39 protein-coding genes, 2 tRNA genes and 1 pseudogene are annotated in these 47,792 nt (G+C 65.2%); 23 read left to right on the top strand and 19 right to left on the bottom strand.

Annotated features, from left to right (window positions below; all coding sequences use genetic code 11):
* Positions 1 to 130 precede the first annotated feature (130 nt).
* The 11 genes from orn to EPN51_RS26420 all read left to right on the top strand — a co-directional run bounded on the left by orn (position 131) and on the right by EPN51_RS26420 (position 8,202).
* A complete protein-coding gene (gene orn, locus EPN51_RS26470) occupies positions 131 to 778 on the top strand; it encodes an oligoribonuclease (protein WP_293048826.1) in 648 nt (215 codons plus the stop codon).
* Positions 779 to 826: 48 nt separating this feature from the next.
* Positions 827 to 902: transfer RNA gene (locus EPN51_RS26465), tRNA-His, on the top strand.
* 157 nt (positions 903 to 1,059) lie between these two features.
* Positions 1,060 to 1,257: a helix-turn-helix domain-containing protein gene (locus EPN51_RS26460; protein WP_293048824.1), complete on the top strand. Its 198-nt coding sequence runs from the start codon at positions 1,060 to 1,062 to the stop codon at positions 1,255 to 1,257.
* Positions 1,257 to 1,829 carry a hypothetical protein gene (locus tag EPN51_RS26455; protein WP_293048822.1) on the top strand — a complete coding sequence of 191 codons (573 nt, stop codon included), beginning with the start codon at positions 1,257 to 1,259 and terminating at the stop codon, positions 1,827 to 1,829. Before EPN51_RS26460 ends, EPN51_RS26455 begins: the two co-directional genes overlap by 1 nt.
* Complete coding sequence (locus tag EPN51_RS26450; protein ID WP_293048821.1) at positions 1,829 to 2,251, top strand: helix-turn-helix domain-containing protein; 423 nt, start codon at positions 1,829 to 1,831, stop codon at positions 2,249 to 2,251. The genes EPN51_RS26455 and EPN51_RS26450 overlap by 1 nt, the downstream gene beginning before the upstream one ends.
* A gap of 220 nt (positions 2,252 to 2,471) precedes the next feature.
* Entirely contained in the window at positions 2,472 to 2,945 is a 474-nt protein-coding gene (locus EPN51_RS26445) for a hypothetical protein (RefSeq protein WP_293048820.1), read from the top strand.
* A 7-nt stretch (positions 2,946 to 2,952) separates the two neighbouring features.
* Positions 2,953 to 3,168, top strand: a complete 216-nt coding sequence (locus EPN51_RS26440) for a hypothetical protein (protein WP_293048819.1) — start codon at positions 2,953 to 2,955, stop codon at positions 3,166 to 3,168.
* Complete coding sequence (locus EPN51_RS26435; RefSeq protein ID WP_293048817.1) at positions 3,161 to 3,385, top strand: hypothetical protein; 225 nt, start codon at positions 3,161 to 3,163, stop codon at positions 3,383 to 3,385. Before EPN51_RS26440 ends, EPN51_RS26435 begins: the two co-directional genes overlap by 8 nt.
* A gap of 174 nt (positions 3,386 to 3,559) precedes the next feature.
* Complete coding sequence (locus EPN51_RS26430) at positions 3,560 to 4,123, top strand: DUF2510 domain-containing protein (protein WP_293048815.1); 564 nt, start codon at positions 3,560 to 3,562, stop codon at positions 4,121 to 4,123.
* Between the two features lie 1,943 nt (positions 4,124 to 6,066).
* Positions 6,067 to 7,350, top strand: coding sequence for a phage major capsid protein (locus tag EPN51_RS26425; RefSeq protein ID WP_293048813.1), 1,284 nt, complete (start codon positions 6,067 to 6,069; stop codon positions 7,348 to 7,350).
* 645 nt (positions 7,351 to 7,995) lie between these two features.
* On the top strand, positions 7,996 to 8,202 hold the full coding sequence (locus EPN51_RS26420; protein ID WP_293048811.1) for a hypothetical protein: 207 nt from the start codon (positions 7,996 to 7,998) through the stop codon (positions 8,200 to 8,202).
* A 410-nt stretch (positions 8,203 to 8,612) separates the two neighbouring features.
* On the opposite strand, the gene EPN51_RS26415 is transcribed toward EPN51_RS26420, so the two are convergent.
* Positions 8,613 to 9,107 carry a hypothetical protein gene (locus EPN51_RS26415; RefSeq protein WP_293048809.1) on the bottom strand — a complete coding sequence of 165 codons (495 nt, stop codon included), beginning with the start codon at positions 9,105 to 9,107 and terminating at the stop codon, positions 8,613 to 8,615.
* 814 nt (positions 9,108 to 9,921) lie between these two features.
* Here EPN51_RS26415 and EPN51_RS26410 point away from each other — a divergent pair.
* Positions 9,922 to 10,521 carry a hypothetical protein gene (locus EPN51_RS26410; RefSeq protein ID WP_293048807.1) on the top strand — a complete coding sequence of 200 codons (600 nt, stop codon included), beginning with the start codon at positions 9,922 to 9,924 and terminating at the stop codon, positions 10,519 to 10,521.
* 130 nt (positions 10,522 to 10,651) lie between these two features.
* Here the strand turns inward: EPN51_RS26410 and EPN51_RS26405 are convergent, their stop codons facing one another.
* Positions 10,652 to 11,839, bottom strand: a complete 1,188-nt coding sequence (locus EPN51_RS26405; protein WP_293048805.1) for a site-specific integrase — start codon at positions 11,837 to 11,839, stop codon at positions 10,652 to 10,654.
* A 311-nt stretch (positions 11,840 to 12,150) separates the two neighbouring features.
* On the opposite strand from EPN51_RS26405, the gene EPN51_RS26400 reads away from it, so the two are divergent.
* Positions 12,151 to 12,534: a hypothetical protein gene (locus EPN51_RS26400; protein ID WP_293048803.1), complete on the top strand. Its 384-nt coding sequence runs from the start codon at positions 12,151 to 12,153 to the stop codon at positions 12,532 to 12,534.
* A gap of 9 nt (positions 12,535 to 12,543) precedes the next feature.
* Here EPN51_RS26400 and EPN51_RS26395 read toward each other — a convergent pair whose 3' ends face one another.
* Positions 12,544 to 13,755: an Ig-like domain-containing protein gene (locus tag EPN51_RS26395; protein ID WP_293048801.1), complete on the bottom strand. Its 1,212-nt coding sequence runs from the start codon at positions 13,753 to 13,755 to the stop codon at positions 12,544 to 12,546.
* 66 nt (positions 13,756 to 13,821) lie between these two features.
* On the opposite strand from EPN51_RS26395, the gene EPN51_RS26390 reads away from it, so the two are divergent.
* The 3 genes and pseudogenes from EPN51_RS26390 to EPN51_RS26380 all read left to right on the top strand — a co-directional run.
* Positions 13,822 to 14,007, top strand: a complete 186-nt coding sequence (locus tag EPN51_RS26390; RefSeq protein ID WP_293048830.1) for a hypothetical protein — start codon at positions 13,822 to 13,824, stop codon at positions 14,005 to 14,007.
* Positions 14,008 to 14,222: 215 nt separating this feature from the next.
* A tRNA-Lys gene (locus tag EPN51_RS26385) sits at positions 14,223 to 14,295 on the top strand.
* A 457-nt stretch (positions 14,296 to 14,752) separates the two neighbouring features.
* A pseudogene (locus EPN51_RS26380) lies at positions 14,753 to 14,890 on the top strand (DUF3556 domain-containing protein); the annotation flags it as partial.
* Here EPN51_RS26380 and EPN51_RS26375 read toward each other — a convergent pair.
* Positions 14,877 to 15,104 carry a DUF3618 domain-containing protein gene (locus tag EPN51_RS26375; protein ID WP_293048828.1) on the bottom strand — a complete coding sequence of 76 codons (228 nt, stop codon included), beginning with the start codon at positions 15,102 to 15,104 and terminating at the stop codon, positions 14,877 to 14,879. The pseudogene EPN51_RS26380 and the gene EPN51_RS26375 sit on opposite strands and share 14 nt — an antisense overlap.
* 104 nt (positions 15,105 to 15,208) lie before the next feature.
* Here EPN51_RS26375 and bcp point away from each other — a divergent pair, with 104 nt between their 5' ends.
* A complete protein-coding gene (gene bcp / locus EPN51_RS26370; protein WP_293048799.1) occupies positions 15,209 to 15,682 on the top strand; it encodes a thioredoxin-dependent thiol peroxidase in 474 nt (157 codons plus the stop codon).
* Here bcp and EPN51_RS26365 read toward each other — a convergent pair.
* The 6 genes from EPN51_RS26365 to EPN51_RS26340 form a co-directional block, all read right to left on the bottom strand.
* Complete coding sequence (locus EPN51_RS26365) at positions 15,671 to 17,053, bottom strand: cytochrome P450 (RefSeq protein WP_293048797.1); 1,383 nt, start codon at positions 17,051 to 17,053, stop codon at positions 15,671 to 15,673. The two genes, bcp and EPN51_RS26365, sit on opposite strands and share 12 nt — an antisense overlap.
* A 202-nt stretch (positions 17,054 to 17,255) precedes the next feature.
* Positions 17,256 to 18,533: a hypothetical protein gene (locus EPN51_RS26360; protein ID WP_293048795.1), complete on the bottom strand. Its 1,278-nt coding sequence runs from the start codon at positions 18,531 to 18,533 to the stop codon at positions 17,256 to 17,258.
* Between the two features lie 417 nt (positions 18,534 to 18,950).
* The gene (locus EPN51_RS26355) at positions 18,951 to 20,285 is read right to left on the bottom strand and encodes a dipeptidase (RefSeq protein WP_293048793.1); all 1,335 of its coding nucleotides are present in this window, start codon (positions 20,283 to 20,285) and stop codon (positions 18,951 to 18,953) included.
* Between the two features lie 10 nt (positions 20,286 to 20,295).
* Positions 20,296 to 20,694, bottom strand: coding sequence for a holo-ACP synthase (locus tag EPN51_RS26350; protein WP_293048791.1), 399 nt, complete (start codon positions 20,692 to 20,694; stop codon positions 20,296 to 20,298).
* 25 nt (positions 20,695 to 20,719) lie between these two features.
* The gene (locus tag EPN51_RS26345; RefSeq protein ID WP_293048789.1) at positions 20,720 to 29,986 is read right to left on the bottom strand and encodes a type I polyketide synthase; all 9,267 of its coding nucleotides are present in this window, start codon (positions 29,984 to 29,986) and stop codon (positions 20,720 to 20,722) included.
* Positions 29,987 to 30,537: 551 nt separating this feature from the next.
* A complete protein-coding gene (locus tag EPN51_RS26340; protein WP_293048787.1) occupies positions 30,538 to 31,260 on the bottom strand; it encodes a DUF1906 domain-containing protein in 723 nt (240 codons plus the stop codon).
* Between the two features lie 303 nt (positions 31,261 to 31,563).
* On the opposite strand from EPN51_RS26340, the gene EPN51_RS26335 reads away from it, so the two are divergent.
* A complete protein-coding gene (locus tag EPN51_RS26335; RefSeq protein ID WP_293048785.1) occupies positions 31,564 to 32,763 on the top strand; it encodes an SRPBCC family protein in 1,200 nt (399 codons plus the stop codon).
* Here EPN51_RS26335 and EPN51_RS26330 read toward each other — a convergent pair.
* Positions 32,752 to 34,107, bottom strand: a complete 1,356-nt coding sequence (locus EPN51_RS26330) for a lipocalin-like domain-containing protein (RefSeq protein WP_293048783.1) — start codon at positions 34,105 to 34,107, stop codon at positions 32,752 to 32,754. The two genes, EPN51_RS26335 and EPN51_RS26330, sit on opposite strands and share 12 nt — an antisense overlap.
* 140 nt (positions 34,108 to 34,247) lie before the next feature.
* On the opposite strand from EPN51_RS26330, the gene EPN51_RS26325 reads away from it, so the two are divergent.
* On the top strand, positions 34,248 to 35,720 hold the full coding sequence (locus EPN51_RS26325) for an aldehyde dehydrogenase (protein WP_293048781.1): 1,473 nt from the start codon (positions 34,248 to 34,250) through the stop codon (positions 35,718 to 35,720).
* On the opposite strand, the gene EPN51_RS26320 is transcribed toward EPN51_RS26325, so the two are convergent.
* From EPN51_RS26320 to EPN51_RS26300, 5 genes are read right to left on the bottom strand one after another with little or no spacing between them, the layout of a single operon-like run.
* Complete coding sequence (locus EPN51_RS26320) at positions 35,717 to 36,169, bottom strand: MaoC/PaaZ C-terminal domain-containing protein (RefSeq protein WP_293048779.1); 453 nt, start codon at positions 36,167 to 36,169, stop codon at positions 35,717 to 35,719. The genes EPN51_RS26325 and EPN51_RS26320 overlap by 4 nt on opposite strands.
* Positions 36,166 to 36,696, bottom strand: a complete 531-nt coding sequence (locus tag EPN51_RS26315) for a MaoC family dehydratase N-terminal domain-containing protein (protein ID WP_293048777.1) — start codon at positions 36,694 to 36,696, stop codon at positions 36,166 to 36,168. The genes EPN51_RS26320 and EPN51_RS26315 overlap by 4 nt, the downstream gene beginning before the upstream one ends.
* A 13-nt stretch (positions 36,697 to 36,709) precedes the next feature.
* Complete coding sequence (locus EPN51_RS26310) at positions 36,710 to 37,135, bottom strand: nuclear transport factor 2 family protein (protein WP_293048775.1); 426 nt, start codon at positions 37,133 to 37,135, stop codon at positions 36,710 to 36,712.
* A gap of 36 nt (positions 37,136 to 37,171) precedes the next feature.
* Positions 37,172 to 38,737: an AMP-binding protein gene (locus EPN51_RS26305; RefSeq protein ID WP_293048773.1), complete on the bottom strand. Its 1,566-nt coding sequence runs from the start codon at positions 38,735 to 38,737 to the stop codon at positions 37,172 to 37,174.
* The gene (locus tag EPN51_RS26300; RefSeq protein ID WP_293048771.1) at positions 38,737 to 39,864 is read right to left on the bottom strand and encodes a Rieske 2Fe-2S domain-containing protein; all 1,128 of its coding nucleotides are present in this window, start codon (positions 39,862 to 39,864) and stop codon (positions 38,737 to 38,739) included. The genes EPN51_RS26305 and EPN51_RS26300 overlap by 1 nt, the downstream gene beginning before the upstream one ends.
* A 109-nt stretch (positions 39,865 to 39,973) precedes the next feature.
* Between EPN51_RS26300 and EPN51_RS26295 the strand changes: the two genes are divergently transcribed.
* On the top strand, positions 39,974 to 41,230 hold the full coding sequence (locus tag EPN51_RS26295; protein ID WP_293048769.1) for a cytochrome P450: 1,257 nt from the start codon (positions 39,974 to 39,976) through the stop codon (positions 41,228 to 41,230).
* A gap of 113 nt (positions 41,231 to 41,343) precedes the next feature.
* Here EPN51_RS26295 and EPN51_RS26290 read toward each other — a convergent pair whose 3' ends face one another.
* Positions 41,344 to 41,535: a ferredoxin gene (locus tag EPN51_RS26290; RefSeq protein ID WP_293048767.1), complete on the bottom strand. Its 192-nt coding sequence runs from the start codon at positions 41,533 to 41,535 to the stop codon at positions 41,344 to 41,346.
* Between the two features lie 18 nt (positions 41,536 to 41,553).
* Positions 41,554 to 43,968, bottom strand: coding sequence for a CoA transferase (locus EPN51_RS26285; RefSeq protein ID WP_293048765.1), 2,415 nt, complete (start codon positions 43,966 to 43,968; stop codon positions 41,554 to 41,556).
* Between the two features lie 94 nt (positions 43,969 to 44,062).
* On the opposite strand from EPN51_RS26285, the gene EPN51_RS26280 reads away from it, so the two are divergent.
* Positions 44,063 to 44,884, top strand: a complete 822-nt coding sequence (locus tag EPN51_RS26280; RefSeq protein ID WP_293048764.1) for an FCD domain-containing protein — start codon at positions 44,063 to 44,065, stop codon at positions 44,882 to 44,884.
* A gap of 19 nt (positions 44,885 to 44,903) precedes the next feature.
* Positions 44,904 to 45,620 carry an SDR family oxidoreductase gene (locus EPN51_RS26275; protein ID WP_293048762.1) on the top strand — a complete coding sequence of 239 codons (717 nt, stop codon included), beginning with the start codon at positions 44,904 to 44,906 and terminating at the stop codon, positions 45,618 to 45,620.
* 3 nt (positions 45,621 to 45,623) lie between these two features.
* On the opposite strand, the gene EPN51_RS26270 is transcribed toward EPN51_RS26275, so the two are convergent.
* The gene (locus tag EPN51_RS26270; protein WP_293048760.1) at positions 45,624 to 46,493 is read right to left on the bottom strand and encodes an LLM class flavin-dependent oxidoreductase; all 870 of its coding nucleotides are present in this window, start codon (positions 46,491 to 46,493) and stop codon (positions 45,624 to 45,626) included.
* A 76-nt stretch (positions 46,494 to 46,569) separates the two neighbouring features.
* Between EPN51_RS26270 and EPN51_RS26265 the strand changes: the two genes are divergently transcribed.
* Positions 46,570 to 47,640 carry an acyl-CoA dehydrogenase family protein gene (locus EPN51_RS26265; RefSeq protein WP_293048758.1) on the top strand — a complete coding sequence of 357 codons (1,071 nt, stop codon included), beginning with the start codon at positions 46,570 to 46,572 and terminating at the stop codon, positions 47,638 to 47,640.
* Positions 47,641 to 47,792 lie beyond the last annotated feature (152 nt).

The raw sequence follows: 47,792 nt of genomic DNA, 5'->3' as shown, positions 1-47,792 counted from the left end.
TCGCCACTAGCCCAATGGTGGCGACCCGCCGCGCCCGGCTCCGCCGCACTTGCGATCGCCACTAGCCCAATGGTGGCGACCCGCCGCGCCCGGCTCCGCCGCACTTGCGATCGCCACTAGTCTGAGCGCTGTGCGAGACGAATTGGTGTGGATCGACTGCGAGATGACCGGCCTGGATCTCGGTTCGGACAAGCTGATCGAGATCGCGGCGCTGGTCACCGACGCCGATCTGAACGTCCTCGGCGACGGAGTGGACGTGGTGATCCACGCCGACGACGCCGCCCTCTCGGCGATGGGCGACGTGGTGACCGAAATGCATTCGCGCTCCGGGCTGATCGACGAAGTGCGGGCATCCACCGTGGATCTCGCGACCGCCGAGGCGATGGTGCTGGACTACATCGGCCAACACGTCAAGCAACCCAAGACGGCGCCGCTGGCCGGAAACTCGATCGCCACCGATCGCGCGTTCATCGTGCGCGACATGCCAGCCCTGGACACGTTCCTGCACTACCGCATGATCGATGTGAGTTCGATCAAAGAACTCTGCCGGCGCTGGTACCCGCGGATCTACTTCGGTCAGCCGGTCAAGGGGCTCGCCCACCGCGCGCTGGCCGACATCCATGAATCGATCCGCGAACTGCAGTTCTATCGACGGACCGCGTTCGTCTCCCCACCGGGCCCGTCTACCAGCGAGATCGAGGCGGCGGTCGCCGCCCTTGGCGGTGGAAAAAACGCACCGGGACCAAGCGATTCGGCCGGCGCGCCGCCGAGCGGCTAGTATCTACAGTCGCTGCTCGTGCCGGCCCGCGGTCGGCACGCAGCCATGGTGGGTGTAGTTCAGTTGGTAGAGCGTCAGGTTGTGATCCTGAATGTCGCGGGTTCGAGTCCCGTCACTCACCCCACAGGTCAGAGGGTATTTTCGCCCTCTGACCTTTTTTCATCTGTGAGGACTCGTGACGTTAGCGTGTCGTTACGGCACTAAGACGGGTCGCGTCACGCAAACACAAGTTGTTGTGTTGCCGTCGCTTGTCCCATGCCAGGGATAGGCTCACGGACACAATGAACCAGATCAAGACAGGGCTTCCCCCGAATCCCACGATCAGCCAGGCTGCCGAGTTCTTCGGCGTCGACGAGAAGACGATCCGCCGCTGGATCGCGCAGGGCCGGTTGACGGCCTATCGTGTGGGGCCGCGCCTGATTCGCATCGACCGCGAGTCAATCATCAAGATGTGCAAGCCGATTGGATGCGCCGCCTAATGCCCACTAAGGCTCACTGGATTGTGGGCCTCTACATGGACGACAACGGCTACTACGGGTTCGACGGCGAGATGGACGCCGACACGTTCCTCACCGCAGCCCGTCACGTTGGGCGCAACAACGGACCGGGGCTGCTGCTCGACCTGTTCTGTCAGGGGAGCATCGACGTCGTGAAGCACCCCGAGCTGGTGGCCGATGTGTGGTCGTCGGCCGAGTTCCCGGTGAACAACCTTGACCCCTACATGTGGGTTGAGTTGTTCGACGAGGCTGGCTACACCCACGGCGGACAGCCCGCGCAGCGGCCCACCCAACCCATCGAGCTGTATCGCGGATGCCACCGCGAACGCCACCTTGGCATATCGTGGACCACCGATCCGGCGCGCGCGCAGTGGTTCGCCGACCGCGACCTCGGCAAGGGAATCGGCCACGTCTACGTCCACCGCGCCAAGCCGGGAGAACTGCTGGCCTACATCCACACCGAGCACGGTCGCGGCGAAGCCGAGTACGTCATCGACCCGAATTTCTTGAATGACGACAATGTTCACGAGGCCATCCTTGCGGGGGTGGCGTGATGACCTTCAGCAAGTTGCAGTGGCTCAAGGGCTTACACGGCGTCAAGATGAAGCCCAACACCTTCCGCGTGCTCGTGGCCATGTTCGACTACACCAACGAGCACGGGCGCCGTGCCTACCCTGGAAACGCCCGTCTGGCCCGCGATTGCTGCTGCTCGGTGAGCACCATCGAGCGGGCACTAGAAGAACTGGAAGAACTCGGCCTGCTACGTCGGGTATCACGTGGCGGGCGCAGCGGCAACGGCGCCCACTGGGCAGCCGAATACGAGTTGTTTCAACCCGTCAAATGGGGTGGGTCAACCCGTCAAAATGAAGATGTCAACCCGTCAGATCCGTGGGCTCAACACGTCACGGGTGACGACCCATCAGATCATGTACCAACAGATCATTACTCATCAGATCATGCATGCAGTGCCGCATGAATTCCGTTGTCCGTGCAATCTCACGTAAGTAGTCGGTTGCGTAAGCATGGCCTGGACAAGATGAGTTGTCGAATGGGTCGATTTGTCAGGTGACGTACCGACACCAATTACTTTAGAGCGGCCCCCGCGGCGAAGCCGGAGTAAATCGTGTTCGCTCCCGGTATTTGGGTGGTCATGACGTAAAGTTAGTAGTGAAGGATTACAGGAACAAAAAGGAAAAGTGGGACGACCAACTCTCTGGTTGCCGCTGAGGATTCCGGGATATCGTCCGGACTATCAATACCGTTTCACCGACGGCGCGATTCGCAACGGCAGCCGCAACATCATTCAAGACACCATCGACGGCGATTTCGTCTACGTGACGCTGGAATCGTACTGGGGCGAGCGCGACTACGTGAGTAAGGGCGAAGTGCTCGCCCGCGCCCATTTAGGGCCGCGGCTGTGGCGCTGCTGGGTGTGTGACAAGCACGTCGACATCCCGATCGACATCGTGCATTTGAACGGCATCAGCACCGACAACACCCCGGCCAACCTCGCCTACAAGATCGTTGAACACGAGGCGCGCAAACATGAACTGCGTTGCCTTGAGGCGCTGATGTCAGCCCGCCCGGTCGCACGCGCACCCCGCAGCGGATTCCGCGTCTCGGGCTACAGGCTCATCGAGCGCCCCGCCCGCTATTCACTCGCCGCATAAGGACACCATGATTACCAAAATTTCGACTGCTGGCACCGACGTGATTATCGCGGGCCGGCGCAATGGCGGATACGCCATCGAGCAGGGCACCAGCCATATCTTGCTCACGGCCAAAGAGGCCGCAGAACTCGCCCACGCATTACACGACGTACTACAACCGCGCATTTCCAGCCCGGCGAAAGCCCGTATCATGCGCTACCCATTAGAAAGCACACATGAATAAGACCATCCACGGCGCCGATTACGCCGCCGTCATTGCCGATTCCTTCGAGATCCTTCTGGACGACGATAAAGACCGCGGCCCGGTGATCGGGCTACGTGTCGACCCCGTTGACGCTCCCGCATTCATCATCCCCATGACGTATCAGGCCGCGAAGGATGTCGCGTTGAATATTGGTAAGGCTCTGCTGTTCGCAGCCCCGGAGCTTTTCACCCCCTAGAAGCCACGCGGAGCCCCGTTTAGCCTCTTGCGCCTGTAGATCCAGGCGAATACGCGTTGGACCGACGCTGCTTGGGCGTTGGCACGTGAAGTGTGCCCAACCATCCGGAAGCGATCACCAGCCAGGTCCTCCAAATCGCAGCGCCGCCTTCGTTGCATGGGATTTCATGGAGCCGTGAACCCAACTCACCCACCGGCTGACTGGTACAACGACCCCGAACACGCAGGTACCGAGCGCTGGTGGGATGGCCAACGTTGGACCGAGTATCGCCGTCCCGGAAGGCAGCCACCGCCGCCAGATGCTGCAGCGCGGGCAGCGTCGTTGATCGGGCAACCGATTCCACAGCCACCGGGATTCCCGCCGCCGCAGCACTACGCGCAGTTCGGGCAGAACCCGCTAGCGGCATGGCCCTACGGTCCGACGCAACCGCCGTCGGCCAGACGTGGCGCTATCGCTAAAAACAAACTGATCTCGGTAATAGTCGCAATTGGTTCACTGCTTGTGATTGGCGCCGTAGTTTCGGGTTCGCTGACCCATATTTTCCACGACGACCGCTGGTACAAAATGGGTCAAGAATCTGCCCGTCATGGGACCGCTCGTAACTTCTACGACAGGATGGGGATGGACCCAGAGAACGCCTGCGAACTCGATTACAGAACCCGGTTCATGTTCAGTTCGCCGCCCAAAGACTTCGATAAGGACGACTTCATGAAAGGCTGCATCGAAGGGCTCAAGTGAGATGCACGGCGTCGACCGGGCTGTCTAGTAGCGGGTAGTCAGGCCCAAGCGGCAAGATCATGCCGTGCAAATGTATCGGGAAAGCCACGCAGATGGGGCCGTCCAACCGGCTAATTGACATTAACCTAGCTTGCCTATTGAAACTATCGAACACCTGTATAGTAACGGGCCATGACCAAGCGAATCGCTCTCGCGCTGATCCTCACCGTCATCCCGTTCACCACGTCGGGGTGTTTCGCGCCCATCTGCACCCCCGGCGCAATGACGAACTGTGTGGTTTCGTAGCTCGCCTATGCGCCGCGATTCATCATGCGCTCGGGGGAGATGACCTGGCCCAGGCAGCCATTAAGGCAGAGGACCCGCTGAACAATGGATCGGAGGGGAATCCCGCCGTGCGCGTAATCCTGTTTCATGTGGACCGCGACCGGACCACCGCATATCTCGCAGGTGTCCTCTTCTAGCCAGTACTCCGACACGACGTGCTCCTAGCTCAGGTAAACGCAACTACACCTAGAAGGCTAGGGCAGGTTACCGACGCCGCCGTGTATTTCCCGCTGGCCAAGTCCCAGACGCACGTCACGCATATGCAGCAGGAGAGACCGACTAAGCGAGCTGTAGAACCACGACCAGCGGTCGGCATTTGTACTACACCTGGGCTTGCGCTCGATTGATCGGCAGCCAGAGAACTGGAACAAAGCGTTCCGGTGTTGAGGCCACCTGATCGTTACCACGCCCGTGCCAGCGAGTGCTTACGTGTTCAGCGCGTTGAACATTTGCCACTAATCTGTTGGATGGCAAGCACATTCAGCACATCGGCATGAGCTAGGCAAAGAGAACTGAGATCCGTTGGGGTACAGCTGATTCTCAGCGCGGTTTGCTGATCCCACGGTTGCATGGTGCCTGGTGACCAATCCCGTTGCCCCTTGATCCTTGGGGTGGAGGTGGCTGTAAATCCTTGGTCTGCAACGTATTTCACGACCCTTCGGGTCATGTCATGCGCGTGCCACGAATTCCGTTGTACCCCAACGGCTTTAAACCGGATTTGCGCAGGTCAGAGGCGGCTTCCCGGGCCTTCCTAACCTACTCTGTGCTCAGACAACGATGATAACTCGGGATGCACTGGCGCGCAATACCTTTCGCCAACTTATTTCGGAACGAAACGTACGCCAAACAAGGTGTCACATAAGGAGATTCATTGCGGTACCACCCAGACGCCTGCCCGAAGTGCAACACTCCAATTACCAAGATTCCCAACGGTGGCCGCCCGACGCGCTGGTGCTGCGAGGGATGTAAACGTGCTGGTGAGAGCGAGATGTCCCACCTGGATTCCCTGCTAAGGGTGTTCACCGAGGGCAAGTACGTCGACCGGCTGAATGGGCGCGACACCACCGATCGCGATGTCGTAATCGCCGAGATGCAAGCACGTTTCGACCACCTCGCCGGTGTGCCGAAAACTGGATCACAGCAACATATTTCAGAACACAGAGCTTAACCAATGTCGCGTCGCTACCAGACCCCCAAGCGCCCTCGGCAGAAATACCCGGTATGTCAGAGTCTCGTCGCCGTCGACAGATTGGGCCGCTACAGAAGTCACGGCCCCGGCTCCTGGCGCGGTGGCGAGGGCTGCGACGGCTCCTACCGCATGGCACAACCACCGTCATAGGGTGGAGAGAGCCGGGGACGAAGCCAGCGCCCCCGGTTCTCGACCAACGATAACAACAGACTTGGGTTAAACCCCTAGAAGTGCGCAGCACACTGCGCACTTCCCACGGCTGCGTCCCGCCGCTTATCCAAGGCCGCTCAACTTCTCGGTCACTGAGAAGTTGCCCGCCGACGATAACCCGCACACAGACAAGCCCACCACCCGACGCGTTGCCGCTCCTTAGTGACCCGCATTAATACGCGTCCGCTGGTCGTCCCACAACGACTATCGAAAGCAACACATGAATGTAAACAGGCTCAACGCTAAGGGCCGTGAACTGTGCGAGCGCTTAGACAACTTCAGCACAGAAGTGGAGAACAACTCCACCTTAACCGAAGCGCAAAAAGACAAAGCCTTCACCGATCTGAAGGCGGAATTTAAAGCGTGGGAAAACGAACACGCTGCCTACGAACATGGACAGGAATTCCTAAAGAAAATGGGTACTAATCCCGCAGGCATTGGGGAGAAGCCCAACGCTCAACTGTTTGACGGCCTGGTGGCCGATAAGAACATCACCCACACGGGTGGTCAACTCGCGCCCCTGACATTTGACGGTAAGGCGCTATCAGCCATCGGCAGCTCGTATGAGACCAACCAGCCCATTCGGGTCAAGGCATTCTCCGCGGAAACCAAGACGCTCACCACCTCCCTGTCGTCGATGACCGGACTGCTGCCGGCGCAGCTTCATCCCGGAGTAGTCGAGCGTGTCTGGGATGTCCGGGTGGCTGATCTGCTGCCCGCCATCACCGCGGATTCCTCGTCCTACGAATTCCTCAAAGACACCACGACTTCCGCCGCGCAGGCCGCCGTTGTCGGCGAGGGACAGACCAAGCCCCAAGTGGACATCACGCTGACGTCGCAGACGTTCAACTTCGCGAAGATCGCCGGGTTAATCAAGCTGAGCCGGGAACAGATCTCCGATTTCTCTCAGGCTCTTGGCTATTCGATCACCCAGCTTCAGCGCAACATCATCTCCGCGGAGAATCACCAGCTGCTCTACGGCGACGGGTCGACCAATTCCGATGGTTCGGTGAATATGACCGGCCTTGCTCACATCTCGGGTATCGGCACCCACACCGCTGGAACCCTGTCGGGGACCGAGAGCCACCTGGACTCGATTTTGAGCGCTATCGACGCCATGCGTACCGGCGCCGCCCTGGCCTCGCCCACCTTCGCCCTGGTCCACCCGACCACCTGGCACGCGATCTGCCTGGAAAAGGACGGGTTGAACCGCTCGCTCGTTTCACCGGACCCGACCCAGGACACCGCACTGCAGGTCTGGGATGTGCCGGTGAAGCTGTCCACCGATGTCGTCAAGGGCGACCTGTTCATGGTGGACACGACCAAGATGGGTTACGTCGTTGTTCGTGAGGGTCTGGTCATTAATGGGCCCAGCCACGACAGCGACGATTTCAGCCGCAACCTGGCCTCCTGGGTCGCCGAACTACGTGAAAACCTCGCAGTGGTCCGTGCCTCGGCGGTCTACCTGCTGCAGGGCCTGCCCACGAGCATCACCGCCCCGTGATTCTCTACCGAGATCGCCCGCGCCGGGCTCGAGTAATCCTTCCCGGCCGGGAGATCCACGGCGAGGCACCCCCACCTGACGACGAATCCCTCGTGATCGTCGGCACCGAGGATCGAGAACCGATCAGTCGACCGGGGCGCCGTCCACGCAAGTAAAAACCCTTCCCAGCCCCATGCCGTAGAAACTAGGGGCTGGTAACACCAGTGGTGCTAGGCATGCACGCGACTGGTAAACAAGCCGCAATAGTTATTGCCTTTCGATTGCGGCATGTACGTAGACGCTTTTTGAGGTCCTTGTCTGCCTGTTAGTTGGGCGTCTGCAGCTTGGCCGGGGAATGAGTCTCTAACCTTGGCGGGTGATTCGCTCATTCTCCGGCCCCTAAACTTTCGCCCTGACGCGCCTTCCCCCACAGGTTGCGCGGGTGAAATCCGGCGCGAGTATTTCTCCTATTCCGAGCGCGTCGGGCCGGGTGGCGCCTCTGGGTGCGCCCCCGGCACATTCTTCCCGCATGGAAACAATGGGGTCTCGCATGCGGGCAAACGTGGGAGCCGCGTAGCCCATACAACTCCACGAATGACGCGCGGCTCCCACACTCCCAACTTTTTCCTTTCAGTCCATCCCGCAAAACGCCATATACTGGTAATCATGAATATTGAAATCCCGCTCGCAAGCAAGGGCGACAAGATCAAGCCACTATTCGGCAAGTCGTTCACGGTCACCGATATTGACTTGCCCATGGGCACGCTCTCCCCAAGACAATGGGTGCTTCGTGGTCTCGATAAATTCGGTATCGAGCGCACCCACACCTTCGTGGAGGGCGATAAAACTACACTGTTTGAAAAGGTGCTCTGAGCGCCACGGAGAGCGGTTTTCTCCGTGTTAACGATAGAGCCCCATACTGGAGAAACACAAAGAGCCGCCAGAATTAAATCTGGCGGCTCTTTTCGTGTTTCTGGGCTATTTCCCCCTATGCCCAAAAGTGTACTCCGCTTTATGCTCCGACTCATCGCGCACTAGTTCATCGAACTTGCTTCTAAGTAGTCGGGTATCGGCGCCGTACCACTCTGCGCACTGCTGGCAATACACCGATGTCCGCTCGATGTCGCCCTCCCGTGGCCATCCTTCGTGGGCGTGTCCAGGTAGCGCGATCTGGATGGGTTGATGGGCCGCTGTTTTGGTCAGTCGCCCGATGCTATGCGCCTCCTGGCACAACAGGTTGCAGTCGCCTATCCCGGCGTCGCTCATGGGTTGGTCATCACCGCTCATGGCAATTCCAGGCCCGCGGTCTCGTCAATCATCTCCTCTGGCAATCCGGCTTCGCAGAGCGTCTGCCGCAATCCCAGAATCATCTGCCGAACGTCCTCGGGCATCTCCGAATCATCCAGTTGCCGACGCATCGCCGCGATGTTGCTCAGCTGCTCCGCTAGTAGGTCGAACTGCGCCTTTGCCTCGGCTCCCTCCGCCGTAAAGTTTTGGCCCACCCAGATCCGAGCGCCCGACTGGTGTACCTCGTGGGCGGGCATGAGGTGTCTAACAGCGTCCAGCTCTTCGCCGCTAAAGGAGTGGGTCTCACCGCCGCGCAGGCAGTCCGCCGCCTTGGTGAGGATGCGCAGGACAGCCGCTTCGTAGTCCTCGCCGTCTTGCAGGCAGTCATGCACATATCCGAGATCGTCTCTGTCTGTGTATGTCTCGTTGATGGCATCGCGCCAGAGGTCCGCGTAGGTGGGTTCGTCGGCAGTTTGCTTGGCCTCGGTCATCCGGCCGACAGTAGCCGCCTCATCGAGGCCCGTCAACAACGAGATACGTTGAACAGCAAAGGAATTCCGTACCAAACATACACACTGAATTCCCTACCGACTCGGTACGCTTATGCCTGCCCTATTCGTCGCGCTGCGGGCGGTAGGCGATGATCACGTTGTCGGATCGCGTAGGCGGCTTCTGGCTCTCCTATGTTCCGCCCTGGCTTGCCGCAATTTGACGTGAAGGACACGCACGTCGGCTCGTGCCGCTCATCACCTAGTCGCGCCTCGACCCACTAGGGGATCTAACGGGTGAGGTGTCCTTACCTGGTATAAAAGCTCCGATGGACGGCCAACGGGCACAAAAGCCGAAGTGGTGGGAGCCGGCTCCCGAGAAGAGCGCCAATTTCCCAGCTGAGACGTGCTTAACGCAGTGCGGTAAAAACAGCGGGTTCCGGCCACAGCCGAGGTTCGACGACCCCCAACGTCCCGAGCTCACACTGTCAGTCCTAGAGGGCCGTTACGAGGTTGCCGACGCCATCCGTGCGACGTTCCGTCGTCCCGCCCGGTTGAACGATCGCGCTAGGTACTTCATCGTTCGGAATCTGACGGAACACCAATACTGGGCGTTCAGTAGTCCGTCGAAAGGGATTCCTACTCACGGCAGCATTTCCGCGCCGATTCGGGAGCGAAGTCTAGATAGACATCGCGCATGGTGGTCGGCCGATGGGCGTGTCACACTTGAGGAAATCGCCGAATCTGTGCATGAGGAGGAGGGAGGTTCGAACGGTTGATGCTTCTACGACGCCGACGGGCCGATCCCTTCGCGTGGGTGGACGATCTTCTTGGGCCGTCGGGTGAGCCGAAGTCCCTCGTCCCGATCGCCGGCCACTCATACCTGCTAAAGCTCGGCCGAGGCGCGATCTTGTACTGGGTATTTGACGAGCCGGACGAAGAGACGGCCTACACGTTGTTTGTGCGTCTCACCGATAAAGAGGCTCATGCGGTGCATGAAGCCGACTACTTGGTGGGGATGTTGGAACCCGTACGCGGCAAGCTTAAGTTCCCAGGTGCGCTATTGATGGTGCAGCACAGGGGAAGCAAAAAAATTGCCGTTCGGCGCTTTATCATTCCGTCCGACGATAGCGAATACGAGTTCGTCAACGATTTGATTTACGCTGCAAGCTACGCATCCGACTACAACAAAGAAGTTAACTTCGGGCTGGCGGCAGACTCTCATAACCTTCGCGACAAGATGACCCAGCTTGAAACAGAGAAGTGGGCGCTCCAAGCAGAAACGCGGGAACTGAAAGCGAAAACGCACCGGCTGAAGGAGCGACTTGCTCGCTTGGCGGACGACCAGCTGCGAGCAACCAAACCCGAAATTCAGCTTGCAGAATCTCTAGGGAGGTTGGTCTCGGTCGCTTCCTAAGTGCCCGCTGCTCTTCGGCCGTTCCGACCTCACGACCCCACGTTTAAGGGGCTTTCTGCCTATCTGTCGTATTGCGGGCGCTAGGCCCGAACGGCCTGGTGCACGACTTCCGCCGCGTCGGTATCGTCGTTCATCCCTTCGCCAGTTCCGACAGTTTGTCGGCGATAAGGATGTCGCGTTCCTGCGCCGCAATCTGGTAGCGCATAGACATTGCCGGGGTGGTGTGCCCGATCCGGCTCATAAGTTCCTTGGTGGTCGCCCCAGCGTGGGCTGCCAATGTCGCCCCGACATGGCGCAAATCGTGGACCCGCATCTTCGGCTTGCCAACGCTGGCGAAACCGTTCTTTACCGACTTGGTGAACGCGGTTTGCGACAGCCGCAACCCCCTAGTTGTGGTGAACACCAACGATTCAGGACCCTTGCCCGTGTGCGCCTTCATGTGCGCCCGCAGAATCTCCGCGACGTGCGGGGGAACTGTCACGTCCCGAATGCCAGCGTCCGTCTTGGGCGGCCCCACCTCTAGCGTGCTTTTGCCCCTGGTCGTCACGGTGGTCGCCGCCCTGCTGATGCTCAACGTCATTCTCTCGCCGGCCGTGTGAACATCCTTGCGCCGCAACTCGATTAACTCCCCGAACCGCAGGCCGCACCATGCCGCCACGGCTACCGCAGCCCGGTAGTGCTCAGGCACGGACTCTGCCACCTTGACCAGTTCAGCGGGCGTCAAAGGCTGCACGTCGCGGGGTCTCGGCGGCTTCCCGGCCTTTTTGTGCTGGCAGGGGTTTTCCCGCGCGGCCCTCTCCTCCACGGCGGTGCTATAGATGGCTTTGAGCAACTGATAAGCCTGCGCGTTGCTGGTAGGGGTGCTGTATTCGCCGCCCAGCCAACCCCACCACTTGTTAACCCGCTCGGGCGTAATGGCGGTAAGCAACTCATCACCCAGATCGGGAAGTATCCGGCTATCCAACAACCGCGTGTACAGGGCGTGCGTCTTGGGCCGAAGCGGGCGGTCGTTGAGGATTTGACTCTCAAGGCGGTATTCGGCATCCATCCACCGCCACGCGTACTCGCGCAGAGTCATTCCCGCCGATTTCTTCAGCGCGGCCCGAGTCTGCGGCGAGGTCCACTCCCCCCGGTCAAGTAGCCTGCGCTCATGTGCCAGCCAGCCCTCCGCGTCAATCTTGGAGTCGAACGTTCTCGTGGCGAAGTACACGCAGCCGTCGTCGGCGGTGTAGGAGGCGCGGATATTTCCGCTCGGCAGGGTACGCAGCGTGCCCCACGTGCGCCGCTGGGGCTTCTTTCTGGTCGTCGTCCTGGCCATGTAGGCAACTTAGCAGACCATCGTGTCGTTAGCGTGTCGTTAATGCTTCCAATAATGGCTGCTTACCAGGCCTTCTGTCCGGTCATGTCTCTGGCAGTTCCCGACTGAAAAGATAGATTGAAGTGCATAGATGGCCAATTTTCACCTGCAGGTTGTGATCCTGAATGTCGCGGGTTCGAGTCCCGTCACTCACCCCACTGGTCAGGGAGCATCGCCGCTCCCTGACCTTTTACGGTGGTAGCGACTCCGCGCACCGCTGTTGCACCCGTGAGTGGAAACCAGTGAACAGACAACGTCCCGTCTCGCCCACGATGCGAGCGACGAAAACCGTCATCGCGGCGGTCGCGTTGCTCGTCGCGGGCTGCGGCGGGTCGAGCCACACGGCGACCACTGTCATATCGACCCCGCCGGCGGAAACGAAAACGGTGACGAAGACCGTCACCCCGCCGCCTCCGCCGGGACCGAAGACGGCCATCGAGGCCAACGGCACCTACATCGTCAACAAGGAGATCGCGGCGGGCACCTATCGCACCGACGGCGGCAAATACGGGTGCTATTGGGCGAGGCTGCGCAGTTTCGACACCAACGACATCATCGACAACAACGTCGGCGACGGCCCGCAGGTGGTTCGGATCTTGCCGACTGATACCGCGTTCATGACCAGAAGCTGCGGAAGCTGGCACAAGATCGACTGACCGCACCGGTCAGGTGTTGGCGTTGCCCGCCTTCCACTGCGGCCACGGGATGTTCCAGTCGCCCAGCCCCTCGATGCCCGGCAGCGTCGGCCCCACGGTGTGCACCACCTCGACGATGTCACCGCTCTTGCTGCGGTCGTAGAACCATTCGGCGTTGCTCGGACTGACGTTCAGGCATCCGTGACTGGTGTTGGAGTGGCCTTGGGCGCCCACCGACCACGGCGCGGAGTGCACAAAGACTCCGCTATAGGACATCTGCGTGGCCCAGTCGACTTCGGTGCGATATCCGTTGGGCGAGTTGACCGGAACCCCATACGTCGAGGAATCCATGATCATGTGTTTGAACCGCGCCCCAATGATGTAGACACCGTTGGCCGTTGGCGTGCTGTCCTTGCCCATCGACGTCGGCATGGTCTTGACGACTTCACCGTTCACCCGCACGGTCACCGTCTTCGTGGTGTCGTCGGCCGTCGAAATCACCTCGTCGCCGATGGTGAAGTGCGTCTTGACGTTGTCCTCACCGAACATGCCGTCGCCCAGATCCACCCCGTAGGTGTTGACCGCCACGTCGATGGCGGTTCCCGACTTCCAGAAATGCTCTGGACGCCAACGCACTTCGCGATTGTTGAGCCAGTAGAACGCACCCTCCACCGGCGGGTTCGTGGTGATGGTGATGGCTTTCTGTGCCGCCGCGCGGTCCGCGATGTTCTCGTCGAAGCGGATCGCCACCGGCTCGCCGATGCCCACCACCTCGCCGTCGACCGGACTGACGTAGGGCATGGTCAGGTGGGCGGGTGAACTGGTCTGGAAGCTCATCTGCTTGTTGGCCGCGCCGCCCAACCCGGTCGCCGTCACGTTCAGCGTGTAGCGCCTGTTGTAGCCGAGTGGCTCGGTGGTCGCCCAGCGCAGGCCGTCGGCGCTCAATTTCCCGCTGATTGACTTGCCGTTTTCGTTGACCATGGTCACCGACGCGAGCACGCCGTCGGCGACGACCACCGTCACCGGTGCATCGACCGTCACGCCGACGGCGCCGTCGGTCACCGAGGAGGTGAGCTTGGGGACCAGCAGGTCGGCGAACGGAGTGCCCTTGTCGAAGATGACCTTCGCCGGCGCCGCCGCGTGGTTGCCGCCGCAGGCAACGCCAAACACAGCAACCGTGACGATCACGACTGCCAGCCACGATCGGCGTCCACGCAAAGACGTCATCCAGTGACCTTCCATTCAATTCTCGAAGTTGGTCACCGCTGACCTCGCTGCGGGCATTCTAGTGGGTTTTACCGACTCCACATGCCCACACCGGGTCCGGCGGCCGTTCGGTGTCGACGCCGCAATGAATTCGTCACTCAGGCGACGTCAACGACGCCTCCACACGCCGGCTACGCGGGTTGCCCCGCCGAACTGCGCCAGGGCACGTTGGGTGAGCTGGACGCCGCCTTCGGTACCGATCGGGCGCCATTCTTCGGCACGGTGTGATAGCCGCGCAAAAATACTGTGCAGCAGCGTCTTTCGTTGACCGGCATGACCCCGCGGCCAAAACACCGACGAGGACCGGGCGATGGCCGGCCTGGCGAGGGTGCAGCGCCTGGCGGCCCACCCGCGACTCGGCAGCTATCCTGGGAAACGGTCGGGATTTCACTACGCGGCACAACGCCTGTTATTGTCGCCTACGCGGTCTCGGCCGACCACAAGCGCCGTTAGCTCAGTTGGTAGAGCAGCTGACTCTTAATCAGCGGGTCCGGGGTTCGAAACCCTGACGGCGCACAGCTCGTAGGCGGTGCCTAGCCTCTCTAGCTAATCTGATCCATCCTTAATGGCTCGGCCCCAGTAGGCCGACACCCTCGACGTGAATTCGGCCACGGGGCCCACGTACTTGCCCTCGACCGTGCTCGCTCGTGCCTACCCGAATTGGTCGGCGCCCACGCACCCGCCCAATCCCCCGGTCGTCGATCGCCGTCCATGGTCTTCCTCCGGGCGCCTGCGGCCGGCGCAAAGATCGCTTGGGGGTTCCCCGGACGGGCGGCGATCCTTGACATGACTTTTGGAGGGTCTTGCGGAGGAGCGCGCGTTCGCGCCTTCGCGCAGGGAGCGTGAATCGTGAAAATTACATGCCTTCAACGGTGGTCATTCTGCTTCCAGCGCCTAGAGTCGGCACATGGCGGACCGCGGAGCAATGATCAAAACCTGTGCGGGTAACGAGTGGTTCAACACGAACGCCGACGAGATCCGAGCGCTGGTCGACGCGGCGACCGGCGAATGCGAACGCGGCTACTGCGACGTCGCCGACATGGTCGTGAATCAGCGCTGGGCCGACGACATTCCGGTGTACGTGTTGAGCGACCGCGTCAGCGGTTCCTGACGCGACGCACCGTCACCACCACGACAAGGACCCCGACACCGGCTAGCGACGCCAGCACCACGGGTTTCTGCACGAACCCGATGACCCGGGCCTTGAGGTCGTCGGCGAGGTGACGCGGGTTCGCCCGCTCGGCGAGGGCATCGACGGTGGCCGCCAGCTGATCGCGGGCGACGTCGATGTCTCGCTTGATGGCTTCGGGGTCGCGGTCCGCCACTGTGTCCTCCAAGTCGCCCACTATCCGGCTCATGCACCTGCCCGAACTACCCTAGATCAGCTGGCGGTAACCCCGACGCTCCGGTGAACAGAAAGGGACCCACCTTGACCGAGACCACGCGGCTTGCACCGGGCGACAAGGCGCCCTCCTTCAGCCTGCCCGACGCCGACGGCCACAAAGTGTCCTTGGCCGACTACAAGGGGCGGCGGGTCATCGTGTATTTCTATCCGGCGGCCTCGACTCCCGGGTGCACCAAGCAGGCGTGCGACTTTCGGGACAGCCTGGCCGAGCTCAACGGCGCCGGCCTCGACGTGCTCGGCATCTCCCCCGACAAGCCGGAAAAGCTCGCCAAATTCCGTGACGCGGAGGGGCTGACGTTCCCGTTGCTATCGGACCCAGACCGTAAGGTGCTGACGGCCTGGGGCGCCTACGGCGAAAAGCAGATGTACGGCAAGACGGTCACCGGCGTCATCCGCTCCACGTTCGTGGTCGACGAGAAGGGCAAGATCGCCGTCGCGCAATACAACGTCAAGGCCACCGGGCACGTCGCCAAACTTCGCCGCGACCTATCGGTCTAGACAGTCGCCGATGACGGCGGCTTCCTTGTACTCGGTGATCGGCCGCGCGATCCCCTGTTCGTCGCACACCCGCTGCAGCTTCTCCAGCGTCTCGTCGATCCCCGGGCCACGCGGCCTGCCGGGGGTGAAGGTCGCCGGAAGGTGCTGCATGCCCTGGATCACGCCGATGGTCGGATAGTGCACGGTGCCTTCGGGTTCGCAGCTGTAGTCGGGCATCCGGTCGAGCACCGCCGTGAGCATCGACTTGAACACGACCCGCGCGACATTGGAGCCGATGCAGCGGTGGATGCCGAGCCCGAAGCTGAAGTGCCGGTTGTTCTTACGACCGAGGTCCAACTGATTCGGATCGGGGAACACCGCGGGATCGCGGTTGGCCATCGCCCACGACAACCACAGGCGATCGCCCTCCTTGAACTGCGTGCCCGCTATTTCGAGATCGGCGGCGATCGTGCGGCCGTCCCCCGGAGCAGGCGTGAAGAAACGCAGGAATTCCTCGGTCGCCGAGTCGAGCAACGTTTCCGAATCTCGCCTCAGCAGTTCGCGCTGCCCGGGATTTTCGCCTAGCCATTCGAGTGCGTGCGCGGTCAGCGCGGTCGTCGTGTCAAAACCTCCGCCGATGATCAGGCTGAGCATTCCGAGCAGTTCGCTGTCGGGGGCGGGTTCGCCGTCGATCTTCAGGCTTGCCATCGCGTCCACCAAGCCGGGGCGTGGGTTCTCACGAATCTCGAGGAGGTGGTTGAACAGGTCCATTCCCATCGCCAGCGTCTGCTCCAAAACCTTGGGGGCTTCCGGGGAATCGGCGGGAGTGTAGACATTGGCGTGGGCCGGCTCGCAATAGAGCCGCCACTTCTTCAGAGGAACGCCCATCATCGCCAGTGTCAGGACGGCGGGCACGACGTTCGCGAGATCGTCGACGAAGTCGATCCGCCCGACTTCGATTTTCTCGTCGATGCTCGCCCGCACGATCTCGTCGACAAATGGCACCCAGCGCTTGATGGCTGCCGGCGACATGTAGGGGTTGAGGACGCTGCGGTAGGCGGAGTGCTCGGGTTCATCCATCTCGAGCATGCCGCCACGGACGCCGGCGCCCTGCGGCAGCGTGGGAATGGTGATGCCCTTGTAGCCGGTGCCTTTTCCGGTGACGTCGTGGTCGTTGGACACGTGCGGGCATCGAGCGAGCTCGAAGACCTCCGGGTTGCCCGCGGCCACCCAATGTCCGTCGTAGGTGTCGGTCCACGCCAGCGGGCACCGGGCGTGCATGTCCTCGGTGATCGCGGTGAACCGCTCGCGGTACTCCGGGGTGTGGCGATCGAAGTGGTAACGGTTGGTCTTGGTGCGCGTGGTGCCGGTCAGGGGGTCTTCCGTACTCACGGTGGCGTCTCCTGCGGACGTTATCTGTAACAGGTTGAGAGGTGTGAAGGACTGTCACATACGTGACTTTTCGGGTGGTTTTGTTCGTGGGGAACAGTGTTATCTGTAGCGGTGTCACTGACGTTGGCTGGTGCTGAGGGATCGTGTGGTGCGGGTGGAATGCCGCGGAACTGTGCGACGCGGACCGCACACAAACGCGCGGTCAAGTTCGGGCGGCATTTCCAAAGACGGCGACATGGCGAGTGAAGCTATTGGGCCGGCGGCTACGCCAGCGAGCGACCGCGCGAGCGACGAGGCCCAGGCCAGCGAGCCCCGCGAGTGCGACTACCAACGGCCCGGTTGCGAGTGCGGCTCCTGCGACTGCTCCGCCGACCCCCACAGCGTCGAGGCCGTACCCGAGCGCTGGCTTTAACTCTCCGCGCTTCGCGACCATCTTCTGCGCAGCACCGTTGACGCTGTTGGCAATCTCCTGCGTCGTCGCGACATCGAGGCCCGGCGTTTCGTTGCCGTCCCCGGCCTGCAGCAGCTGCTCCGCCCTGAGGATCCCCTCCGAGACGGCTTTACGCCACACCTCGAAGTCTCCACTTCGTCGAATGGCGACGACATCGGTCAACTCTAGGCCGATCGGGTCAGGCAACTGGCATTCGATCACTCGTGAATAGAGGCGATTCTCGGGTGCGACCCCTACCACCTTTTTGCGTAATTCCGTGTTCACCATCTGACACAGGGCTCGGAGTAGCGAATTGTGTGCGTGCGACGGCAGGTAGGGTTCGAACTCTCCTCCTACAGCGGAGATTTGGGCTGCCAGATCTATCGCGGCGCGCCGTGCGTAGCTGATCTCGAACCAGTCCGGTGGCATCCGTGGGAACTCTGCATCGACTGTGTCGGCGATTGCGCTGAGTTCGACTATCAGGTCGGTAGGTAGGTCAACTTCCTCGGCATAGGGGACGATGATCAACACGTCATTTTCAAAGAGCGAGGCAAAGGGGGCCAGCCGTGAGATCGTTTCGGCGGCTGCCGCTCGCTGGATCTCGATCGTATCCGCCATTCCCAAGGGCAGGGCGGGAGTCAACGCGGCCGCCCCAAAAAGCGGATCGGGGAGCGCGATGGCGTCGCAGTAGAGCAGGTGTCGCAGGAACTGCGCATGCAACAGTTCCGCTCGTACGTCGGCGGTGGCGTGGCGAGGCGGCAAACTCCGCCAGGCGCCGGCTAGTTCGCCCCCTGGGTCACCTAGCCACTGTGCAAGCGCATACGGACGGATCGCGTGCGGCTTCGCTTCAGGAGGTGTCCAGTCTGTCGCCCACTGACGCCAGGCGTCCAAGAAACTGGAGACGCGGGCGTCGACCTGCCCTCTACTAATGTTGGCTGCGAGGTTCGGATAGTCGTTCGTACCTTTGGTGCCGAATACCTCGTTGATGAGGTTGACAACTGTCGTCATCGAGTTCCCCTCGCCGAGGCTGTCGATCTGGCGGCCGAACACGTCCCTGAACTCTAGTTGCGTTGGTTGGATGTCGAGGCCGTTCCGACCCTGAGTTCAGGGTTGCTTTGGCAGGTGACGCCGTCCTCGCAACGGTGGCGCCACAAGTTCATCGCTGGAGGGTCGGAGTCTGCCCTAGCGGTTGAGGCGGCCCGGCAGCGTCGGCAGCCGCCCAACCCATCACCGCTAATCGGACGCCTCGTGTCGAATCACGTTGACCGCCATCATCCGACGCCCTACGCATGTGTAGCGACCGGCAGCTCCATCCTCACGTCATACCCATGTAGCCCACGGCATCACCTGCACTGATACTCAGGGAGCCCCAGGCTCTTACGGATAACGACCGAGTGGCTGCGGATACAAGCAGTATGCGGCGAGACTGTCGGTCTCGTTAAGCATTCTGGCGGTCGAGTTTTCCCGTCAGGCCAGGTTGGCCAGCAGCAGCGCCTCGCTGATCGCCGCGCGTTCCAGCACCCCCAGGTGCAGGCTCTCGTTGATGCTGTGCGCCTGGGTCCCCGGATCCTCCACACCGGTGACGAGGATCTTCGCCCGCGGGAAGGTGGCGGCGAATTCGGCGATGAACGGGATCGACCCGCCCATGCCCATGTCGATGGGCTCGGCGCCCCACGCCTGCCGGAACGCCGCGCGGGCCGCGTCGTAGACGTCGCCGTCGGCCTCGATGGCGTAGGGCTCGCCGATGTCGCCGCGGGTGACGCTGACCCGCGCGCCCCAGGGGGCGTGGATTTGCAGGTGGGCGGCCAGGGCGTCCAGGTGCGCCGCGGCGTCACCGCCCGGGGCGACGCGCATGCTGACCTTGGCCCGCGCCCGCGGGATCAGCGTGTTGGACGCCTTCTCGATGGGTGTGGTGTCGATGCCGATCACGGTGATCGCGGGCTTGGCCCACAGCCGCTGCGGCACGGAGCACGAGCCGATCTCGGACACGCCGTCGAGCAGACCCGAGTCGGTGCGAACCCGCTCGGGCGGATACTCGGGGTAGTTCAGCGCGGCGATGTCGGTTTCATGCAGGCCGTCCACCGCCACGTTGCCGTCGTCGTCGTGCAGGCTGGCCAACAACCGCACCAGCACACTCAGCGCGTCGGGCACCACCCCGCCCCAGATGCCGGAGTGCAGGCCGTGGTCGAGGGTGGCGACCTCGACCACGCAATCGACCAGGCCGCGCAGCGACACGGTCAGCGCGGGTGTGTCCGTGCTCCAGTTGTCCGAGTCGGCGATGACGATCACATCGGCGGCCAGCGTGTCGCGGTGAGCGGCGAGCAGTTGGCCGAGTGAGGGCGAGCCGGATTCCTCCTCGCCTTCGACGAAAACGGTCACGCCCACCGGTGGTTGACCGCCGTGCGCCCGAAAGGCCGCCAAATGTGTTGCGATTCCGGCCTTGTCGTCGGCGCTGCCGCGACCGTAGAGCCGTCCGTCACGTTCGGTGGGCTCGAAAGGTGGCGACACCCATTGGCCGCGGTCGCCCTCGGGCTGCACATCGTGGTGGGCGTAGAGCAGCACGGTGGGCGCGCCGGGCGGCGCGGGATGACGCGCGATGACCGCGGGCGCTCCGCCCTCGCTGACGATCTGCACATCGCCGAAACCGGCCTGCGACAACAGATCCGCCACCGCCTGGGCGCTGCGGTGCACCTCGGACCGGCGGCCGGGATCGGCCCACACCGATTCGATGCGCACCAAGTCCTCCAGGTCCCGCCGCACCGACGGCAGCACCTCGCGGACGCGCTCAACCAGATCGCTCATGGGATCGAGGCTAGTCGGCGGTCGTCTCCAGGATGGCCACCGCGGCGGCGGTGTCCCCCTCGTGCGTCAGCGACACGTGAATCGTCACGTCGGCCAGATGTTTGGCGATGTCGCCGCTCAACCTGACCCGGGGCCGTCCCCACATGTCGGTGACCACCTCGATGTCGCGGTGGATGTCCTCGGGCAGCACGGGCCGCTGAGCGAACCGCGATCCGGACCAGGCCTTGATCACGGCCTCCTTGGCGGCCCATCGGGCCGCGAGGTGGCGCGCCGCCGACGAACTCTTGTCTGACGCGTCGCGGCGCTCACCCGGGGTGAACGTCTCGGCGAAGACGGTTCCCGGCTGGTCGACCTGCTCGGCGAAATCAGGAATGGAGACGAGATCGATCCCCACACCGACAATTCCCATGGGACGCCAGGCTAACGGATGGCCGTCATCCGGCGGAGACCTGGTAGGCGTCGCCGTCACCGAGGCGCGCGGCGGGGTCCAGCAGCATCGCCGCCTCCTGACGCTTCTCCGGCGCGCCGTGGTCGAAACGACGGTCCGGTGGCCGCTCGTACATCGGCGCACCGCCGGCAATGGCCGACGCGAGTCGACGCTGACCGGCCAGCACACGGGCGTCCGCGCGTCGCTGGTAGTCCGCACGCTGCGCCGGGTCGAGCGCAGCGATGAACGCCTGCGGGTGCACCAGCGCGACCAGGCCCGAAACATGGCCGAAGCCAAGGCTGGTCACCAGCCCGGCCTTGAGCGGGAACTTCTCACCGAGCCGCAGGGTCTCGCGCACCCAGACGAAGTGGGCCGAGTCGGACAGTTCGTCGTCCACGCAATCCAGGCTGCGGTTCGGCGGGATCACCCCGTCGCGCAGTATCTGGCACAGGCCCATCATCTGGAACACCGCCGCGCCACCCTTGGCGTGCCCGGTGAGGCTCTTCTGCGACACCACGAACAGCGGAGCACCGTGGGAGCGGCCCAGCGAATCGGCCAGCCGCTCATGCAGTTCGGTCTCGTTGGGATCGTTGGCCAGGGTCGACGTGTCGTGCTTGGAGATGACCGCGATGTCGTCGGCACCGACGCCCAGCTTGCCGAGCGAGCGCGCCAACTGCGATTCCTTGCCGCCGCGGGCGGCGCCCAGTGCGCCCAGCCCCGGGGCCGGGATCGAGGTGTGCACGCCGTCGGCGAACGACTGCGCGTAGGCCACCACCGCCAACACGGGCAGGCCCATCTTGAGCGCCAGGTCGCCCCGCGCGAGCAGGATGGTGCCGCCGCCCTGCGCCTCGAGGAATCCGAGCCGCCGCCGGTCGTTGGGCCTGGAGAACTTCGAGTCGTGGATGCCGCGACCCCGCATCATGCCGGTGTCGGCGGTGGCGGCCATGTCACCGAAGCCGATGATGGCTTCCAGCGTCAGGTCGTCGAAGCCGCCGGCGACCACGAGCTCGGCCTTGCCGAGGCGAATCTTGTCGACACCCTCTTCGACCGACACCGCCGCGGTCGCGCATGCGCCGACCGGGTGGATCATCGCGCCGTAGCTACCGACATAGCTCTGAATTACGTGCGCGGCAACGACATTCGGCAGAACTTCCTGCAAGATGTCGTTCGGCTTGTTCCGGCCGAGCAGGTTGCCGTGATACATGGTCTGCATCGACGTCATACCGCCCATACCGGTGCCCTGCGTGCTGGCCACCAGGCCGGGGTGCACCCACCGCATCAACTCGGTCGGGGTGAATCCCGAAGAGAGGAACGCATCGACGGTCGCGACGATGTTCCACAGCGCCACCCGGTCCGTCGAGCTGGCCATGTCCTGGCTGATGCCGAACACGGTCGGATCGAACCCGGTGGGGATCTGCGCGCCGACGGTTCGCGACAGCTTGGTCTTGCGCGGCACCCGGATCTCGGTGCCGGCCTTGCGGATGACCTGCCAGTCACTGGAGTCCGGCACCGGCCGGATGACCGTGTGCTCCGGATCGAACTCGACGAAGGCGCGAGCGTCGGCCTCCGACGACACCACGAAGGCGAAGTCCTTGTCCAGGAACACCGACACCAGCAGCGGCGACGCGTGATCGGGGTCGATCGCGCCGTCATCGACGAACTCACGGATGCCCACCCTCTCGACCACGATGTCGTGGTAGCGCTCGACCAACTCGGACTCGTCGACCAAGTCGCCGGATTCGGTGTCGTACCAACCGGGTTGGGGATCGTCTTCCCAGCGGATCAAGCCGGTGGTCCACGCCAGCTCCAGGACGCCCGCCGCCGACAGCTCGTTGTCGACCTCCATCTCGAACCGGGTGCGCGACGAGCCGTACGGTCCGAGCTCGGCGCCACCGACGATCACCACCAGATCGGCCGGGTCGACGTCGAGGTCCGCCCATTCCGGGGGCGGTGCCGGGCTGAACCCGCGCGGCGGGGATGGCAGCGCGGCAATGCTGCCCTCGGCCTCGAGGGCTTCGGGGTCATCGTCCTCACCCGAGGTGGCCTGCTCGCGGGCCTTGGCGGCCAACTCGGCCATGTCGAGGTTGGCCTCAGCCAGCCCGCCGGTCAGATCCGCCTTGATCGGTGCGCCGGCGGCGGCCACCTTGGACTCGATATCGCAGAGGGCCAGCAGCATTGCCGCCATCTCGTCGGTCGAGTAGGTGGTGACACCGGCCTCCTCGACGGCGTCGACGATCGCGTCGTTGTGGCCCATCAGCCCGGTGCCGCGGGTCCAGCCGATCAGCGCGTGCGCCAGGCTGACCCTTGCCGCCCAGGAGGATTCGGCGTGCCAACGGCTCACCAGGGCGTCCAGCGCCGACTTGGCCTCACCGTAAGCGCCGTCACCGCCGAACATTCCGCGGTTAGGTGAACCGGGCAGCACGACGTGCAGCCGCGACGCGATGTCGCGCTCGGCGCCGATCTTCGACAGCCCGCCGATCAACCGCTGCACCGCCCACAGCAGGACCTTCATCTCCATCTCGGAGCGGGAGCCGGCCTCCGACAGGTCGCCGACAACGCGCGGCGCGGCGAACGGGAACAGCAGCGTCGGGCTCTGCGCGTCCTTGATGTGAATCGACTGCGGCCCAAGGCTTTCGGACTGCTCGGTGCCGACCCACTCGACGAGTGCGTCGATGTCGGAGTAGGACGCCATGTTGGCCGCGACCACCCACAGCGCCGCGCCGTAACGCGCGTGGTCGCGATACAGGCCGCGGTAGAACGCCAGCCGCTCATCGTCGAGCTTCGACGTCGTGGCGATGACGGTGGCGCCGCCATCGAGCAGTCGCGCGACAACCGAGGCCGCGATCGAGCCCTTGGAGGCGCCCGTCACCACGGCGACTTCGTTGCGGTAGGAGCCAGGATCCGGATTCTCGGCGCCGGCCGCGATCCGGCCGAACAACGACCCGTGGATCTGACGGCCCGCGGACAGGGCCCTGCCCTGCCACCAGGTGGCCTGGGTGGCCACGACATGGCCTGCGCCCTCGAACCTTTCGGACAGGCCCAGCCACCGGGCGTCGATGTCGCCCTCGTCGGTCAGCCACAGCTTGACCAGGTCTTCGCGGGCGCTGGCCCACCGGTCGTCGAACAGCACGGCCTTCTTCGGCTCGAACACCGGCGCGACCAGACGTGGCCAGTCCGCGCCGAGTTCGGTCGTCACCAGGTCGATGAGCTCGGCATCGGTGGCCGCAGGCGACGCGCTGACCGGGTCGTCGAGGCCCAGCTGGTTCAGCACCAAACGGGCGGCCGAGGCCAGCACGCCGTCGCGGCCGGTGATCTGGTCGGTGAATTCGCCCAGAGCGGCCGCGTCGATGGTCGCACCGCCACCGCCACCGCCCGAAGACGGCAGCGCCACCGCAATACCGCGACGCGCGGCAACGGAAGCGACCGCGGCATCGACGGCCTTGTCGACGGCGGCGGCGTCGGCCAATGCACCCTCGTGCAGATGACCCATGGCGCCGCCACGGACGCTGGTGCCCTCGCGGGTCCCCAGGGCGACCTCGACCGTGACGTGCTTGGCCCAACCCTCGCCCAGCTCCCAGGTCTTCTTGACCCGTTCGGCGATCGCGGCGGGCCGCTTACCCGAGGGCCCCAGCACCGTGCGCAGCTGGTCGTTGATCGCGTCGGAAAGCACTGGGCCGTAAGGCTTGTAGGTGCGGGCCAGCTTGGTCACCTGGGCGCGCAGCCCGGCCAGGTCGGCTTCCGCGGCGCCGTCGATGGCGCCGAGGTTCAACTCCGAACCCAGGTCCACCAGCAGCTGGTTGCGCCGCGATGAGGCACCGTCGGTGATGGATTCGATGGAATCCAGCTCCTCGATCTGGTCGATGCGCATCTTGGCCGACAGCGCGATCAACGCCAAAGTCGCGTCGGCGGCGTCGAATCCGATGTCGTCGGGGCGTGGAGTACCTGACGGAGCTGCGGCGGCAGCCGGAGCGACGGCAGGGACGGCATTGGGACTAGGCGCGCCTTCCGACGCGACAGCGTCGGACTCCCCCGATGCCTCGTCCTCGAATTCCGGCTCGGGGTCGGTGTCGGTCGCGAACAGCACCGCGGCGTCGCGCTCGGCGTTGAGCACTTCGACTGTGCTGTGCGCAAATTCGGGCAGCTTGAGGGTGTTGGTAGCCAGCCCCGCCACGGTCGGCGCGGACTTCACACCGATCTCGACGAATCGCTCCACACCCAGGCCGCCGGCGGCCTCCTCGGTGAACAGCAGGTCCTGGGTCTCTATCCAGCGCACCGGGCTGGCGAACTGCCATGCCAGCAGCTCGATCAGGACGGTGCGCGCCATCTCGATGCGACGCTCGGCGAGCCAGGTGTCGTAGTCGGCGAGGATCGGGTCGAGCGGCTCGGCCGGCACCAGGTCGCGGATCTCCTGGATGAAGTCGCGGTCCAGGGTGAACGGGCGGGGCACCAGGTTGGGAATGTAGCGCCCGATGATGACGTCGGGGTCCTTGTCGCGCGGCATGACTCGGTCGAGCGAGCGCCGGAACTCCGCCACCCCCACTCGCAACACCCGCGAGTGGAAGGGCACGTCGATGCCCGGCACCAGGATGAACGAGCGCTTGCCACCGGTGATCTCGCGGCGGCGCTCCACCTCGGCTTCGAGCGCCTCCAGGCCACGCACCGTGCCGGCGATCGCATACTGCGACCCGCGCAGGTTGAAGTTCACGATCTCCAGGAATTCACCGGTATCCGCCGCAATGTCGGCGACAAACCCCGGGACCTCGTCATCCGGGAGGTCGATCTGCGAAGGCCGGATCGCCGCGAGCCGGTAGTTGGACCGGCCCAGTTCGTCGCGCGGCACGATGTCATGCATTTTCGATCCGCGGTGAAACACCGTCTCCAGCAACGCCTCCAGCTCGTAGATACCCGTCACGCAGGCCAGCGCTGTGTACTCACCGACGGAGTGCCCGCAGGCGATCGCGCCTTCGACGAAGGCACCCTGTTCGCGCATCTCGGCGACCTGCGCCGCCGCCACGGTGGCCATCGCAACCTGGGTGAACTGCGTCAGGTACAGCACGCCCTCCGGGTGGTTGTACGGCACACCGCTGGCGATGATGCTGGTCGGGTTGTCGCGCACCACGTGCAGCACCGAGAAACCCAGCGTGTCGCGGGTGAACTTGTCCGCCTTGTCCCACACCTTGCGGGCGGCCTTGGACCGGGCCCGGACGTCCATGCCCATGCCCTTGTGCTGAATACCCTGGCCGGGGAACGCGTAGACGGTGTGCGGGGAGGCCAGGCGCGCCGTCGCCGACATCACCAGGTCCGACCCGATGCGGGCGGTGACTTCCAAAACCTCTGCGCCCTGGTCGATTCCGACACGATCGACACGGAACGCGACCTCGTCGCCGGGACACACCATGCCCAGGAAGCGGGCGGTCCAGCCGATCAGCCGCGCCGGCGGGCGGGCCTGACCGTCGGTGGCGGTCGCCGCGTGCTGGGCGGCGGCCGAGAGCCACATACCGTGCACGATGGGCGATTCCAGGCCGGCCAGCAGCGCGGCCGCCCGGTCGGTGTGGATGGGGTTGTGGTCACCGGACACCACCGCGAACGGGCGCATGTCGACGGGTGCGGCGATGGTGATGTCGCGGCGGCGCCGGCGCGGGGTGTCGGTCGCGTTCTCCGAGACCGCGCCGCCGGCGCGCGCCGGGTCGGTCAGTTCGGCCGTCCCGGTGCGTCCAAGGATCGCGAAACGCTCGTCGAGGGTGGCGATCACCCGACCGTCGGTGTCGGCGACGCTGACCGAGACGGGGACGACGCGCCCCATGTCGGTGTCGGCGGCCGCCAAAGCCGTTGCGGTGACGGTTAATTGAGCCGGGCCCTTCGGCAATGCGCCGACCATGTGCGCCGCGTGGTCGAGGTGCACCAGGCTCAGCAGGCCCTCCACGACCGGAATGCCGGTGTCGGTGATCGCCGAACCGATGGCCGAAAAGACCGCGGGCCAGCACGGGCCGACCAGGGCGTCGGGCACGGTGGTGAGGCTGGGCGCCAATGACTCCCCGAAGGTGGCCGTGACCCCGGTGTGGTCGGCGACGCGCTCGGGATCCCAGTCCACCGTGACGGTGGCCGTTCCGTCGGTGACCGGGGGCATGAACTCCGGCCCGTCGACGCCGGCGGCGATCGCCAGCACCGCGCGCATGGCCGTGGCGGCGTCGTCGGTGGAGACCACCGGTGTGGCGCCGTCAACGATGTTGGGGGGCAAGGTGAATGGGATCTCGATCCAGACTCCCGACACCGGGACACTGAGGACGACACGGTCGTCGTCGATCTCGAGGCGCGCCCCGGTGGACGAATGTGTGGCGCGGCGGCTTTCGCGTCCGTCTTGCACCAGCCACTCGGAGGGGTCGGCGATCCGATGGACCGGGTTGACCGCGGTGCGGCCGGCCCACTGCACGTCGGGGGCGTCCAGCACCGCGGCCAGGGGTCCGGTCACATCGGCGCGGCCGGTCCGGCGCGACGTGACGGCCTTCGGCTCCATTCCGGCGGCGAGCGCCGCGTCGACGGCCGCCTGCTCGAAGCGGTCCAGCAGTTCACCGACGGGTTCATCCATTCGGGTGATCCCGGCCACGGCCGCGGTACCCGGAATGATGCACACCTGGTCGGCGTCGTAGCGGGCGTCGTGGGCCTGCCACAGCGAGTCGCTTCGCCACCAGCGCCGCACGTCCTTGTCGATGACCGGCACGAAGTTGACCGGCTTGCCCAGCGTCTTGCACAGGGTGACGAAGAAAGGGACGTCGGCCGGGTGCAGTTGGACTGTCTCGGCGTCGGGGTAGCGGTCCAACAGCAGATCGATTGCCGCGCCGGGGTTCTCCAGCAGTCCGTCGTCGTTGTAGAGGGTGTCGATGGGACCGAAATCCTGTGGGTGCAAACGCGCCTCGGCCCGCTGCAGCATCTGCTGGAAACGGTCACGCCAGGTGTCGGCCAGCCACGCGCTGCCCGGCGAGGCGGTGTCGGCGGTCGAGTCGCCGTCGCCGATGGCCAGCTCGACGTAGCGCCGCAGCCACTGCAGGTAGGTCATCTCGCCGGCATCGCCGAAGTAGGGCTTGGCGGTGGTGGCCATCGCCGCGATAATCTCGGCGCGGCGTTCGGCGACGGCGTCGGCGTCACCGGCGACCTCGTCGAGAAGCCGACCGCACCGCGAGGCGCTGTTGTCGATCTCGTGAATGTCCGCGCCAAGCTGGCTGCGGCTCGACGCCATACCGCCGGAGGCTTTCCCGGCGCCGATCCACTGGTCGGTGCCCTGGGTTTCCACCAGCATCCGCTTGACCGACGGCGACGTGGTGGCCTCCTTGGCCGCCATCGCCGCCGTGCCGACCAGGATGCCGTCGATCGGCATCAGCGGGAAGCCGTAGGCCTGGGCCCAGCGCCCAGACAGGTATTCGGCCGCCCGCTCGGGCGTGCCGATGCCACCGCCGACACAGACGGTGATGTTGGACCGCGACCGCAATTCCGAGTAGGTGGCCAGCAGCAGGTCGTCGAGGTCCTCCCACGAGTGGTGGCCACCGGCGCGGCCGCCCTCGATGTGCGCGATCACCGGCTTGGTGGACACCTCGGTCGCGATGCGGATGACCGAGCGGATCTGCTCGACGGTGCCGGGCTTGAAGACGACGTGGCTGATGCCGACGTCGCCCAGCTCCTCGATCAGCTCGACGGCTTCCTCCAGGTCGGGGATGCCGGCGCTGATCACCAGACCGTCGATTGCCGCGCCGGACTGACGCGCCTTTTGCACCAGCCGCTTTCCGCCGACCTGCAGCTTCCACAGGTAGGGGTCGAGGAACAGCGCGTTGAACTGGTAGGTGCGACCGTCCTCGAGCAGCCCGGAGAGCTGCTCGATGCGGTCGGCGAAGATCTCCTCGGTGACCTGCCCACCGCCGGCCAGCTCGGCCCAGTGCCCGGCGTTGGCGGCGGCGGCGACGATCTTGGCGTCGACCGTGGTCGGGGTCATGCCCGCGAGCAGAATCGGCGAACGGCCGGTCAGCCGGGTGAACTTCGTCGAGAGCTTGACCCTGCCGTCGGGCAGGCGAACCAGCGTCGGGGCGTAGCTCGACCAGGCCCGCGCCACCTCGGGGACGGCGCCGACGGTAAAGAGGTTGCGCTGACCGCCGCGGGTCGCGGCGGGCACGATGCCCACGCCGAGCCCACGGATCACCGGCGCGGTCAGCCGGGTCAGGATGTCGCCGGGGCCCAGGTCGAGAATCCACCGGGCTCCGGCGTCGTTGACGCGGGTGATCTCCTCCACCCAGTCGACCCGACGCACCAGAATGGATTCGGTCAGTTCCCGGGCCAGGGCGACGTCCAGGCCGACCTTCTCGGCCCAGTTGCCGACGATGTCGATGCCGTCGGCCAACCGGGGCGTGTGGAAGCCCACCTCGACTTGCACCGGGTCGAACACCGGCGAGAAAACGTCACCGCCGCGTAGCTTGTTCTTGCGGTCGGCCTCCTCCTTCTCCGAGATCTGCTGGCAGTAGAGCTCGAAGCGGGACAACTGTTCCGGGGTGCCGGTGATGACGACCGAACGGCGGCCGTTGCGGATGGACAGCACGGGCGGCAGCACGGTCCGCACGTCCTGTGCGAACTCGTCGAGCAGCCGGCTGATGCGCTCGGGATCCGCATTGGTGACCGACACCATCGGCGGGCGGTCGCCGAGCACGGAGATTCCGCGCCGACGGGCCACCAGCGTCCCGGCCGCACCGATCAGCTGGGCCAACGCCAGCAGTTCGACGTCGCGGGCGCCCCCACCCTTGAGCGCCTCGACGGCGAGTACACCCTGGGAATGTCCGGCGACGGCCACCGGCGGTGTCGCGCTCAGGTCCATGCCTTGCCGCGCCAGCGCGCGGACGGCCGCGATCTGGGTGAGTAGCACACCCGGGATGGACACCGCGGCCGAGGTCAGGTGCTTATTCGAGGGGATCGGGTCCTCGGCGGCCAGCGCGCGGACCCACGACAGCGGCTCGAAGCCGATGGGACGCACCACCACCAGCTCTTTTGCGACCGGTTCGAGGAGCAGGTCCACCTCACCGGCCAGGGTTGCCAGATCCGATTCGATGCCGGCCGACGACACCAGTTCTTCGAGGGTCTCCAGCCAGGCGCTGCCCTGGCCACCGAATGCCACCGCGTAGGGCTCACCGGCCGTCAGGCGGTCGACAAGCGCATGGGTGTCCCCGGCTGGGTGCTTGCTCCCCTGCGGACCGTGCCCGTCTCGATCGGCGGACACTCGGTCATGCTCGTGGATCGTCACCTTCTCTGTCTCCCCTGGTATGCGTCTTTACGTATCGGTTCGTGTGGCCGGTCACCACCAGACGGTGGACCCCGCCCATACCGGTCGATGCGGCGTGGTTCAGCGTCGAATCACAGCCGGGAAACGGCTGGCCGGTGTGTTGTCGGCGGACCGTCCGGATGGTGCTGAGCGGCGCGGCGGACTTCATCGGCTGTACTAAGGGTGTCATAAGATTCGGGCCTCGTTTTGCGAGGTGATCGGTTACTGACGAGTTCTACGCATGGGTAACCGTGTCGTGGGTAACGCGCGCTTTAACCCACGACACGGACGCGGTTCACAAACCTGCTGCATGCAGGTGGTTACGGTCGAGTAGCTATAACTGCGCAGATCAAAGCAGTTTTGTTACCGAATCGTTATATAAAAATTTCGGGCCGCGGAACGCGGTCTAAGCGGTATCGGCGACACCATCCGCCGAGCGCGCGCGTGCGCCCGGCCCGAAAATGAGCGAACGAGTGTTTGCTGGACTTTCTCAGAGTCCGAGTCCCGGTCGGGCCGGACGGCGATGTGGGTCGCTAGGCCCACTGTCCGAATTGGGGTTTGAGGATCTCGTTGATGTCCACTCCGACCCCGCCGACGCTGCGTTTGTCGATTTCAACTTGGTGCAAGTTGGCGGCGGGATGCGCGTACCCCTTCGGTGAACCCCAGTTGTGCTGCCAGAAATAAGAGCCCAAACCGTCGTGCAGTGCCCAGTCGATGGTCTTCGAATTGGCGTACACGCCTGTGCGCTGATGACCGATCACCGACTCCCACGACCGCAGGTACGGCGCTATCTGGCTTTTGTACTGCTCGTAGGAGGGATCGTCATCGATCGAGGCATAAATGGGCGCGGTGGCGGGCCCGCCGGCCGCGGCGTGGAGTTGCGTTCCACGTTGCGCATGCTGCAGGCCGGCGTTGCCGCCGCCCAGCCAGTCCGCGGTGTTGCCCTTGCCGTACTGGTAGCAGGACACGATCTTGAGTCCGTTGCTGTGGAGGTCGCGCGCTTCGGCGACCTGGATCGGCTTGCCCAGCATCCACTTGCCGCCGGGCCGGCGATCCGATACGTACCGGATCGACCCGACGGCGCCGGCGGCCCGGATCTGGCTGGCCGGAATGACCCCGGCCGCATAGTCCAGCAGGGTGCCCAGCGACGCCGAGGCGGGCGCGGCGCGCAATGACGCACCCGCGACGCCCAGACCCAACAGGGCCGGCGCCGCGGTCGCGAATTTGAACAGGTCGCGCCGCGACACGGAGGACACAAGCCACAGGGTACGACACAAACCTCATATGACACATTGATCACACTGGTCACATGTGTGTCACGGTGCCGTATCGGCGCGCAAGCGCGCCCGCCGCCCCCAACATCGCATAGGGACCGGTCACCGCGAACAGCCTCAGCAGCGAACGGGCCTGGGGATCGCCGCGCGATCGCGCAGCGATACCCGCAGGTGCTCCGGTACATCGGCTCCCGTTAGCGCGCCGGAGGCCGTTTGGACCTTATTTTATTATCACTATAAAGTTAGTAGGGTTACCGCGAGCACTTGACCGCAATCGGAGTTCAGATGGAACACGACCAGCTCATCGACCTGACCCGGCGTGCGTTGAAGTTGGCGCGCGACAAGACAACCGACCTCGCACCGAGCGAGCACAGGGTCAACGCGCGTGACTACACCAGCATCGAACGCCACCACGTCGACCGGGCCATGCTGCTGGCCAGCCCGCAGTTGGTCGGCTACGTATCCGAACTTCCCGCCCCCGGGGCGTATTGCACCAAGACGGTGATGGGGCGGTCCATCCTGTTGACCCGAACCTCCGATGGGTCGGTGAAGGCGTTCGACAACGTCTGCCTGCATCGGCAGTCGCGGGTCGTCACGGGATGCGGCACCGCCAAGCGGTTCACCTGTCCCTACCACGCGTGGACCTACGACAACACCGGGCGGTTGGTCGGGCTGCCGGGGCGCGAGGGCTTTCCGGACGCGGCGATCGCAACGGCGGCGAAGCCGGGCGCCGCGGGTCGCCGCCAAACCGACATGACCCCGCGCTCCGACGGGCTGACCGAACTGCCGGCCACCGAATACGCCGGATTCCTATGGGTGTCACTGGATCCCGGCACGACACTGGACGTGGCCGCGCACCTGGGTCCACTCGCCGACGAACTCGATTCCTGGGGAATCGGGCGCTGGTCCCCGTTGGGCGAAAAGGTGCTCGACTGTCCGATCAACTGGAAACTGGCGATCGACACCTTCGCCGAGAACTACCATTTCGCCACCGTCCATCGACAGACCTTCGCCACCATCGCACGCAGCAACTGCACGGTGTTCGACTCCTACGGCCCGCACCACCGGCTGATCTTCCCGCTCAACACCATCCTGGAGCTCGACGCCGTGCCCGAGGAACAATGGAACCCGTTCCACAACATGGTCGTGATCTACGCACTGTTCCCCAACATCGTGCTGTCGGTGACGATCGCCAACGGCGAGCTGTTCCGCATCTATCCCGGGGACCAGCCCGGCAGGTCAATTACCGTCCACCAGAACGCCACACCGCAGGACCTGTCCGACGAATCGGTCGCCGCCGGCGCTCAAGCCGTCTTCGAATATGCGCACGCCACCGTGCGCGACGAGGACTACCGGTTGGTCGAGGGGCTGCAGGCCAATCTCGAGTCGGGCGCCCGCGACCACCTGGTATTCGGCCGCAACGAGCCGGGATTGCAGCACCGCCACATCACGTGGGCCGAGGCGCTGGCGGGCTCAGCTACCTGACTCATCCGCCGACAGCACGGCCACCAGGTCATCCAATAGCATTGCCAGCACGCCAGTTTGGGCGGGGCGCACCGTGGCGAGCAGTTCAACCGCCTCGCGCCGACGGCCGGCGGCCACCAACGGCGCCAACTGATCCACGGTCGTCTGCAGGCCGGGATCGGACGGTTCGGTATTTGTGACGGTGGTGGTGAGTACGTCGACCAGCTCCCAATCCCGATACAGTGCGAGCGACCGTTCGTTGAAGGCGAACGCGGTCACCGGTTGGCCCCCCAGCGTCCCGCGGTAGCGGTACGGACCTTCCATGTATTCGATCGGCAGACCATGAGCGGGGGCCGGCACAACGGGCTCGCCGACTATGTCGAGTCCCAGTGTGGGGCAAGTGATCCGGTGGCGATCGGGCATGTACCGGGCCGGGGCGAGAGGGCGCACCAGCGGCCGCACCGCCTCCGGCCACCGGACGTAGCTACTGACCGTGACCTCGATATCTTCGGCGCATTGCGGCGATGTGGCGGGGTCGGGATAGCTCGCGGTGACGCCGGTAAACGGCTGCAGGACGTTGTCGTTCGTGCGGTCGAACTGTCGCCAGATGCTCAAATCGACGCCGTTGTCGAAGTTGATGGTGCGCCATTCGTGAGACCTGGCCCGCGGGTCCCCCGCGGTTCCCCCGCCGCCGGCGTATTTCGGGAACCACTGCCGATCGATGTGGCCGCTGCTGCCGGAAACCTGGTGGATCTCCTCTCCCCAGCACAGGGTGCCGGTCATCGCCATACCGGTCTGGAAGTAGGAGTAGGTGTCGTGTTGGCCGAAGCAGACGATCTTGCCGTTGTACGTCGATGCACCCACCGGAGTCGGTGCGCGCGTGGGGGTTACGGCCAGGTCCAGCCGCATGCGCCGGCCGGAATGGTCCTCCCCCACCAGGCTGACGCGGTAGGTGTAGGGCAGTAAACCACCGTCGCCGTTGCGGCACGTGGCCCATGACGCGGTGCCGGCGCCGCTGGCATAGCTGATGTCGAGGTGGCCTGTGGCGAGCTCCAGCTTGCGTGTCGCCCCCGGTTCGAGGTTGGCCGGCGGCATGTCGTAATCCGTGTAGGTGCCGTAATCGCCGGTATCGAGGTCGAAGAGCGCCATCGTGTAGAAGTCGGCGACGATCGTCCCGCCGGGCCGGTTCTTGTTGAAGATGGCCAGGAAGGCAAATGACCGGTCCGCCTCTGCGGCGTCCAGCTGGCCCGCGATGAACCAGGTGTCCGACTCCTGATCGGGGTGTTCGCCTTCGGCGGCGGGAAACTCGAGCTGGTCGTCGCCGGGCACCAACTGGAATGGGTAACTGCGCCAGTCGCTATTCATATCGTGCCTCGCCTCGACATCGTCGCTGATGATCCGCCTGCGGCTTCCTGACTCGCCCTTTCTTGGCTATGTTAGCGTCAATAGCGAATTACGGTCACGGTCTCGTCCCGTACCCACCGCTGCCTCGAGGAGGCGCCCCGATGACGAAGAATTCCGACCATCGTCGTTATGACGAAGTGTTCATCGGAGGGCAGTGGCGCAAGCCCGCCAATCCCCAACGGCTCGATGTGATCTCGCCGCACTCCGAGGAACCGGTCGGTCACGTCCAGGCGGCCGGCCCCCAGGACGTCGAGGCCGCGGTTGTCGCCGCGCGGCGCGCCTTCGATCACGGGCCGTGGCCCCGGATGAGTCATGCCGATCGGATGGCCAAAGTCGCACAGCTCGCCGCGATCTATGCCGGCCACAGCGACGAGATGGCCGACCTGATCACCGACGAGATGGGGTCGCCGCGCAGTTTCAGCCGGATGGGCCAGGGCGCGGCCGCCGCATCGCTGATCCACCTCGCGCTGGCTGCCGCCCGCGACTTTCCCTGGGCCGAACGCCGCCAGGGGGTGCTCGGCGAAGTGCACCTGCACAGGCCCCCGGTCGGGGTGGTCGGAGCGATCGTGCCCTGGAACGTGCCGCAATTTCTGATCATGCCCAAGCTGATCCCGGCCCTGATCGCGGGTTGCACGGTGATCGTCAAGCCCGCACCCGAAACACCTTTGGACGCTTTGTGGTTGGCCGAAATGATCGAGCAACTGGACCTGCCCGAAGGCGTGGTGTCCGTACTGCCCGGCGGCACCGACGTCGGCGAGGCGCTGGTGCGTCATCCGGGCGTGGACAAGATCGCGTTCACCGGTTCCAGCGCCGTCGGGCGCCGGATCGCCGCCCTGTGCGGGGAGCAGCTGAAACGCGTCAGCTTGGAGCTGGGCGGAAAGTCGGCGGCGATCATCCTCGACGACGCCGACATCGATAAGACGGTGGCCGGATTGAAGAGCGCCGGCCTGATGAACAACGGTCAGGCCTGCGTCGCCCAGACCCGCATCCTGGTCAGCGACCGCAAGCATGACGAGGTCGTGGACGCACTGGCCGGCATGATGTCAGCGCTGCATGTCGGCGACCCGGCCGACGAGGCCACCGACATCGGACCGCTTGTGGCCCAACGACAACAGCGGCGCGTCCAGGACTACATCACGTCCGGCCGCAGCGAGGGCGCCCGCGTCGTCCTCGGTGGTGAACAGAGCCCGGCCGAGCGCGGCTGGTACGTGCAGCCGACGCTGTTCGCCGATGCCACCAATGACATGCGCATCGCCCGGGAGGAAATTTTCGGGCCGGTGTTGACGGTGCTGCGCTACCGCGACGAGGACGACGCGATCCGCATCGCCAACGAGACGGACTACGGCCTGGCCGGTTCGGTGTGGACATCCGACGTCGCCCACGGCCTCGAGGTCGCGACCGGCGTCCGCACGGGGACCTACGGCATCAACATGTACACCCTCGACATCGGCGCACCGTTCGGCGGATTCAAGCAGTCCGGCATCGGGCGCGAGTTCGGTCCCGAGGGCCTGCACGAGTATGTCGAGCTGCAGACGCTGATATGCAAAGGCCCGCTGCCGCCGCTGTCCGATTAGGGGCCGGGGCCTTCGGGCACCTGCAAGGTCAGCTCGACCGGGCAGCACAGCGCGCCATGCTGATTGGTCACCTGGATCTCGATGTCGACCAGACAACGTGGCGGGTCCACCGAAGTGTCCCGCCGTTTGGCCACCGCCCGCCCCCGGCCGATCATCGTGTCGCCGGCGTACACCGACCCGGTCAGGCGCATGGAGCGACGCACCACGCGGCTACGCGGGCCCGCCCACTCGGTCGCGACACGGTCGGCGAAGCCGGCGAGGTGCATCGTGTTGACATAGATCGTCGGGTTTCCTTGAGCCTGGGCGTAATTCGGATCGAAATGGCCGGGGAAGTAATCCCAGGTTGCTCCGGCGTTCTCCACCACTCGCTGGTAGCTGATGTGGTCGAGCACTTCGGGCAGCTCGACGGGAACGGTGACCCGGTTCCAGTCCAGGCCGTCGCCGGTCACGAGGACGGCCCCGGGGTGAAGCGGAACAGGGTGTTCCGGGAGGTGGCGACGACGGTGCCGTCCTGGCGGCGGTAGGTCTCAAGCGTCTCGACGAAATGGCCGACGCCCAGCCGGGTCCGCTTTTCCGGCGACACCGATACCAGCTCGTCGACGACGGTCAGCACGTCCCCCTCGACGATCGCTTGTGGGAACTCAACCTCGTTGGCCGCGTTGATGAATGTGGTTCCCGGCAGCGGCACCCGCAGGGCGATCAAAGATGCGGACCGCCCGCCTCCGGGCTGCCAGGGCGGCGGCACCAACCAGCCCATCAGCAGGGCGGGTGGCGCCGGCAGGCCTCCCCATTGCCGTCGGGCGAACTCGGAATCCCAGTAGGAACGATTCGGATCGCGGACCATCGCGGCGAACAACTGGATGCGCGCGGCGCTGACCGCTGTGGCCGCGGTGCGGGGTTCGCTTTTCGCACCGACCATTCGCAGCGCATCTTCATAGGTTCCGAAGGCCAGGCGCTGACTGAAATCCTGATCCACGTATCGATGCCGCTCACATGACGAGCGGGTGCCGACTCGGGATCGAATCCCACTGCAACGTACGGGAGGTGAAATACCAGCCGCCCCGCTCGTAGACCAGCGTGTCGCGGAAGATCCCGGTGGCCCGCAGCGCGGTGTCATCGAACATGGCGGCGAAAAGCACGGCGACACAACGCTGGTCCGCGTTGACCCCGTCCACGCTGATCTCATGATCGACCGTCACCAAACGCTGTCCGTCACCGCCGTCGAAGGCGGCGCGCAAATCGGTGAACACCTCACCATCACGGGTATAGCTGGCGCCGGAATGGCGAAAGGTGCCGATCCAACGCTCGCGGTCGCGGTCCGAATAGGCCCGATTGTGCCGGGCGTTCAGATCCAGGATGGCAGCGCGGCCCGTGACGGCATGGAGCAGCAGCTGTTCCTGATAGGTCATGGTCATTATGCTTCGCAGCCTCCCTCAAAGCGACGGGCAACGTTACCGGCCAACGATATACCCTTCTTTCTCACGATCCCATGCGTCCGGATGCACACCGCGGCTGCGCAATAGGTCTTTGCGTATTCGCCCAACGCCGTTCTTCGGCAGTTCATCAAGCGCCTCGACGAACCGCGGCACGCAGAAGTACGGCATCCGGTCCGCACAGAAGTCGAGCAGCTCCGCGCAATCCAGGGCGGCCCCGGGACGCAACGTCACCACCAACAGGATGTCGTCTTCGCCCAACTCGCTGGGCACCCCGACGGCGGCGGCTTCGGCCACGGCGGGGTGGCGCATGACGACGGTCTCCACTTCGACCGAGGAGACGTTTTCGCCGCGCCTGCGCAACGAGTCCTTGGCGCGGTCCACATAGGTCAGGTTCTGATCGGCATCGAGATGGCCCAGATCGCCGGTGCGGAACCACTCCGGGTGCGGATCTACCCGCAGACCCTGGCTCACATAGCCTTCGCTCATCACGTGTGGGGACTTGGGCCGGCACGCGATCTCCCCGACGGTGCCGGGCGGCAGCGGATTGCCGCGCTCGTCGAGGACGCGCACGTCGAAATCGGGATTCGGCCGGCCCGAGGTCCCGGGTACACCCTCGTCGGTCACGGCCTTGAGCGCGATCGGGAATGCCTCGGTCAACCCGTACATCGTGACGATGCGGCAGTCGTAACGCTTTTCGATATCGCGGTAGGAGTCCGCGCCGATGGGCGCGGCGGAGATGAACCGCAGCGGCAGCCGCGCGTCACGGGGATCCGCGGGCAGGTTCTGCAGCATCGACACCATCGCGCCGGCGCCGGCGAAACCGACGGCACCGTGCGCGCGTATCTCATCCCACACCTGGCCGGGGTGAAAGGCCTTCGCCAACACGGTGGTTCCGCCGACCAGCATCGGCGCCAGCACGCTGGGCGCGGCGCTCAAGTGAAAGAGCGGCATCGCCGTCCACAGCACCTCCCCCGGGCCGAAGCCCCACGCCGAAGCGACGGTCGCGGCCACCGAGAACAGGTAATGCCATGTGGTGGCGACCGCTTTCGATGGCCCGGTCGTGCCCGATGTGTAGAAGAGCACCCCCACGTCCGCCGCCGCGGCGGGGCTGTCGCTCACCGGGTGGTCGGGGCTGCTGCACAACGCTTCGGTGAGTGAATCATCCTGCAGCACAATGTCGGTCACGGTGTCCAGTCGGCCGGCGACCTCGTCGACGCGGGGCCGCCGTTCGGCGTCGGTGAGGATCACCTTGGCCCGCGACAGCCGAAGCGTGTGCAGCAGGAAGTCACCCTTGTTCGCGGCATTGATCGCGGCGCTCACCGCGCCGATGCGCGCCGCACCCAGCCAGAGGTAGACCCATTCCGGGCAGGTGCCGGTGAACAACGCCACGCAGTCGCCGTGGCCGACGCCCAAGCCGGCCAGCAGGTTCGCCGCCGCGCGGGACCGTCGCCGCATCTGCTCGAAAGTCACGTCCACACCGGCGATCGACATCATCACCCGGTCGGGATACTGCTCGGCCCGCCGATCCAGCACGGCCGGCACGGTGAAACTGTCGACACCGAAATCGGCGGGCCCCGGCATCAGGCTTTCGCGGCCGCCGGGTCGGGCGCGCCGTCGGCGGTGTAGCCGAAATCGGACGGCGACGGCTGCGTTCCGGGATAGAAGCGGTGCGCCCAGCGGCGCAGGGCCGCGTAATCGTGCGCCTCTTCGGGAGCCAGATTCGGCTTCTCCAAATACTTCATGTTCTCCCAGGTGAAGAAGTCCTGCTTGATGACTTCTTGCTGAAGCGCGAGGAACCGGGCGGCGCGTCCGGTGGGCACGTCACCGGTGTCGCCCGGTTCACGCACGGAAGCCTGTGTGTAGAAGTAGTCCGTGTAGTCCTCGTCGACCGGCGTCTGGCCGGTGACCTGAACGGTGGCCACCAGCTCGCTGGGGAATCGCACCACGCCCAGCCCCAGCGAGTAGTTGTCATAGATGATCTTGGCGTCGACCGGTCCGTTCGGGGTCAGCCACGTCTGCGCCCGGCCCCCGCCGAAGTGGGCGTTGACCGTGGCGTGCAGGTGATAGCCGGCCACCTCGAACGACGCGGTGGTGGCCGGATTGGCCGCCTTGTGCACGTACTGAACGTGGTAGGGGTCGGCGGCGTTCTCGATGATCATCTGCGGGTGCACCTTGACCCGGTTGAGCATCTGGGTGTGCGGGTGCAGGGGGTAGTACTCGTCGGTCTCCAGTTCGGGCAGCACCGGCAGCTGCCAGTACGGCGCCCGCCCGTGCCGCTCGTGCCAGGCCAGGACGAAGCCGTACCACTCCATGCTGGGATAGGTCCTGATGCGGACGTTGTTTTTGCAGCCGATCTTGCTGTAGGGAATCAGCGCGTTGCTGCCGTCACCGCGCCAGTGCCAACCGTGCCAGGGGCACACGATGTTCTCGCCTTCCACGGTGCCGCCGACGGCGAGGTTGGCGCCGAGGTGCTGACAGTAGGCGTCCATCACGTGGACCTGGCCGGACTCGGTGCGGAACAGCACCAACTCCTCACCGAAGTAGTGCGCGCGCTTGACCTGCCCGGGAACCAGGTCGGAGCCGAACGCGACGATGAACCAGCCCGTCGGGAAACGGTAGGTCGACAGCGCGATGCCGCCCTGCCCGAACTCTCGTTCTGAGGGATCCTCGGCCGACTCGGGGGCCGAGTCCGAAATTGTATCCGTCACCAGCACTCCCGGGGGGTTCGACGACTAGCTCTATTTTTACTATCTTAAGCATAGAACGTCAACGCGGCGCTCGCTGCCTTATGCGTGTCCGACAGAACGGGGTTCGGTGATGACGGCTGCAGCGGTCGATCTGTCCGATTTGTCTTTGTGGTGCAACGGCTTTCCCGACGACCTATTCGCCGAGCTGCGACGCAGCAGGCCGCTCTTCCGGCACGACCTGACGCCGGGTGTCGCCAGGCTGTTTTCCGGGGGCGTACAGCGCGAATTCTGGGTGGCCACCAAGCATCGGCATACGATCCGCCTGCACCGCGATACCGAGTCGTTCACCGCGGCCGACGGCCCACTCATTCAGCCGGTCGCCATGTTCTCGTCGTTCCCGACGATCATCACGTTGGACCCGCCGGACCTGAACAAGCGCCGAAAACTGATCTCCAACGCCTTCAACCCGCGCGCGATCGCCAAGCTGGAGAACGGCATCCGGGCGCGTGCGGCGCGGATGATCGACGGCCTGCTCGCGCAGGGTGGTGGGGACTGGATCGATGACGTCGCCGACGCGTTGCCGATGTCGGTCATCGGCGACATCATCGGCATCCCGGAGCAGGACCGGCCGCGAATATTCGACATCTTCGACCGCATCTTGAAGGCGCTTGCGCCCGAGGCGGGCCCGAGCGGTCAGGTGGAACTCGAGCTCTTTGGCTCGGTCTTCGAATACGCGATGGAGCTCACCGCCGAAAAGCGCCGCGATCCCACCGATGACATCTGGAGCACCCTCGCGACCGCGGTGATCACCGGCGAGGACGGCGAGCGCTTCAGCCTGCCCGAAAACGAACTCGAGTTCTTCTTCTTCGTGCTGGCCTTCGCCGGCAGCGACACCACCAAGAACGCGTTGGCCATCGGGCTGCAGGCGTTTGTGCGGAATCCCCAGCAGATCGAGCGGTATCGCGCGCGGGAAGACCTGCGGGCCGGCGCGATCGAGGAGGTGTTGCGCTGGGCGTCGCCGGTGGCGTACTGGACGCGCACCGCGAAGGTCGATGTCGAGATGGACGGTCAGCGCATCGCGAAGGGCGAACGCGTGGTGTCGATGCTGCGCTCGGCCAACCGCGACGAGGAGGTCTTTGAATCGCCGTTCGTCTTCGACATCGGCCGCCAACCCAACCCGCAGGTGGCCTTCGGGGCCGGCGGACCGCATCACTGCCTGGGCGCCATGCTGGCCCGCGCGGAACTGCGCGCGGTCTTCGACGAACTGCTGCTGCGCTGCGATGACATCGAGGTCGGCCCGGCCACGGTGGCCCATCCCAATCTGACCACCAACATGTCGATCTACGACGCGATGCCGATATCGCTCAGCGGGCGGCGCTCGGTCTGATGGGTGACAGCGCCGGTGATAGCGCAAACGAAGATCACTTTACGGCCGCCGTGGCGGTACTCGCGCGACACATGTGATTGCTGATACCACGGGATCGCCGCCGCGGCGCTAAATCAGTCGATCAGCCGCAGCGCCGCCTTGGGGCACTGATCCACCGCGGCGCGCACGTCGATTTCCAGGCGCGGCGGCACCGGACCGTCGGCGATCTGGACCACGTCCTCGTCGCCCAACTCGAATACTTCGGGCGCAATCGATTCGCAGAAGCCGTTGGCCTCACATAGGTTCTCGTCGACCGTTACGCGCATCAGATGCCCTCCACTTCTCTAGAGACCCTTGGGTCGGGTCCCGATCACCCCGCCGGTCGCCAGGCGTGTCAGTCCTTCGTCGGTCAGCCCGCACCGATCCCGCAGGATCTCTCCATTGTGCTCGCCCAGCTTCGGCGGCGGCCGCAGCAGCCATTGGTCCCGGCCGGTGAGCAGGGCGAACGGCGGGCACGGGTACAGTCCGAGCCCGGTACTGGCATGATGCAGCGCTTCGAAAAACCCGCGCTCGCGCAGCTGCGGGTTGCCGGTGACCAGCGACGGTGACACCACCGGCGCGGCGGGAATTCCCGCGCCGGCCAAGAGTTCCACCGTCGCTTCACGTGGCTGCCGGGCGAACCAGTCCGCCAGCCGGGCGTCGATGTCGTCGGCTCGTTTCCGGCGCCCGGCGACGGTGGACAGCTCCTCGTCCTCGCCCCATGCGGGCCGGTCCATCAGGTCGACCAGCGCACGCCATTGCGCATCGTCACGAACCGTCACCGCGATCCAGTCGTCGTTCTTGTCGCCGGCGCCGGCGCAGCGGTAGATGTTCTGGATCGCCGCGCTGTGACCGCGATTGCCCCGACGGCTCAGCGTGACCCCGAAGACTTCGGACTCGATCGCCTGGATCGCGGTGGCGTTGAGCACCGTTTCGAGCATCGGCAATTCGACCAACTGGCCCGACCCGGTGCGTTCGGTGAAGTTCAGCGCGGCCAGCACGGCGAACGCGGCGTGCACGCCGGCCAGCGGATCGCAGGCTCCGCGTGGGGCCACCGGCGGCCCCTCGGGCAATCCGGTCACCCAGGCCAGGCCGGCGATCTGTTCCATGGTGGGGGCGAACCCGACCCGATCGCGCCACGGACCCTCGACGCCGAATGCGGGCATCCTGGCGAACACGAGTTTGGGGTTGACCCCGAGCAGCACGTCGGCGGTCAGGCCGAAGTGGTCCATCACCCGCGGCGAGAAATTTTCGATCACGACGTCGGCGCCGGCGACCAGTTCGGTGAACAGGCGGCGGCCCGGCTCGGACCCCAAATCCAGTGTGACCGAACGCTTGTTGGTGTTCATCGCGTGGAACACCCAGCCGTACTCCCACCAGTCGTCCACGTCGTTGCGCATTCCGCCCGAATAGCGGATGCCGTCGGGGCGCTGGATCGATTCGATCTTGACGACGTCGGCGCCGAACGCGGCCAGCAGGTGGGTTGCGGCGGGCCCGGCCCAGAAGGCCGTCAGGTCGATGATGCGAACACCGGCCAGCGGTAACCCGTCGCGCGCCGGTTCGGTTTCGGATTCGTCACGGCGCCAAGGGGACTCGTCATCGGCCTCACCGAGAACCGGTGTTTCACCCACGGGTGCGGGCGCGCAGGCCGACATCAGCCAGGGCGGGCGGGGCTGGTGGAAACCGGCCGGGTTGTGGGTGAAGACCTCGCGCTGGCGCACGTATTCCAGATCTCCGATGGTGGAGCCGTTGCCCAGCGCGGCGATCGGCAGCCGGAACAGTTGCCCGAGTTCGACGATTTCCGCGACGGTCCGTTCGGCCAGCCAGGGATGGATCTGCTCGCGGATCAGGTCGCGGTATTGCCACCGGCCGATTTGAAACCGCAGCTGTTCGATCTCCTCCAATTGCGGGCATTCGACCATCGCGGTGAAGTCGAGCCACTGCTGACCGGTGACCATGGTGATCCCGACGTAGCCGTCCTTGGCGGGTTCGATCGATGGCACTTCGGTGGTGCGGCGGATCGGCGGAACGCGCAGCAGTTGCGAATGCAGCCATTCGCTGCTCTGCATGGTGGTGAGCGCTTCCAGCATGGACAGGTCGAGGTGCTCGCCGGGTCCGCCGTGCTCGACGCGGCGGCGCACGGCCAACGCGCCGAACGCCGCGAACGCGCCGCCCATGTACTCGCCCAGATCGCCGCCGATCGAAATCGGCGGGCCGGCGGGATCGCCCCGGAAACCGGGTGAGCCCGCCCACGCTTGCAAGGTGAACTCGCTGGCGGCCCGGTCCGCGTAGGGTCCGGTCCAGCCGAAATCGGAGATCGTGACGATGACTGCCCGCGGCGAGTGTTCCAGCAGTTGCCGTGGGTCGACGCCCAGCGCCGCGGCCTGCGCCGGGCCGGCGGTGACGACGACGACGTCGGCGGCGGCCAGCATGGCGCGAAATCGCGCCGAACCGGGGGCGCCGGGGGCCAACGTCATGCTGCGCTTGCCCGCGTTGAGGTAACTGAAGAACGGCGCGCTGCCGTTTTCGGCAACCGGCGAACCGCTGGCGGAGTATCGCCGCAGCCAATCCCCTTGCGGCGGTTCGATTTTGCACACCTGCGCGCCGGCATCGAGCAGCAGCTTCCCGCAGTAGCTGCCCGCTATCCGGTCACTGATCTCGACGACACGCAAATCGTGTAGCGGTGTCGGCCGGCGTTCGGACCGCTCGCTCAATTGCACCCGCCCTTCCGATCGACACGCGATCAGAGAAGCTATTTATATCATTACTGCTAAAATAGCTAAGCCAGCGAGTTGCATGTGCTTCGAGGATCGGATGACCGCCTTGGGAATTGGCCCCGACGTCCGGCGCCGGTTGTCGGCGCCGCGGATCGCCGAAATCGTAGCCGATGAGTTGCGCCGTCAGATCATCGACGGCGACCTCGCCGATGGTGATCTCCTGCCGCGCCAGGAGGTGCTCGTCGAACAGTTCAACGTGAGTTTGGTGTCGCTGCGCGAGGCCTTGCGGATCCTGGAAACCGAGGGGCTGGTTTCGGTGCGGCGGGGCAACCGCGGTGGCGCCGTCGTTCACGCCCCGGCGAAGACCAGCGCCGCCTACATGCTCGGCCTGTTGCTGCAGAGCGAGTCCGTCGAGGTTGCCGATCTGGGCATGGCGCTGCAGGAACTCGAGCCCGCCTGCGCCGCGTTGGCCGCCCGCCGCCCGGACCGGGCCGACACCCTGGTGCCCGAGCTCACGCGGATCAACGAGTCGATGGCCGAACACCTCGAAGACGGCCGCCGGTTCACCGAAATCGGCCGTGAATTCCACGATCTCGTTGTCCGTGGCTGCGGCAATCACACCATCATCGCGGTCGTGGGCAGCTTGGAGACGCTGTGGACCAGCCACGAACGGCAGTGGGCCGATGAGAGCGCGTCGCGTGGCACCTACCCCTCGCTCGCTCAGCGCCGCGCGGTGCTCAACACGCACATCAAGCTGACCGAGACCATCGCGGAGGGCAACGTCGACCGCGCCCGTCGTATCGCCGGCCGCCATCTCGCCGACACGCAGACCTACGTCCTGTCCGGTCAGCACGATCAACGCATCTATGCGCTGTCCCCGCAGGCCTTGTCGCGGCCGCGGGATATTCGGCACTCCTGAAGGGCGGCCTGCAACGGTCATGCGAACCGCATTGGTCACCGGTGGCAGCGGCGGGATCGGAAAAGGCTGCGCCCGCAAGCTGGTTGAGCGTGGCTACGACGTGGTGCTGTCGGCGCGCCGCGAAGACCCGTTGCGCGCCGCCGCCGCGGACATCGGTGCGCGCCACCTGGTGGCCGACGCCTCCGACCCGATCGGATTCCCCGCCGCGATAAGCGCATTGGAGACAATCGACCTCGTCGTCCACGCGGCAGGGGCGCTCGGCGGAACCTACGCGCGCAAGCAGACATTCGAGCAGTGGAAGGCCATCATGTCGGCCAACCTGGATTCGTGCTTCGTGGTGACGTCCGCGGTGTTGCCCAGGATGAAGGCGGGCTCGCGGCTGGTGTTCATCTCCTCCTCGGCGGCCCACGAGCCGATGCCCGCCCGCACCGCCTACTCGGCCTCGAAAGCCGGCATGAACGCGTTCGCGCGAGCCCTGGCGCTCGAAGTCGATCGCGACGGCATCAGCGTGCATATCGTCACGCCGGGCCCGGTGGCCACCGAGATGCTGCAGGACGTTCCCTTCGAGATGTACGCGATCGCCGTATCCGATGTCGCCGAGGCGGTCGCGTGGCTGGACACCGTTGACCCCTCGGTCGACTTGCCGGAGATCCGCTTGTCCGCGGTAAAGCGGGGGCCGTTCGCACGACCGCCGGTCGTGCCCACCGAGGCCCGCCGCCGCGCGCGACGGGATTGACGCTTACGGCGCCGGGAAGGGCTTGATCACCGATTCGCCGAACTCGTGCAGGGAGCCCGGTGCGGCGAAGTCGGAGAACCATACGTAGAACCGCTCGACCCCCTGGCCGGCCAGGCCGGTGAAGTGCCCGGTCAGCTCGTCGGCATCCCCGCAGAACAGTCCGGACCCCAGGTTGCCGAATCGCCGGGTGCTCACCTCGCGCACGGTATCGGGATCGCTGCCCGACCGAACGAAGCCCACCATCTGCTGGATCGACAACCGGGCCGTTCCCGCGGCCGGGGCCAGCGTGGGCAGCTTGTCGAGCTGGTGCGCCGGCAGGTTCCACCAATCCGCGTATCTGCGAACGAGTTCCATCATCCGGGGCCCGCTCCCACCCAGAACCAGCGGTATCGGGTGCGACGGTCGCGGAGCTTGCGGTGCCGGCTCGGCGTGCCCGGACTCCCCCGTCCCATCGCCCCAGTACTGCCTGAGCAGTTTCAGGTGGCGGTCGAGTTGGTCGACCCGGGCTTTCGGATCCTGCTGGCCGACATCGAATCTGGCGAATTCCGAGGGCCAGGACCCCGCCCCGAGGCCCAGCTCGAATCTGCCGCCGGACGCCTCCGAGAGGGTGACGGCCTGTTTGGCGAGCACCGCGGGATGCCGGAACGCGTCGCAGAGCACCAGGTGCCCGATCCGCAGCCGCTCCGTTTTGGCGGCCACCCAGGTGGCAATCCCCATTGCCTCCCAGATGCTTTCGTCGGGCAGCCCGGGCGCCTCGAGGTGATCGATGAACGCGATGCCGTCGAAACCACTGGCCTCGGCATGACGCGCCCGCTCCGCGATGTCGGCCGCCGACAACCGGACCTGCGGCAGGAACAGATACCACTCGACCATGCGCCACCTATGCGTGTGATTCGGTGCGATTGCACCGGGCGGGCTAGTTTATTATCTTTACTATGTTAGAGGTCTTATGGATGTAGGGCTGAACTCGGAACAATTATCGCTGCGCGACGCCGTACGCGACATATTACGTACGGAGTGCCCGCCTGAGGCCGCCCGTCAAGCGATCACGGATCCGGAGCGTTCGCGTGCCCTATGGAAGACCGTCGTCGATCTCGGCTGGACCGAGCTCGCCGCCCCCGACACCGGCGACTACGGACCGGTCGAGCTTGCCGTGGTTCTCGAGGAATGCGGCGCCGCCATCGCGCCAATCCCGTTGCTGAGCAGCGTCGGTCTGGCAGCGGGGGTGCTGCGCGACATCGGACTCGATTCGGTCCGCACCGACATCGCCGGCGGGGCCGTCGCCACCCTGGCCGTCCACGCACCCGGGTCGCGACTGCCCGGGGTGCCGATGACCCTGCGTGACGGACGCCTGCGCGGCCGGGCCGTCGCGGTCCCCAACCTGTCGCGCGCCGAGCTGGTCGTCACGCTGGCCCGCGCCGACGACGGTGACACCGTGGCGGCGGTCGCCCGTTGCGTCGACGGGGTCACGGTGGTGCCGGCGGCGGAATCCACCGACCCCGCTCAGCCGGTGGCCGGGATCGAAATCGACGCCGAGCCGGTGGCGGTCGCGAGCATTGACATCGAATCGGTATTCGCAGCGCCCTGGGTAGCGTGCGCCGCTGACCTGGTGGGTGTGGCGAGCGCCGCGTTGCACCGCTCCGTCGAGCACGCGAAGTCGCGGCGCCAGTTCGGCCACCCGATCGGCGCCTTCCAGGGAATCAAACACGCGCTGGCCGACAACTACGTCAGCCTGGAACGCGCCCGCAGCCTCACCTACGCGGCGGCGGCCGCGCTCGCCGATCCGGCTGCCGCATCGGCCGATGCCTGGACCTCCGCCGCGCTCGCCAAAGCGGCGGCCGGTGACGCGGCCGCCGGTTGCGCGCGTACCGCGGTCCAGGTGCACGGCGCGCTCGGGCAGACCTGGGAGCACGACGTGCACCTCTATGTCAGGCGCGCCTGGCAGGGCGCCGCGCTGCTGGGCGACAGTCGCGCGCTCTACCACGAGGTGGGCCGCCGATTCTGCGGGGGCGCGGCGTGAGCCGCACCGGCGACGATGCAGAGCGCAGCGATGAGGAGCGGTGCCGGTGAGCCGCACCGGCGACGATGCAGAGCGCAGCGATGAGGAGGAGCGGTGCCGGTGAGCCGCACCGGCGACGATGCAGAGCGCAGCGATGAGGAGGAGCGGTGCCG

The sequence above is a fragment of the Mycobacterium sp. genome, assembly GCF_004298145.1.
Lineage (GTDB): Bacteria > Actinomycetota > Actinomycetes > Mycobacteriales > Mycobacteriaceae > Mycobacterium.
Note: the sequence above shows the minus strand (reverse complement) of the source record. Positions and strands in the feature narration are given on the sequence as shown.

Bases quoted from the DNA above. Each gene is read 5' to 3' on its own strand.
- EPN51_RS26460 (WP_293048824.1), top strand. From the start codon at position 1,060: ATGAACCAGATCAAGACAGGGCTTCCCCCGAATCCCACGATCAGCCAG.
- EPN51_RS26455 (WP_293048822.1), top strand. From the start codon at position 1,257: ATGCCCACTAAGGCTCACTGGATTGTGGGCCTCTACATGGACGACAAC.
- EPN51_RS26450 (WP_293048821.1), top strand. From the start codon at position 1,829: ATGACCTTCAGCAAGTTGCAGTGGCTCAAGGGCTTACACGGCGTCAAG.
- EPN51_RS26440 (WP_293048819.1), top strand. From the start codon at position 2,953: ATGATTACCAAAATTTCGACTGCTGGCACCGACGTGATTATCGCGGGC.
- EPN51_RS26435 (WP_293048817.1), top strand. From the start codon at position 3,161: ATGAATAAGACCATCCACGGCGCCGATTACGCCGCCGTCATTGCCGAT.
- EPN51_RS26425 (WP_293048813.1), top strand. From the start codon at position 6,067: ATGAATGTAAACAGGCTCAACGCTAAGGGCCGTGAACTGTGCGAGCGC.
- EPN51_RS26420 (WP_293048811.1), top strand. From the start codon at position 7,996: ATGAATATTGAAATCCCGCTCGCAAGCAAGGGCGACAAGATCAAGCCA.
- EPN51_RS26415 (WP_293048809.1), bottom strand. From the start codon at position 9,107: ATGACCGAGGCCAAGCAAACTGCCGACGAACCCACCTACGCGGACCTC.
- EPN51_RS26405 (WP_293048805.1), bottom strand. From the start codon at position 11,839: ATGGCCAGGACGACGACCAGAAAGAAGCCCCAGCGGCGCACGTGGGGC.
- EPN51_RS26400 (WP_293048803.1), top strand. From the start codon at position 12,151: ATGCGAGCGACGAAAACCGTCATCGCGGCGGTCGCGTTGCTCGTCGCG.
- EPN51_RS26395 (WP_293048801.1), bottom strand. From the start codon at position 13,755: ATGGAAGGTCACTGGATGACGTCTTTGCGTGGACGCCGATCGTGGCTG.
- EPN51_RS26390 (WP_293048830.1), top strand. From the start codon at position 13,822: ATGCCCACACCGGGTCCGGCGGCCGTTCGGTGTCGACGCCGCAATGAA.
- EPN51_RS26355 (WP_293048793.1), bottom strand. From the start codon at position 20,285: ATGAGCGATCTGGTTGAGCGCGTCCGCGAGGTGCTGCCGTCGGTGCGG.
- EPN51_RS26350 (WP_293048791.1), bottom strand. From the start codon at position 20,694: ATGGGAATTGTCGGTGTGGGGATCGATCTCGTCTCCATTCCTGATTTC.
- EPN51_RS26335 (WP_293048785.1), top strand. From the start codon at position 31,564: ATGGAACACGACCAGCTCATCGACCTGACCCGGCGTGCGTTGAAGTTG.
- EPN51_RS26330 (WP_293048783.1), bottom strand. From the start codon at position 34,107: ATGAATAGCGACTGGCGCAGTTACCCATTCCAGTTGGTGCCCGGCGAC.
- EPN51_RS26325 (WP_293048781.1), top strand. From the start codon at position 34,248: ATGACGAAGAATTCCGACCATCGTCGTTATGACGAAGTGTTCATCGGA.
- EPN51_RS26310 (WP_293048775.1), bottom strand. From the start codon at position 37,135: ATGACCATGACCTATCAGGAACAGCTGCTGCTCCATGCCGTCACGGGC.
- EPN51_RS26305 (WP_293048773.1), bottom strand. From the start codon at position 38,737: ATGCCGGGGCCCGCCGATTTCGGTGTCGACAGTTTCACCGTGCCGGCC.
- EPN51_RS26295 (WP_293048769.1), top strand. From the start codon at position 39,974: ATGACGGCTGCAGCGGTCGATCTGTCCGATTTGTCTTTGTGGTGCAAC.
- EPN51_RS26290 (WP_293048767.1), bottom strand. From the start codon at position 41,535: ATGCGCGTAACGGTCGACGAGAACCTATGTGAGGCCAACGGCTTCTGC.
- EPN51_RS26280 (WP_293048764.1), top strand. From the start codon at position 44,063: ATGACCGCCTTGGGAATTGGCCCCGACGTCCGGCGCCGGTTGTCGGCG.
- EPN51_RS26275 (WP_293048762.1), top strand. From the start codon at position 44,904: ATGCGAACCGCATTGGTCACCGGTGGCAGCGGCGGGATCGGAAAAGGC.
- EPN51_RS26270 (WP_293048760.1), bottom strand. From the start codon at position 46,493: ATGGTCGAGTGGTATCTGTTCCTGCCGCAGGTCCGGTTGTCGGCGGCC.
- EPN51_RS26265 (WP_293048758.1), top strand. From the start codon at position 46,570: ATGGATGTAGGGCTGAACTCGGAACAATTATCGCTGCGCGACGCCGTA.